The sequence below is a fragment of the Sphingomonas sp. UYEF23 genome (assembly GCF_040546165.1).
Classification (GTDB): domain Bacteria; phylum Pseudomonadota; class Alphaproteobacteria; order Sphingomonadales; family Sphingomonadaceae; genus Sphingomonas; species Sphingomonas glacialis.
In genome coordinates, this window is sequence record NZ_JBEPNG010000002.1 from 562665 (window position 1) to 614749 (window position 52085).

45 protein-coding genes and 1 pseudogene (1 of these 46 only partly in view) are annotated in these 52085 nt (G+C 65.7%); 25 read left to right on the top strand and 21 right to left on the bottom strand.

What is annotated here, in order from left to right; translation table 11 throughout:
• The 5 genes in view from ABIB28_RS05900 to ABIB28_RS05920 are tightly spaced (at most 8 nt apart) and all read left to right on the top strand, a layout consistent with a single transcriptional unit that may run on beyond the window.
• Positions 1-915 carry the final stretch of a beta-mannosidase gene (locus ABIB28_RS05900; RefSeq protein ID WP_354287036.1) on the top strand. It extends 1686 nt beyond the left edge of the window, so 915 of the gene's 2601 nt are visible here — the last part of the coding sequence; its start codon lies beyond the left edge, outside the window; the stop codon is at positions 913-915.
• Complete coding sequence (locus ABIB28_RS05905) at positions 912-3455, top strand: glycoside hydrolase family 3 C-terminal domain-containing protein (protein ID WP_354287038.1); 2544 nt, start codon at positions 912-914, stop codon at positions 3453-3455. The genes ABIB28_RS05900 and ABIB28_RS05905 overlap by 4 nt, the downstream gene beginning before the upstream one ends.
• Positions 3452-4882, top strand: coding sequence for a glycoside hydrolase family 125 protein (locus tag ABIB28_RS05910; protein ID WP_354287040.1), 1431 nt, complete (start codon positions 3452-3454; stop codon positions 4880-4882). Before ABIB28_RS05905 ends, ABIB28_RS05910 begins: the two co-directional genes overlap by 4 nt.
• Positions 4879-7188 (top strand): GH92 family glycosyl hydrolase, encoded by a 2310-nt coding sequence (locus ABIB28_RS05915; protein ID WP_354287042.1) that lies wholly within the window; start codon positions 4879-4881, stop codon positions 7186-7188. The genes ABIB28_RS05910 and ABIB28_RS05915 overlap by 4 nt, the downstream gene beginning before the upstream one ends.
• 8 nt (positions 7189-7196) lie before the next feature.
• A complete protein-coding gene (locus ABIB28_RS05920) occupies positions 7197-9125 on the top strand; it encodes an alpha-L-fucosidase (protein ID WP_502958214.1) in 1929 nt (642 codons plus the stop codon).
• A 48-nt stretch (positions 9126-9173) separates the two neighbouring features.
• On the opposite strand, the gene ABIB28_RS05925 is transcribed toward ABIB28_RS05920, so the two are convergent.
• From ABIB28_RS05925 to ABIB28_RS05950, 6 genes are all read right to left on the bottom strand, one after another.
• The gene (locus ABIB28_RS05925; RefSeq protein WP_354287046.1) at positions 9174-10055 is read right to left on the bottom strand and encodes an SGNH/GDSL hydrolase family protein; all 882 of its coding nucleotides are present in this window, start codon (positions 10053-10055) and stop codon (positions 9174-9176) included.
• Positions 10056-10194: 139 nt separating this feature from the next.
• Complete coding sequence (gene msrB / locus ABIB28_RS05930) at positions 10195-10638, bottom strand: peptide-methionine (R)-S-oxide reductase MsrB (protein ID WP_133189300.1); 444 nt, start codon at positions 10636-10638, stop codon at positions 10195-10197.
• A 26-nt stretch (positions 10639-10664) separates the two neighbouring features.
• Positions 10665-11192 carry a DUF1440 domain-containing protein gene (locus ABIB28_RS05935; protein WP_354287048.1) on the bottom strand — a complete coding sequence of 176 codons (528 nt, stop codon included), beginning with the start codon at positions 11190-11192 and terminating at the stop codon, positions 10665-10667.
• 306 nt (positions 11193-11498) lie between these two features.
• Positions 11499-13808 (bottom strand): xanthine dehydrogenase family protein molybdopterin-binding subunit, encoded by a 2310-nt coding sequence (locus tag ABIB28_RS05940; protein ID WP_354287050.1) that lies wholly within the window; start codon positions 13806-13808, stop codon positions 11499-11501.
• Positions 13805-14269 (bottom strand): (2Fe-2S)-binding protein, encoded by a 465-nt coding sequence (locus tag ABIB28_RS05945; RefSeq protein WP_133189294.1) that lies wholly within the window; start codon positions 14267-14269, stop codon positions 13805-13807. The genes ABIB28_RS05940 and ABIB28_RS05945 overlap by 4 nt, the downstream gene beginning before the upstream one ends.
• Positions 14266-15558, bottom strand: coding sequence for a c-type cytochrome (locus tag ABIB28_RS05950; RefSeq protein ID WP_354287053.1), 1293 nt, complete (start codon positions 15556-15558; stop codon positions 14266-14268). The genes ABIB28_RS05945 and ABIB28_RS05950 overlap by 4 nt, the downstream gene beginning before the upstream one ends.
• 185 nt (positions 15559-15743) lie before the next feature.
• On the opposite strand from ABIB28_RS05950, the gene ABIB28_RS05955 reads away from it, so the two are divergent.
• Positions 15744-15995, top strand: coding sequence for a hypothetical protein (locus ABIB28_RS05955; RefSeq protein WP_354287055.1), 252 nt, complete (start codon positions 15744-15746; stop codon positions 15993-15995).
• 22 nt (positions 15996-16017) lie between these two features.
• Here ABIB28_RS05955 and ABIB28_RS05960 read toward each other — a convergent pair whose 3' ends face one another.
• The 3 genes from ABIB28_RS05960 to ABIB28_RS05970 are packed head-to-tail and all read right to left on the bottom strand — an operon-like array spanning position 16018 to position 17499.
• Positions 16018-16704: a DUF1223 domain-containing protein gene (locus ABIB28_RS05960; RefSeq protein WP_354287057.1), complete on the bottom strand. Its 687-nt coding sequence runs from the start codon at positions 16702-16704 to the stop codon at positions 16018-16020.
• Between the two features lies 1 nt (position 16705).
• On the bottom strand, positions 16706-17164 hold the full coding sequence (locus ABIB28_RS05965) for a DoxX family protein (protein ID WP_354287059.1): 459 nt from the start codon (positions 17162-17164) through the stop codon (positions 16706-16708).
• A gap of 59 nt (positions 17165-17223) precedes the next feature.
• Positions 17224-17499, bottom strand: coding sequence for a BufA1 family periplasmic bufferin-type metallophore (locus tag ABIB28_RS05970; RefSeq protein WP_354287061.1), 276 nt, complete (start codon positions 17497-17499; stop codon positions 17224-17226).
• Between the two features lie 234 nt (positions 17500-17733).
• Here ABIB28_RS05970 and ABIB28_RS05975 point away from each other — a divergent pair, with 234 nt between their 5' ends.
• From ABIB28_RS05975 to ABIB28_RS05995, 5 genes are all read left to right on the top strand, one after another.
• Entirely contained in the window at positions 17734-18273 is a 540-nt protein-coding gene (locus ABIB28_RS05975) for a sigma-70 family RNA polymerase sigma factor (protein ID WP_354287063.1), read from the top strand.
• A complete protein-coding gene (locus ABIB28_RS05980) occupies positions 18270-18911 on the top strand; it encodes a DUF1109 domain-containing protein (RefSeq protein WP_133189272.1) in 642 nt (213 codons plus the stop codon). Before ABIB28_RS05975 ends, ABIB28_RS05980 begins: the two co-directional genes overlap by 4 nt.
• Before the next feature lie 82 nt (positions 18912-18993).
• A complete protein-coding gene (gene bufA2, locus ABIB28_RS05985) occupies positions 18994-19251 on the top strand; it encodes a BufA2 family periplasmic bufferin-type metallophore (protein ID WP_354287065.1) in 258 nt (85 codons plus the stop codon).
• A 73-nt stretch (positions 19252-19324) separates the two neighbouring features.
• Complete coding sequence (bufB, locus tag ABIB28_RS05990) at positions 19325-20176, top strand: MNIO family bufferin maturase (RefSeq protein WP_354287067.1); 852 nt, start codon at positions 19325-19327, stop codon at positions 20174-20176.
• Entirely contained in the window at positions 20173-20931 is a 759-nt protein-coding gene (locus ABIB28_RS05995) for an HvfC/BufC family peptide modification chaperone (RefSeq protein WP_354287068.1), read from the top strand. Before bufB ends, ABIB28_RS05995 begins: the two co-directional genes overlap by 4 nt.
• Before the next feature lie 472 nt (positions 20932-21403).
• On the opposite strand, the gene ABIB28_RS06000 is transcribed toward ABIB28_RS05995, so the two are convergent.
• The gene (locus ABIB28_RS06000; RefSeq protein WP_354287070.1) at positions 21404-22510 is read right to left on the bottom strand and encodes a serine hydrolase; all 1107 of its coding nucleotides are present in this window, start codon (positions 22508-22510) and stop codon (positions 21404-21406) included.
• Between the two features lie 611 nt (positions 22511-23121).
• Between ABIB28_RS06000 and ABIB28_RS06005 the strand changes: the two genes are divergently transcribed.
• The 5 genes from ABIB28_RS06005 to ABIB28_RS06025 all read left to right on the top strand — a co-directional run bounded on the left by ABIB28_RS06005 (position 23122) and on the right by ABIB28_RS06025 (position 29326).
• Positions 23122-25419: an FdhF/YdeP family oxidoreductase gene (locus ABIB28_RS06005; RefSeq protein WP_354287072.1), complete on the top strand. Its 2298-nt coding sequence runs from the start codon at positions 23122-23124 to the stop codon at positions 25417-25419.
• A 73-nt stretch (positions 25420-25492) separates the two neighbouring features.
• Complete coding sequence (locus ABIB28_RS06010; RefSeq protein ID WP_354287073.1) at positions 25493-26299, top strand: COX aromatic rich motif-containing protein; 807 nt, start codon at positions 25493-25495, stop codon at positions 26297-26299.
• Positions 26296-28380 (top strand): cbb3-type cytochrome c oxidase subunit I, encoded by a 2085-nt coding sequence (locus ABIB28_RS06015; protein WP_354287075.1) that lies wholly within the window; start codon positions 26296-26298, stop codon positions 28378-28380. The genes ABIB28_RS06010 and ABIB28_RS06015 overlap by 4 nt, the downstream gene beginning before the upstream one ends.
• Positions 28377-29003 (top strand): cytochrome c oxidase subunit 3, encoded by a 627-nt coding sequence (locus ABIB28_RS06020; protein ID WP_354287077.1) that lies wholly within the window; start codon positions 28377-28379, stop codon positions 29001-29003. The genes ABIB28_RS06015 and ABIB28_RS06020 overlap by 4 nt, the downstream gene beginning before the upstream one ends.
• Positions 29000-29326 (top strand): cytochrome o ubiquinol oxidase subunit IV, encoded by a 327-nt coding sequence (locus tag ABIB28_RS06025; protein WP_354287079.1) that lies wholly within the window; start codon positions 29000-29002, stop codon positions 29324-29326. The genes ABIB28_RS06020 and ABIB28_RS06025 overlap by 4 nt, the downstream gene beginning before the upstream one ends.
• Positions 29327-29751: 425 nt before the next feature.
• On the opposite strand, the gene ABIB28_RS06030 is transcribed toward ABIB28_RS06025, so the two are convergent.
• Genes ABIB28_RS06030 through ABIB28_RS06045 form a run of 4 tightly spaced genes read right to left on the bottom strand, consistent with a single transcriptional unit; the run spans position 29752 to position 35628 of the window.
• Positions 29752-31089 carry a chloride channel protein gene (locus ABIB28_RS06030; protein ID WP_354287132.1) on the bottom strand — a complete coding sequence of 446 codons (1338 nt, stop codon included), beginning with the start codon at positions 31087-31089 and terminating at the stop codon, positions 29752-29754.
• Between the two features lie 2 nt (positions 31090-31091).
• Positions 31092-32810 carry an SLC13 family permease gene (locus tag ABIB28_RS06035; protein WP_354287081.1) on the bottom strand — a complete coding sequence of 573 codons (1719 nt, stop codon included), beginning with the start codon at positions 32808-32810 and terminating at the stop codon, positions 31092-31094.
• Entirely contained in the window at positions 32807-34069 is a 1263-nt protein-coding gene (locus ABIB28_RS06040) for a cation:proton antiporter (RefSeq protein ID WP_354287082.1), read from the bottom strand. The genes ABIB28_RS06035 and ABIB28_RS06040 overlap by 4 nt, the downstream gene beginning before the upstream one ends.
• Complete coding sequence (locus ABIB28_RS06045) at positions 34066-35628, bottom strand: DUF389 domain-containing protein (RefSeq protein WP_354287084.1); 1563 nt, start codon at positions 35626-35628, stop codon at positions 34066-34068. Before ABIB28_RS06045 ends, ABIB28_RS06040 begins: the two co-directional genes overlap by 4 nt.
• A gap of 327 nt (positions 35629-35955) precedes the next feature.
• Here ABIB28_RS06045 and ABIB28_RS06050 point away from each other — a divergent pair, with 327 nt between their 5' ends.
• Positions 35956-37368 (top strand): DUF2254 domain-containing protein, encoded by a 1413-nt coding sequence (locus ABIB28_RS06050; RefSeq protein ID WP_354287086.1) that lies wholly within the window; start codon positions 35956-35958, stop codon positions 37366-37368.
• Between the two features lie 121 nt (positions 37369-37489).
• Positions 37490-38701, top strand: coding sequence for an Aq_097 family APC-type transporter (locus tag ABIB28_RS06055; RefSeq protein ID WP_354287088.1), 1212 nt, complete (start codon positions 37490-37492; stop codon positions 38699-38701).
• A gap of 32 nt (positions 38702-38733) precedes the next feature.
• Here ABIB28_RS06055 and ABIB28_RS06060 read toward each other — a convergent pair whose 3' ends face one another.
• Positions 38734-40017 carry a mechanosensitive ion channel family protein gene (locus tag ABIB28_RS06060; protein ID WP_354287090.1) on the bottom strand — a complete coding sequence of 428 codons (1284 nt, stop codon included), beginning with the start codon at positions 40015-40017 and terminating at the stop codon, positions 38734-38736.
• A 223-nt stretch (positions 40018-40240) separates the two neighbouring features.
• On the opposite strand from ABIB28_RS06060, the gene ABIB28_RS06065 reads away from it, so the two are divergent.
• The 4 genes from ABIB28_RS06065 (at position 40241) to ABIB28_RS06080 (ending at position 43775) form a co-directional block, all read left to right on the top strand.
• Positions 40241-42211 (top strand): glycoside hydrolase family 97 protein, encoded by a 1971-nt coding sequence (locus ABIB28_RS06065; protein WP_354287133.1) that lies wholly within the window; start codon positions 40241-40243, stop codon positions 42209-42211.
• 66 nt (positions 42212-42277) lie between these two features.
• A complete protein-coding gene (locus ABIB28_RS06070; protein WP_354287092.1) occupies positions 42278-42691 on the top strand; it encodes a MarR family winged helix-turn-helix transcriptional regulator in 414 nt (137 codons plus the stop codon).
• 117 nt (positions 42692-42808) lie between these two features.
• Positions 42809-43114 (top strand): hypothetical protein, encoded by a 306-nt coding sequence (locus tag ABIB28_RS06075; RefSeq protein ID WP_354287093.1) that lies wholly within the window; start codon positions 42809-42811, stop codon positions 43112-43114.
• A 97-nt stretch (positions 43115-43211) separates the two neighbouring features.
• The gene (locus tag ABIB28_RS06080) at positions 43212-43775 is read left to right on the top strand and encodes a hypothetical protein (RefSeq protein ID WP_354287095.1); all 564 of its coding nucleotides are present in this window, start codon (positions 43212-43214) and stop codon (positions 43773-43775) included.
• Between the two features lie 62 nt (positions 43776-43837).
• Here ABIB28_RS06080 and ABIB28_RS06085 read toward each other — a convergent pair whose 3' ends face one another.
• Both ABIB28_RS06085 and ABIB28_RS06090 read right to left on the bottom strand, forming a co-directional pair.
• Complete coding sequence (locus tag ABIB28_RS06085) at positions 43838-44005, bottom strand: DUF4396 domain-containing protein (RefSeq protein ID WP_354287097.1); 168 nt, start codon at positions 44003-44005, stop codon at positions 43838-43840.
• 538 nt (positions 44006-44543) lie between these two features.
• Positions 44544-45992: a L,D-transpeptidase family protein gene (locus ABIB28_RS06090; protein ID WP_354287099.1), complete on the bottom strand. Its 1449-nt coding sequence runs from the start codon at positions 45990-45992 to the stop codon at positions 44544-44546.
• Positions 45993-46258: 266 nt separating this feature from the next.
• Between ABIB28_RS06090 and ABIB28_RS06095 the strand changes: the two genes are divergently transcribed.
• The 3 genes from ABIB28_RS06095 to ABIB28_RS06105 all read left to right on the top strand — a co-directional run bounded on the left by ABIB28_RS06095 (position 46259) and on the right by ABIB28_RS06105 (position 49622).
• A complete protein-coding gene (locus ABIB28_RS06095; protein WP_354287101.1) occupies positions 46259-47443 on the top strand; it encodes a trypsin-like peptidase domain-containing protein in 1185 nt (394 codons plus the stop codon).
• Positions 47444-47515: 72 nt separating this feature from the next.
• Positions 47516-48193, top strand: coding sequence for a response regulator transcription factor (locus ABIB28_RS06100; RefSeq protein WP_354287103.1), 678 nt, complete (start codon positions 47516-47518; stop codon positions 48191-48193).
• A 37-nt stretch (positions 48194-48230) separates the two neighbouring features.
• Complete coding sequence (locus ABIB28_RS06105) at positions 48231-49622, top strand: sensor histidine kinase (RefSeq protein WP_354287105.1); 1392 nt, start codon at positions 48231-48233, stop codon at positions 49620-49622.
• A gap of 14 nt (positions 49623-49636) precedes the next feature.
• On the opposite strand, the gene ABIB28_RS06110 is transcribed toward ABIB28_RS06105, so the two are convergent.
• The 4 genes and pseudogenes from ABIB28_RS06110 to ABIB28_RS06125 all read right to left on the bottom strand — a co-directional run.
• Positions 49637-50524 carry a hypothetical protein gene (locus ABIB28_RS06110; protein WP_354287107.1) on the bottom strand — a complete coding sequence of 296 codons (888 nt, stop codon included), beginning with the start codon at positions 50522-50524 and terminating at the stop codon, positions 49637-49639.
• 150 nt (positions 50525-50674) lie between these two features.
• Complete coding sequence (locus tag ABIB28_RS06115; RefSeq protein ID WP_354287109.1) at positions 50675-51373, bottom strand: sigma-70 family RNA polymerase sigma factor; 699 nt, start codon at positions 51371-51373, stop codon at positions 50675-50677.
• A 251-nt stretch (positions 51374-51624) separates the two neighbouring features.
• Positions 51625-51915, bottom strand: a complete 291-nt coding sequence (locus ABIB28_RS06120) for a hypothetical protein (protein WP_354287111.1) — start codon at positions 51913-51915, stop codon at positions 51625-51627.
• Between the two features lie 75 nt (positions 51916-51990).
• A pseudogene (locus tag ABIB28_RS06125) lies at positions 51991-52085 on the bottom strand (IS5/IS1182 family transposase); the annotation flags it as partial.

Below are 52085 nucleotides of genomic sequence, written 5' to 3' on the forward strand. Positions count from 1 at the left end.
TCGGAATATGGCTTCCAGGCGATGCCCGACATGGCGACGATCCGCGACTTCGCCGGGCCGGGCGCGCTGACCCCGGACAGTCCGGTGCTGAAGGCGCACCAGAAGTTCCTGGCGGGCGAGGGCAATGCGCGGCTGCGGCTCTACATTCACGACCGGCTCGGCGAGCCCAGGGACCTCGGCGATTTCGTCTATCTGAGCCAAGTGAATCAGGCCGAGGCGATCGCGCTGGCGGCGTTGCATCACCGCGCGTGCCGCCCGGTGACGATGGGCTCGCTCTACTGGCAGCTCAACGATGTCTGGCCGGCAATTTCCTGGTCGAGCATCGATCATGCCGACCGCTGGAAACTGCTCCATTATGCCGCGCGCCGCTTCTTCGCGCCGCAGGTGATCGTCGCCGAGCATGTCGGCGGGGCGACGCGGCTCGCCTTGGTGTCCGACGCGACCGCGCCGACGCCCGCGCGCTGGCGCATCCGGGCGTTCGACATGGCCGGCCGGCTGCTCGCCGAGCACGGCGCTGCCGTCACGCTGCCGCCGCTCTCCGCCACCGAGGCGGCGCGGATCGAGGATGCCACGCTGTTCGCAGGGGCCGACGCCAAAACGAGCTATGCGGTGGCCGAACTGCTGGTCGGCGACGCCCCGGTCAGCCGCGCGATCGTTGAGCGCGGGGTGCCGAGGGACATGGCCTATCCCGATCCCGGATTGCGCGCGACCTGGCATGGGCGCGAGCTGACCGTCACCGCGACGGCGCTCGCCCGCGCGGTGATGCTCGATTTCGGCGCGGTCGGCGCGCAGCCGTCCGACGACGGGTTCGACCTGCTCCCCGGCGAAAGCCGCACCGTCAGCGTCGCGTCGACGGCCTTGCCGGCGGCGTTGGCGCGGGCACTGACGCTGCGCTCTTTGGGGTCGCGCCGATGATCTGGATGTTGCTCGCGGCACAGGCCGCGCAGTTGGACCCCGCGGCGATGACGCCCGAGGACAAAGCGGCGCAGCTGCAAAGCAGTGCGCCCGCGGATCCGAAGGCCGGGCTGCCGGCCTATGACTGGTGGAGCGAAGGACTGCACGGCCTAGCGCGCGATGGCTATGCGACCGTCTTCCCGCAGGCGATCGGCATGGCGGCGACCTGGGACGCGCCGCTCGTCAAGCGCATCGGCGACGTCGTCGCGACCGAGGCGCGCGCCAAGTTCAACGCACGGCCGGTCGATGCCGAGCGGCGGATCTACGAGGGGCTGACGATCTGGTCGCCCAACACCAACATCTTCCGCGATCCGCGCTGGGGGCGGGGGCAGGAGACTTACGGAGAGGACCCGTATCTGACCGGGCGGCTCGGTGTCGCCTTCGTCACCGGCCTGCAAGGGCCCGACCCCGCGCATCCCAAGGTGATCGCCACGCCGAAGCATTTCGCGGTCCATAGCGGCCCCGAGGCAGGCCGCGACGGCTTCGACGTCGATCCCTCGCCGCAGGATCTCGAGGCGACCTATTTCCCCGCGTTCCGCGCGGCGATCACCGAGGGCAAGGCGGGGTCGCTGATGTGTGCGTACAATGCGATCCACGGCGTTCCGGCCTGCGCCAGCGCGCCGCTGCTGGTCGATCGGTTGCGGCAAGACTGGGGGTTCACTGGCTTCACCGTGTCGGACTGCGATGCCGTCGGTAACGTCCAGCTGTTCCACCATTACCGGCTCGATGCGGCGGGCGCCGCGGCGGCGTCGCTCAGGGGCGGGACCGACCTCAATTGCGGCACGACCTATGCCGCGCTGCCGGCGGCGCTGCGGCGCGGGCTGGTGAGCGAAAGCGAGATCGACACCGCGCTGGCGCGTACCCAGGCGGCACGGCGCGCGCTCGGTATCGCTTATGGCGCGACCAGCCCGTGGTCGCGGATCGCGCCCGATCAGGTCGCGACCCCCGCGCATCAGGCGACTGCGCTCGAGGCGGCGCGCAAGTCGATCGTGCTGCTGCAAAATCGTGGCGACCGCCTCCCGCTCAAACCGGGGGTGCGGATCGCGGTGATCGGCGCCGATGCCGATGATCTCGGCGTGTTGCAGGGCAATTACCACGGTACCGCGGTGGCGCCGGTTACCCCGCTCGACGGCATCCGCCGCGCGTTCGGTGCGGGGAATGTGCGCTACGCCCAGGGGTCGGTGCTCGCCGATGGCGCGCCGGTGCTGGTGCCCGAGACGGCGCTTCGGGCGGACGGGGCCGCAGGCTTGCGTGCAGAGTATTTCGCGACGCACGATCTCGCCGGCGCGCCGCTGGTGACGCGGCACGAACGGCGGATCGATCTCGACTTCAATCGCGCCGCGCCCGTCGCGGGGCTCGGCGCGACATGGAGCGCGCGCTGGTCGGGCGAGCTCGTCCCGCCGGGGCCGGGGGCTTACCGTCTCGTCGTCGACGTTCCCGCCTGCTGGAAATATTGCAAGGCGCACGATGCCGTGCGGCTGTGGATCGACGGACGTCCGCTCGCGACGGGCGCGGTGGCGAAGGGGCGGATCGAAATCCCGCTGACCAGCGACGGCCGCGCGCTGTCGTTCAAGCTCGAGCTCGATCACAGCAGCGAGGATGAAGGGATCCGCTTGCTGTGGGAGCCACCGGCCGACGCGTTGCGCGGCGAGGCGGTGGCCGCGGCGAAGGACGCCGACGTCGTGGTGGCGGTGGTCGGCCTGTCGCCCGATCTCGAAGGCGAAGCACTGTCGGTCAGCGTGCCGGGCTTCGTCGGCGGCGACCGCACCGACATCGCGCTGCCGTTCGCGCAGCGCCGCTTGCTCGACGCGCTCAAGGCGACGGGCAAGCCGCTCGTGATCGTCCTCACCAGCGGCAGCGCGGTCGCGCTCGACCCGCAGGCCGCCGATGCAATCCTCGCCGCCTGGTATCCCGGCGAGGCGGGCGGCACCGCGATTGCCGAGACGCTCGCCGGGCGCAACAACCCTTCGGGGCGGCTGCCGGTGACTTTCTACGCCAGCACCAACGACCTGCCGGCGTTCGTCGATTACGGGATGAAGGAGCGCACCTATCGCTATTTCACCGGAACGCCGCTGTGGCGCTTCGGCCGTGGTTTAAGCTACACGCGTTTCGCCTATGCCGCGCCGGTCGCCCGCGTCAGCGTCGTCGCCGGGCAAAACGCGTCGATCCGCGTCCGCGTCCGCAACGTCGGGGCGCGGGCGGGCGAGGACGTGGTGCAGGCCTATCTCGTCCCGCCGGCCGGGGCAGGGGGCGGACTGACCACGCCGGTGCTGCAGCGCCAACTCGTCGGCTTCAGCCGCCTCGCGCTCGCACCCGGCAAGCACGGCGAGGCCAGCTTCACGCTCGATCCGCGTCGCCTCAGCCTGGTCGCACGCGACGGGACGCGCGCGGTCGAGCCGGGCGCGTATCGGCTGTTCCTCGGTGGCGGCCAGCCGGGCGACGCTGCCGGTGTGTGGGTCGATCTCGCGATCACCGGCACGCGCCAGGTCTTGCCGAAGTGACGCTCACTCGCCGCGATGCGCTGGGCGTAGGATTGGGCGGCGTCGCGCTGGCGGCCGCGCCCGCCCGCGCCGCGCCGGCTTTCGCGAGCTTGCGTCCGGCCGCTGCCGCGCGCTCGTTCGTCAGCCCGGCGGTCGAGCGCGAGATCGTGCGCGTCGGCGCGCTGATCGCCGACCCCAAGCTGCGCTGGATGTTCGCCAATTGCTATCCCAACACGCTCGACACGACGGTGCGGATGGGCGTGGTCGATGGCGCACTCGACGCGTTCGTCATCACCGGTGACATACCGTGTCTGTGGCTGCGCGATTCCTCGGCGCAGCTGACGCCCTATCTGCATCTCGTGCGCGGCGATCCCGCGCTCGCCACGCTGTTCCGCGGGCTGATCGCGCGGCAGGCGCGGTCGATCCTGATCGACCCCTATGCCAACGCCTTCCTCGAAGATCCGACCGCGAAGACCGATCTCGACTGGGCGCTGCACGACCGCACCGAGATGAAGCCGGGCGTCGCCGAGCGCAAATGGGAGATCGACTCGCTCTGCTACCCGATGCGGCTCGCGCACGGCTATTGGCAGGCGACGCACGATCCGGCGCCGTTCGACGCGCAGTGGGCCGCCGCTGCCCGGTTGAGCGTCGCCACCTTCCGCGCGCAGCAGCGCAAGGACGGGCCGGGACCCTACCGCTTCCTGCGCGCCTCGGATCGCAATATCGAGACGGTGCCGCTCGAGGGGTGGGGCAATCCGTCGCGTGCGGTAGGGCTGATCCACAGCGCGTTCCGCCCCTCGGACGATGCCTGTGTCTATCCGTTTCTGATCCCGTCCAACCTGTTCGCCGTCACCGCCTTGCGCGAGCTGGCGACGGTGGCAACCGGCGCGCGTCAGGACGCAGAACTCGCCGCCGATGCGCGGGCGCTGGCGGACGAAGTCGAGCATGCGCTGCGGGCTTATGGCCGGATGCGGCTGCGCGACGGGCGCGAGGTCTGGGCGTATGAAGTCGATGGCTTCGGCAACGCGCTGTTCATGGACGATGCCAATGTCCCGTCGCTGTCAGGGCTCGCCTATCTCGGCTGCGCTGCGCCGCGCGATCCGCTGTGGCGGCGCACGCGCGATGCGGCGTGGAGCGACGCCAACCCCTATTTCTTCCGCGGCGCGGCCGGGGAGGGGATCGGCGGCCCGCATGTCGGCCTGCGCCAGATCTGGCCGACGTCGCTGATCGTCCGCGCGCTGTCTAGTGACGATCCGGCGGTAATCCGGCGCTGCCTCAAGACGCTGCGCGACAGCGACGCCGGCACCGGCTTCATCCACGAAAGCTTCGACCAGGATGACCCCACGCGCTTCACGCGGCGCTGGTTCGCCTGGGCCAACGGGCTGTTCGGCGAGCTGATCGTGCGGCTCGCCACGTCCCGACCCGCGCTGCTGGGGCAGCCGCTATGACGATCGACCGACGGACCCTGCTCGGCAGCTCCGCGCTGGCGCTGCTCGCGAGCACGCTGCCCGGGCGCGGCGCAGCGCGCACGCTAAGCGATGCGCCCAATCTGCTGATCGGTACTGGCGGCGACGGGCATACCTATCCCGGCCCGACCTTGCCGTTCGGCATGGTCCAGCTCGGCCCCGATACCGATGTCGAGCGCTGGGCGACCTGCTCGGGCTATCACCATGGCGACGGCTCGATCATGGGGTTCAGCCATACCCATCTGTCGGGCACCGGGATCGGTGACATGCTCGACGTTATGCTGATGCCGGGGACGGGGCCGGTGCAGCTCGAGCCGGGGCCATTGTCCGACCCCGACGCGGGCTATCGCCAACGCTTTTCGGACGAGCGGGCGGAGCCCGGCTTCTACGGTGTCGCGCTCGAGTCGGGCGTACGGGCCGAGCTGACGGTGACCGAGCGCACCGGCTGGCACCGCTATATGTTTCCCAATGGGGCAGGGCATGTGCTGCTCGACCTGTCGCATCTCATCGGCGATGCGACCGGCGCCGCGCCGCTGATCGACGAGGCCAGCCTCGCGATCGACGGCGACGGGACGATCACCGGCGGGCGCCGCGTGTTCCGTTGGGCGAAGGGGCGGCGCATCCACTTCGCGCTGCAAGCCTCGCGCCGGGCCGACCGGGTCAGTTTCTTCGGCGATGGCGATGTCGCGCAGCCCGATGGCACGCGGCAGGTCGCGGGCAAGCGCCTGAAGATGGTGCTGCACTGGGACGATGCCGGCGCCACACCGATCGTGCTGCGCTGCGCGATTTCGGGCGTGGACGTCGCCGGCGCGCGGGCGAACCTGGCCAGCGAGGCCAGGGACTGGAATTTCGACGCCGTCGCGCGCGCAGCCCGCGCAAAGTGGGCGAAGGCGCTCGACGCGGTGCGCGTCACCGGGGGCAGCGCCGACCAGCGCGCGATCCTCGCGACCGCGCTGTATCATGCGCAGCTCGCGCCGACACTCTTCTCCGATGTCGACGGGCGCTATGCCGGGCTCGACGGGCAGGTGCACACCGTGCCCGCCGGCGGCGCGGCCTATAGCAGCTGGTCGCTGTGGGACACGTATCGCGCGCTGCATCCGCTGCTCACGCTGATCGATCCGGCGCGCACCAAAAGCCTGATCGACGATCTGATCCGCCAGACCACGCAATCGCGCTATGGCCCGCTGGTCTGGCCGTTGCAGGGCAAGGAGACGGGGACGATGATCGGCTGGCACGGCGTCGTCCCGCTCGCCGAGGCGCAGGCCAAGGGCGTTCCCGCCGACTATGCGGCCGCCTGGCCCGCGATCGCCAAGCGCAGCTTCGACTTCACCGCGCCCGATCGCGCCAACAGCCGCGGCCGCGAGCTGTACGACCGGCTCGGCTATGTGCCCGCCGACGGGGTCGACGAAAGCGTCAGCCGTACGCAGGAATATGCCTATGACGACTGGGCGTCGTCGCACATCGCCCGCGGCGCCGGGGCAGGCGAAGACGCCGATCGGCTGCGGCGGCGATCGGGCAACTGGAAGAACGTCATCGACACCGGCACCGGCTTTGCCCGGCCGCGCTTCGCCGATGGCAGCTGGTGGTCGCCCTACGATCCGATCCAGCTCGGCCACACGAGCCAATATCGCGACTATACCGAGGCCAATGGCTGGCAGGCGAGCTTTCTCAACCAGCACGACATCTATGGCCGGATCGCGCAGGGCGGCGGCGATGCGGCGTTCGCGGCGAAGCTCGACGCGCTCTTCTCGGCGCCGTCGACCTTGCCCGCCAACGCTCCGCCCGACATTTCGGGCCTGGTCGGGCAATATGCGCATGGCAACGAACCCGACCAGCACGCCCCCTATCTCTATGCCTATGTCGGCCAGCCGTGGAAGACGCAGCGGCTGGTGCGGCGGCTCTGCACCGAGATGTACCGCAACGATCCCGACGGCATCATCGGCAATGACGATTGCGGGCAGATGAGCGCGTGGTTCGTCTTCTCGGCGCTGGGCTTTTATCCGGTCGACCCGGTCGAGGCGGCCTATGTCTTCGGTTCGCCCTTGTTCGAGCGCGCCGTCGTGCGGCTGGGCGAGAAGCGGTTGGTGATCGAGGCGCCCGGCAACCGCGCCGATACGCCCTACGTCGCCGCAGTCGCGTGGAACGGCGCGCCGTGGAGCAAAAGCTGGATCGACCATCGCACGCTGGCGGGGGGCGGCACGTTGCGCTTCACCATGTCGGCCACGCCCAATCCGCGCTTCGGCGAAGCGCGCGCCGATCGCCCGCCGTCGTTCGGCCGCCCTGCCTGATTTTGGAGATGCCCGTGATCCGTCCTTCGCGCCGCCGCGTGCTTGCCTCCGGCCTTGCCGCCACTGCTGCCGCCACTGCCGTGCCCGCGCTCGCCAAGCGTGCGGTGGCACCGCCGCAGCCGTGGGGCGCGACGCCGTCGAAGCGGCAGCTCGCCTGGCATACGCGCGGGCAATATGCCTTCGTCCATTTCTCGATCAACACCTTCACCGACAAGGAATGGGGGTATGGCGACGAGGATCCGGCGCTGTTCGACCCGACCGATTTCTCGCCCGAGCAGATCGTCGCGGCGGCCAAGGCGGCCGGCATGACGGGCATCATCCTCACCGCCAAGCACCATGAGGGTTTCTGCCTGTGGCCGACGCATCTGACCGAGCGCTGCATCCGCAACACGCCGTACAAGCAGGGCAAGGGCGACGTGGTCGGCGAGATGGCGGCGGCGACGCGCCGCGCCGGGCTCGCCTTCGGCCTGTATCTCTCGCCGTGGGACCGGCATCATCCCGAGTACGGCCGGCCCGCCTATGTCGACTATTTCCGCAAGCAGATCGTCGAGCTCTGCACGCGCTATGGCGAGCTGTTCGAATTCTGGTTCGACGGCGCCAATGGCGGCGACGGCTATTACGGTGGCGCGCGCGAGACCCGCAAGATCGATGCGCCGGCCTATTACGACTGGCCCAAAACGGTCGCGCTGGTCCATCAGTATCAGCCGATGGCGTGTACCTTCGACCCACTCGGCGCCGACCTGCGCTGGGTCGGCAACGAGGACGGCGTCGCGGGCGATCCGTGCTGGCCGACGATGCCGAACCACCTCTACGTCCAGTCCGAGGGCAATAGCGGGGTGCGCGGCGGCGCCTTGTGGTGGCCGGCCGAGACCGACGTGTCGATCCGCCCCGGCTGGTTCTACCATGCCGACGAGGATGCCAAGGTCAAGACGCCCGCGCAGTTGCTGGAGCTGTACGACACCTCGGTCGGGCGCGGCACCAACCTCAACCTCAATCTGCCGCCCGATCGGCGCGGGCGTCTGGCCGATGGCGACGTCGCGGTGCTCCGCGCCTTCGGCGCCGCGCAGGCCGCGACCTATGCGCGCGACCTCGCACAGGGCGCGATCGCGAGCGCGAGCGACACGCGCGGCCCGGCCTTTGCCGCCGCACGCGTGCTCGATGGCCGGCGCGACAGCTATTGGTCGAGCGGCGACGCGGTGACCACGCCAAGCCTGACGCTCGATCTGCCGCCGGGACGGCGCTTCGACGTGATTCGCTTACGCGAATATCTGCCGCTCGGCGCGCGCGTCACGCGCTTCGCGATCGATGCCGAGATCGACGGCGCATGGCGGACGCTTGCCGAGCAGGAGGCGATCGGACCGCAGCGCATCATCCGGTTGCCGCAGCCGATCACGGCGCGGCGGGTCCGTCTCCGCATCCTCGCGGCGCCGGTCTGCCCGGCGATCAGCGAAGTCGCACTGTTCCTCCAAGTCCAACCGGCAGCGGTCGTGCCGGTGCGTGCGCACGACGCGACGACACTGTCGAGCGCGGGCTGGCGGATCGTGACCGCCTCGGGCCCCGGCGCCGAGGCTCTGCTCGACGACGACGCGGCGACGCGCTGGACCGTGCCTGCCCCAACGCCGGACATCCCCGCCAGCGTGACGATCGACATGGGCGCGGTGGCAGCGCTCGCCGGGCTAAGCGTAACGCCGTCGCGGACGATCGCCAAAGGCGTGGCGCCGCCGCGCGATTATCGGTGCGAGACGAGCCTCGACGGCGCGCGCTGGGAGCTCGCGGCGGCGGGCGAACTTCCCAATATCGCCTATGCGCTGGCGACGCAGCGGATCGCGTTCGGCACAACGCGGCCGACGCGGTGGTTGCGCCTCACCTTCACGCAAACCGCCGTCCCCGCCGACAAGCTTGCGCTTGCAGGGATCGGGGCGTTCCTCAAACGGTAGGGCGTCGGTCAGGGTTCGCCGGTTGGTCGCGGCGTCTGCGCTTGCGCCTCACGTCGTCCGCGATTGGATTTGCCAAGCGAGCGCCTCGGCGATCGCGGCCATTCCGCGGGCGTTCGGGTGATATGGCACGAAGCTCGGTCCGCCGGGCAGGGGGAAGCCATTGACCCACGGCTCGGCGCTGCACGCGGTGTGGGCGCTCGACAGGTCGGATGCTTTCAGGACTTCGGATCCGGTCTCGGCGGCGACGCGCGCGGTCAGCGCTGCAAGCCGTCGCGCCGTGGCGCGGCCGGTATCGGCCTCGGCGCGGGACAGCGGCACGCTCGCGCACGTCTCGACCGGCGGCAATACCGCGACATAATCGACGAAGATCAATCGCGCCGTGGGCGCGCGGCGATGCACCTCGGCCGCAATGCTGCGCAGCGCGGTGTCGAGCTTCGCCCAGTCGGCTTCGAGGACCTGCGGGGGCGCGGGGCATCTGCCTCCCGGCGTTCCGGATGGCGGCGCAGCAAAGCTGCGGCACGAGGCCGATCCGAGGCCGCCGATATAGCCGACATCGTTGCCGCCGATCGTGATCGTCACCAGCCCGGTATCGCGGGTCAGCGCGTCGATCTGCGGCGGCAGCGCGTCCCAGGGCCCGAGAATATGCGCCGTGGTCGCGCCGCTGCAGCTCACATCGTCGAGCTGCAAGCCGAGCTTGCGCGCGAGGAGATGCGCATAATTGTCTGTCGAACGGGCGCAACGCGTGGCGGGTTGGTCGGCTGATGACGTGACTCCGGGCCCTGCCGCAAACGAGCTTCCCATTGCGACATAGCGGGCGCCGGGCGCGACCATGCCGGCCTGGGGATGCGGGCTTGTCGTACAGGCCGCGAGCAACGCGGACACGCCGACCACCAGACCTGCCCGCCAGCGTGAACCGTTTGGATCCGTCATACTCTCACCTCCCGGCACCCGTCGATAGCACGGGACCCCTCATGCGCGTTACATGCCGGAAACAGCGCGGTCACGCGATTGCCAAACCGTCTGCGCTAAGCGTCCGTCTGCGGAGGAAGCGGTGGCGCAGAAGCGGCGTTCAGCCCTCGACTTGATCGAGATACGCACCATAGCCCTCGGCTTCCATCGCTGCGCGGGGTACGAAGCGCAAGGATGCCGAGTTGATGCAATAGCGTAGCCCGCCGCGATCCCGCGGACCGTCATTGAAAACGTGTCCGAGGTGGCTGTCACCGTTGGCGGAACGGACTTCTGTGCGGACCATGCCGAGCGTGGCATCGCGCAACTCGGCAACATTGGCGGGCTCGATCGGCTTGGTGAAGCTCGGCCAGCCACAGTGCGATTCGTATTTGTCGGCAGACGCGAACAAAGGCTCCCCCGAAACGATATCGACATAGATGCCGGCGTCCGTGGTATGGAGATATTCGCCCGTACCGGGACGCTCGGTGCCGCTTTTCTGCGTTACGCGATATTGTTCGGGCGAGAGCCGCGCGATTGCGGCGTCGGTCTTGCGATAATCAGCCATGGTCATGCTCCTTGCATTGCTATCGTTCAGTCGCCCTGGCGGGGCAGCAGCGTACCGGCGACGTGCCGGCGGACGATCTCGCTCACGCCGCCGAAGACGATATGCGAGGCGTAGGAATACACATTGCTTGCGATCCCGGCGTTCCACGGCGCGCTGCCGAGCCCGGTCGCGGGAACGGCGGCTTCGTCGAGCACCGTTGCGGTGCCGAGCCCAAACCCTAGCCCATAGCCGGAGGTGACCGATGGGCGAAACTCCGCTGCGATGCCATAGGCCGCGCCGAGCGCAATACCGACGGCATAGTGGACGGCCTGGCCGGCAAGCGGTTTGTCCGCGGCGGCGACGGCTTGCCCCGTAAGGCTCTCCGACACCGCATCGGCGGCTTTTTCCGTCGCGGGCTCGGAATCGCTCCCGCTCGACGGAAGCAACGGCGATACCGCGACCTGGAACCGGTCCATCGCAAAGGATGCCACGGCGCCCGCTATCACGCCCGCTACGGCACCTCGTGCCAGCCTTGCGGCAACGCTCTCATCGGTCTTGGCTGGGGTCGAGGCCATCGCATATCTCCTGGGGTCTGCCGCGCGACAACGACGGAGCGGCAGACGGGTTGCGACGGGAACGCTTGCGATGGCGTTTTGCCTCGGCCGCTTCGGTTGGCACGCTCGACTATCGGCTGCACGGTGCGGACGTGCAAGCGAGCGGCCCTAAGGAGACCGCTCGACGGGTCGAGGCATTCGGCCAGCTTCCAGCTTTCGTCCGGCATCGCGACGCGATGGAGCCCGGGGCAAAAGGTCAGAGTGCCGACGATCGCGGGCGATATAGGGCTCCCGTGAGCGGCGTTGTCAGCCGCCGCGAGCGTACATCTACGGCGCTTTCAATGCGGCCAGGACCGCGGCCGGGGTGATGGGAATGTGGCGCAATCTCACGCCAGTCGCGGCGTAGATCGCATTGCCGATCGCGGGGCCGACGACCGTCGTGGCGGGCTCGCCCAGCCCGACGGGCACGTTTTCGCTCTCGACGAAACTGATGTCGAGTTGTGGCACGTCGGCGATGCGCAGCGGGGTGTAGGTGTTGAGATTGGTGTCCTTCACCTGGCCCGCGGCGAATTCGGTGCCCTCGTGCAGCGCCATGCTCAGGCCCCATAGCGCGCCGCCCTGCACCTGCGCCAGCGCGCCGTCGGGATCGACGATCGTGCCGGCGTCGACCACGAGCGTCAGCTTCTCCACGCGGACGATGCCGGTCGCGCGATCGACATGGACTTGCGCCGCACAGGCCACCCAGGTCGGCATGTCGCGCTCCTGCCCGAAGCTGGTGGCGACGCCGAGCCCGGTATCGGCCGGAAGTTTTGCGCCCCAGCCGGCCTTCTCCGCAACGCGGCGCACCACTTCGGCCTGGCGGAGCGCGCCGCCGACCGCGTTGGGCGCGGAGCCGGCGTTGCGGCCCTTGCCGGTCAGCAGCTTCAGCCGGAACGCCACCGGATCGGTCTTGCTGTGGTGCGCCGCTTCGTCGATGAAGCTCTCGAGCGCCCAGTTGGTCCAGCCTGGTCCCACCGAGCGCAGCCAGCCCGGGCGGAAGGTGGCGTTGGCGAGATCGTTGGCGACCGCGCGGACCTGCTGGTGGCCGACATCGTACCAATGGTCAGCACCCGAGATCGCGAAGGGATCGTATTGGCCGCCCTTCTTGGTCTTGGCGAGCAAGGTCGGCCCGGCGATCACCTGCGTCGGCCAGCCGGCGCAAGCGTGATGCTCCATCGCCTGGATCTGGCCGCTGCCGTCGAAATGCATGCGCAAGCGCTGCACCGAAGGGGAGCGCACCGAATCGAAGCGCGCGTCGTCCTCGCGCGTCATGATCATCTTGACCGGGCGGGCAAGCGCCTTGGTCGCGAGCGCAGCGGGGATGATGTAATCGCCGTTCAGCCGCCGGCCGAAGCCGCCGCCGAGCAGATAGCTGCGCAGCACCACCTTGGTCTCGGCCACGCCGAGCGCCTTGGCGAGCGTCGGCAGGATCAGGCTCTGCCACTGGTTGCCGGTGTGGATCTCGAACACGCCGTCCTTTTCGAACGCGAGCGCGTTGAGCGGCTCGAGCTGGAAATGGAGCACGGTGGCGGTGGTGTAGATCTGCTCGATCGTGCTCGCCGCGGCGGCGGTGAAGTTCGGCGTGCTGTCGTCGTCGGCGATGTCGAGCAGAATGCCGCCATCGGCCTTGGCGACGAGCGCGCGGCCATGGTCCTGCAGCGTCTGCTCGCTCATGTCCGCGCCGGGGCCGGGCGTCCATGTGACGTCGAGCAGGTCGGTCGCCTTGAGCGCGGCATAATAGGAGGTCGCGATCACCATCACCCAGCCGGGCACGGTGTCCGACGGATCGTCGAGCACCAGATAGCGCAGATAGCCTTTGACCTTCTTGGCCGCGGCGTCGTCGACCGACACGACCTTCGATCCGTTGCGCGTTGGCGGCAGCTTGGGGCGGGCATAGACCATCCCCGGCAGCTTGGCGTCGATGCCGTAGACCGCGGTGCCGTTGGTCTTGGCGTCGATGTCGAGGCCATGCGTCTCGCGCCCGATCAGGCGGCGCTCCTTGACCGGCTTGATCGGCAGCGCCTTGAGCTCGTCGGGGGTAAATTGCCGCGCGACGGTGCCGCTCTTGGCGATGTCGCCATAGGACATCGAACGCCCGCCGGCATGGACCGCGCCGCCTTTAGCCGTGCAGTTCGCAGGGTTTGCGCCCATCAGCTTGGCGCCGGCTTCGATCAGCGCGATCCGGCCCGCGGCGCCCGCCTGGCTGAACACCGGGAAGGTCTGCCACACCGACCAGCTGCCGCCGGTGACCATCAGGCCCCATTTCGGGTCGCTGTCGACATGGACGATGCGGACCTTGTCCCAATCCGCTTCGAGCTCGTCGGCGAGGATGCGGGCGAGTGCGGTGCCGACGTGCTGGCCCATCTCGGCGCGGATGATGTTGACGGTGACGATACCGGCCGCGTCGATGCCGAACCAGATCGTCGGTTCGAACTGCGGCCCGGTGGCAGCCGCTGGTACGCTGCCCGGCACCGCCGGATCGATCGCCGCCAGCACGCGCGAGAAGCCGAACGCGACCCCCGCCGCGCCGCTCGCCACGAGGAAGCCACGGCGGCTGAACGGCGCCGTCGCTTCGGCGCGTGTGATGAGGCGGCTCATGCCTTGGTTCCCATCTCGGCGGCTGCCTGTTTGATCGCCGCGCGGATGCGGACATAGGTCATGCAGCGGCACAGACTCCCGGTCATCACCGCGTCGATCTCGTCGTCGCTGGGGGCGGGGAAATCCTGCAGCATCGCTGCCGCCTGCATGATCTGGCCCGACTGGCAGTAGCCGCATTGCGGCACCTGCAGCGCGCGCCACGCCTGTTGCAGCGGGTGGTTGGCGGCGGGGTCGAGCCCTTCGATCGTCGTGATGGCGGCGCCCTCGACCGAAGCGAGCGGGGTGATGCAGGAGCGCGTCGCGCGGCCGCCGACATGGACGGTGCAGGCGCCGCACATCCCGATCCCGCATCCGAATTTCGTTCCGGTCAGCCCGATATGATCGCGGATCACCCACAAGAGCGGGGTGTCGTCCTCGACATCGGTGGTCACCGCGCGGCCGTTGATGGTGAAGCTGGTCATTGGCCCTGGCCCTGCGCGCGAATGGAGGCGACTTTTGTCTCGAGATCGGCCCAGGCCGGCTTGGTCGTCCGGGTCGCCCGCAGATAGGCGGAGATCCGTGCGACGTCGGCGTTGGTGAAGCCGTGTGCGAAGCCCGGCATTACCACGCCCGGCGCGCCGTCCTGCGCGCTCACCCCATAGAGGATGACGCGGATCAGATTGGTCGGATCGTCGAGGTTGACGGCGCTGTTGAGCGCGAGATCGGGGCGCAGCGGGTTGAGCTGGCGCCCGTTATAGTGGCACACGGCGCAGGCCCCGGCATACAGCCGCGCGGCGGGATCGTAGGTCAGCCCGGTACCGATCTTGTCGGCGGCCAAGGCCTTCGCGATCGCGGCATCGCCCTGCGCGCCTTGGCTCGCCGATCCGTTGCGGCCGGCGAAATACGTGGCGATCGCGGCGACGTCTGCAGCGGGGAGGTGCGAGAGACCGCGCGGAACCGCGCCCATCGGCCCGGCGGCGGTGCCGTGATAGAGGCTGATGCCGGTACCGAGATAGGCGACCAGCTCGGCGTGCGTCCACGGCACGGGCGAGGGGTTGGTCTTGTCGAGCGGCGCCGCGATCCAGCCGTCGATCGGTGCGCCTGCATAGGCGCGATCCCGGATCTCGGCGCCGAGCATGCCGCGCGGCGTGTGGCAGGCGCCGCAATGGCTGATGCCCTCGGCAAGATAGGCGCCCCGATTCCATTCGGCGCTTTGTGCCGGCTGGGGCTGGAAGCGGCCGGGGGTGAAGAACAGCAGCTTCCACCCGGCCTGCAACAGGCGGATGTTGAGCGGGAAGGGTACGGTGTTGTCGCTGGCTTCCTGGCGAACGGGCGCGCGGGTCATGAAATACGCATACAGCGCGGCCACGTCGCCGTCGGTCAGCTTGGTGAAATGGTCGTAGGGAAACGCCGGCAACAAATGCGCGCCGTTGCGCGACACCCCCTCATGCATCGCCCGCCGGAACGCGGGTTCGGACCATTTACCGATCCCCGTCGCGGGATCGGGCGTGATGTTGGTCGAATAGATCGTCCCGAACTGCGTCGCCATCGGATAGCCGCCGGCGAACGGCTTGCCGTGCTTGGCGGTATGGCACGCCGAGCAATAGCCGGCGCTGGCCAGAACTTTGCCCTGTGCGATCAGCGCGGGCGCGAAGCTGCCGGGCGCGGGCGGGGCGATCTCGGCGATCGCTGGGCGCCACGCGAAGACGCAGAACGCGACGAGTCCGACGACGATGACGCCGATGAGACCGAGAAGCAGGCGCTTCAGCACGGGGAACAGGATCTCATGCGCAGCCCTTCGATCGGATGATCCGAGGCCTGGTCTCATCGGCCTCTTAAGCTGTCGCGTCTAGTGGCCGTTTGAGCGGTGTATTCCTGTATTGCGCAGAGTGATTTTGAGGTCAGCCGCACGCAGGACCGCAATTAAGCCTATCGCTCAATATGCTGGAGCTCTCAGTGCACCGCTTGCTTGCCGGGGTGCGATCGGGGCGCGCGTTCATCGATGTCGAGGGAACGCGCAACCGGTTGCCCGATCTGTCGGCACGGGCGGGCGATCGGCAGGCGGTGATGGGCGGGACGCTGCCCGTTCCAGAGGGCGAGACCGTCCGCTTCTTTGCCGAGCGCAACGGCGTCCCGAGCAGGATCATCCAGGTTATCGTCGCGCGCGCGCATTTCAGCGGATTGGATCTGACCGGTCGCGCTGCGTAGAATCCGATGTCGGTTCGACGTGTCAAATGCGGGATGCGGCCACGATCCTCCCGCCACGTCCTGCTTGCACAAGCACGGCTGATTTGAGGTTGGGATCGGAATTCGTCGGGATCGCCACCGTTTTCGACGTCCCGTTCCACGTTCCGATGATGCTGAGCGACCGCACGACGTTGCGATGCACAAGCGTTCGGCCGCCATTCTCGCCCGCACGAATGGGAACGCTGAGCGCCCTTGCATCGTAGCGCACGAGCCAGATCGTCGCGGGCTGCGCGGTCGCGGCTTTCCCAATCGTCACCGTGCCGGGCGCAGCCTCGATGGCCGGGCCAGCCGGACCACGATCCTGCGCGCGGATTGCCGCCACCAGTTGCGCACGATTGCCGCCATTGACGGAGGCTCGGCCATTGATGACTGTTTGCGGCGTGGCGAACTGGCTGATGCCGGTGCGGGCATAATCGCGTTCGCGCTCGGTGAATTCGGGCTTGGCGAAGCTGTCCTTCCACCCGAGCTGATCCCAATACGTGACCGCGAAGGTCAGCGCGAGGATCTCCGGGCGATCGGCGATGCCGTTGATATTTGCGATCGCGGGCGGGCAGGACGAACAACCCTGGCTTTGGAACAGCTCGACGACGGTCGGATGCGTGGGGTCATTGGCCAAGGCCGGCGCGCCGCTCGCGATCACTGCAAGCGCGGGAAGGAGTCCGAACTTCATTTTACTGTTCCTTTTCGGTCGGAAGCGTCGGCAGCACGCGGTCGAGCGACCACGCTCCGCCGCCGCGGGCAATCAGCGGCAACAGGATCGCCGCCCAACTGAGATGCGTCGGCCAGGCATCGCGATAGACGAAGATCTCGATCGTCAGCGTCATCAGCAACAAGGCGGCTGCCGAGAAACGTGTCGCGAGGCCGAGGACGAGCAGGATCGAGAAGAGATGCTCCGAATAGGTCGCGGCGACCGCCGCAATCGCGGGCGGAACCAGCGGCAGCGCATAGTCGGTGCGAAACAGTTCGTAGGTGCTGTCCGTGATCTGCAGCAGCCCGTCGACCTTGGTCCGGCCCGACAGGAAGAACACCGCTGCAATACCCAACCGGGCGATCAGCAGCAGCGCGGCATCGGGGAGCAAGGCAGCCGCGCGTCGAACGGTGCGATCGTACAAGGCGACGAGCGACATCATGGGCGTCTCCGAAAAAATGGCCGAGGCGCGCGGGCGACACCCCGGCTCTGGGCTGGCGATTACGCCTTGGGCGTCAGCGAACCAGTGCCCTTGGGCGTCTTGATCGAGACGCAGGTGCCCGCCTTGACGAGCTTCCAGGCATTGCCCTGATAATCGGCCTTGGACGTGCCCGCGCAGCTGGTGCCGGCACCGGCCTTGCAGTCATTCTTGCCGGCAAGCGCGACCCCGTAACATTTCTCCATCGCGGGCGCGGCGTGGGCAACACCGGAAAGCGTGGCACCGCCCGCCACGGCGAGGGCGAGGCTGGCGGCGAGTGCGGCATGGGTCGGATGCACGAGATGTTTCCTTCGATGATGGAAGCCTCTGCGGCGCGTGGTTCGGCGATGGGGGACCGCCGAACCACGCGATGACCAGGAAGGAGGCGTCGGGGCAAACCCGGTCACATGGGCCAATTCGGCGGCACGGCTGGTTCGGTTACGCAAAAGCCGGCGCGAAAGAATTTTCCGCCGCTCGCGCGCTCGGGTGTAACCTTCTGGCCATGTCGCACGAACACATCCTCGGGAGGGCTCATGCGAGCAAGTGAGGAACAGTTGCGCGGATTGATGATCGCTGGGCTCGACGGCAACGCCGACGACCACGCGGCGTTGCTGCGCTTGCTGGTCCCCATGCTTCGGGGATTCTACCGGCGTCGTGCAAGCGGCGACGGCGACGATATCGAGGATTTGGTGCAGGATACGCTGATCGCGGTTCATACCCGCCGTTCGACCTACGACCGCGACCGCCCGTTCACCGCGTGGCTGTTCGCGATCGCACGCTACAAGATGATCGATCATTTCCGCCGTAACCGTCGGACTCAGCCGATCGAAGGGATGGAAGACATCTTGATCGCCGAAGGGTTCGAGGACGCCAGTTCCGCGCGCATGGACGTGGACGATTTGCTCGACACGCTTCCGCCCAAACAGGCGCGGATGATCCGCGCGACCAGGATCGAGGGGCTGAGTGTCGCCGAGGCTGCCAATACGCATGGTGTTGGCGAATCCGACGTGAAGATCTCGGTCCATCGCGGGCTCAAGACCTTGATGGCGCGCATCCAGGGAGGACGGGCATGAACACCGACGACCTGATCGCGACGCTCGCCAGCGATGTCCCGCCCGTGAAGCGCAGTGCGGTGGGTCGACGGCTCGTCCTTGGTATCGCGGCGGGTGCGGCCGTGTCGGCAAGCTATGTGTTGCTGATGTGGGGCGCGCGGCCTGATCTGGCGGTGGCGATGCACGGTTTCTACTTCTGGATGAAGTGGGCGTACACGATTTCGCTCGCCTTCGGGGCGTTGGCGCTGACCGCGCAATTGGCGCGTCCCGAAACGCATCGGTTGCGATGGCTGTGGCTGCTGGCGATCCCGGTACTGCTGCTGGCCAGCGTCGGCGTGTTCGAGCTCCTCCACACGCCGCAGACCCAATGGTTGGCGATGTGGTTGGGCCAAAGCTGGAAACAATGTCCTTGGCGCGTACTCTCGCTCGCGATGCCGATCTTCATCGGGCTGCTCTGGTCGTTCAGGCGACTCGCGCCAACGCGATTGCGTCTGGCCGGCGCGGCGGCAGGATTGGCGGCGGGCGCGTTCGCCGCCACCGTCTATTGCCTGCATTGCCCCGAAGCTTCGGCGATTTTCGTGCTGACCTGGTATTCGCTCGGCATCCTGCTCGCCGCATCGTTCGGCGCGCTGGTGGGGCCGCGCCTGTTGCGTTGGTAAGTTTTGGCGAAGCTGTAACCGTCGATCGTGAACCCGCGAATTGGAGGAGCCAATCCGGCAAACCCCTTCCGGGAGATTTTCCATGCTTACTCTTCGTACCGGCATCAGCTTCGCCGCCGCCGCCGTCGTCGCCATCAGTGCTGCGGCCCCGACCGTCGCGGTCGCAAAGGATGGCGACACGGTGCACTGCTACGGCGTCAATACCTGCAAGGGCACGTCGGATTGCAAGACCGCCAAGAACGCGTGCAAGGGCCAGAATGACTGCAAGGGACAGGGCTTCAAGGCGCTGTCGGCGAAGCAGTGCACCAAGGCCGGTGGCAGCCTGACGGCGCCGAACTGATCGCGGGACTCGGCCCGGTCGCCGTCAGGGGACCGGACCGACCTTCTCTTCAGCACGGATCAGGACGGACCCCATGCCAAAGCCCATGGCCTTGCCCATCACGCCCTTTGCCGGTTTCGGACTCGGCTTGCGTAAACCGCATTATGTCGAATTTCTCGAACACCGCGTCGCGGTCGATTTCGTCGAAGTGATTTCCGAGAACTTCATGGTCGATGGCGGCAAGCCACGCCAGATCCTGCGCGATGTTCGCGCGTCCTATCCGGTGGCGCTGCACGGCGTTTCGATGTCGATCGGATCGGCCGACGGACTGGACGGGGCGTATCTCGCCCGGCTGCGCGCGCTGGTCGATGAGATCGAGCCGTTGTTCGTATCCGATCATCTCAGCTGGACTCGGATAGGGGGCTTCAGTTCGCACGATCTGCTTCCCTTGCCCTATACAGACGAAGCCCTCGCCCTGGTCTGCGCCAATATCGGCCGCGCGCAGGACGCGTTAGGCCGCACAATGCTGATCGAGAATCCCTCGACCTATATCGCGTTCGAGGGTGCCGAAATGACCGAATGGCAGTTCCTGGATGCGATGTGCGCGCGCAGCGGCTGCGGCCTGCTGCTCGACGTCAACAATGTGTTCGTCAGCGCGACCAACCACGGCTTCGATCCGATCGCCTATCTCAACGGCGTGCCGCACGAACGCGTGCGGCAGATTCATCTGGCCGGGCACAGCCGCGGACAGGACATGCTGATCGACACGCACGATCAACCTGTGCCGACCTCGGTATGGGACCTGTACGCGCATGTCTTGCCGATGCTCGGGCCGGTCGCGACGATGATCGAGCGTGACGACGACATCCCGCCGTTGGACGAGCTTCTCGCCGAGCTGGACCTTGCCCGGCGGATCGGCGGACAGCCCTTGGCCAAAGCGGCATGAGCTTGCTGGCGCTCCAACGCGATATGCGCGCGTGGCTCGTCGCTGCGGATGCCGACGCGGCAAACCGCTATGGCAGCGCGGCCGCAGCCGGCTTGCTGGTCTATCAGAACACGTATCGCGCCCAACTGGTCGCGTGCCTTGAGGAAAGCTTTGTGCAGACACGCGCCTGGGTTGGCGACGAGGCGTTTCATCATGCCGTCGTCGCCCATATCGAGCGCGTGCCACCGACGAGCTGGACGCTCGACGCCTATCCGCGGGATTTTCCGGCAACGCTCGCGGTGCTGTATCCCGATGATCCCGAAGTCGCCGAGCTCGCGTGGATCGAATACGCGCTCGGTGAGGCGTTTGTCGGTCCCGATAGCGCAGCCCTTGACGTGGGCGCGTTGGCGCATGTCGATTGGGATACGGCGAAGCTGCAGGCCACGCCGACGCTACGCCTGCGCGCGCTGACCACCAACGCGCCTGCAATCTGGTCGGCGTTGGTCGCGGCAGAATCGCCGCCGGCGGTTCAGGTGCTGCGCAAGCCGGGTGCGATTCTGGTCTGGCGGCGCGATCAGGTCTCGCTGTTCCGCGCGATCGACTGCACCGAGCGCGCTGCGCTGCTGCGTGCGACCGCGGGCGTGGCGTTTCCCGATCTGTGTGCGGAATTGGTCGAGGTCCATGGTGAGCACACCGGCATAACGCGTGCCGGGACCATGCTGGGCCAGTGGCTTGCCGACGGGTTGATCGTGGGGATCACCATCGTACAGCGTTGACCACGGACCCCCAATGGACGACTTTAGATTTTCTGGATCACTGCGTTGCGGTCCGAACCTCGAGGATTCGAAGTGGTGCCGGCTGCAGGAATCGAACCCGCGACATCCAGTTTACAAAACCGGGGGTTACCGATCCTAAGCGTTGTCAGCACAACATCGAAAACCGCAGAAATCTGCGGCTATTCGGATTTTTGCTCCCGTTTTCACAGCCAGTCAAATCAAAAAAGGTCACAAAATCGGTCACAAATTGTCTCAATCTTCGTGCGCGGGCACATCAGTCCGCTGAAAGCTTCGCCCAGGTCCAGGGCATAGCCGTGAGAGTGAACAACCTGCCCGACGTCCCGCCCGGTGTCGAAGACGCGGGTATAGGATCGTCATGCACCGAATGGGCGACCCAAGGCTTCGTCACGTGAGGATACGCCCCGCGAGTCCGGCTTGATTGCGCTGACGAAATTCTGCGCAGGCGCAGGCCTTATTCGAGCGTGCGTATAATCGCCCGCGTGACATTTCCCATGAATTGCATTCGCGCTGCAATGGGACGTCTCGTGCTGCCGATCATGACGGCGACCGCATATGTATGACCATCTGGCGCTCTCAAAAGTCCGACGTCGTTATAGCCTGTCGACAAAGTGCCAAGATCCTGTCCCGTTCCCGTCTTGTGCGCGAAGGTCCACCCGGAACGTAGCCCTGACTTCAGCCGAAGCGGACCGGTCTTGCTGGCTGCCATCAACGTCAGGAGGTGCAAAGTCGAGCTGTTGCTGAGTACCTCACCGCGCTGGAGCCGGGCAAGCCCGAGGGTAACGCCGTTGGCGGACGCGCCGTCATAGGGAGCGGCAAGATATCTGTTGAGAGCCCTACTGCGGGCTTCGACACTCATTTTCGAGCGTGCTTGTAGGAAGCCCCAGCCGCCGGCCCATTCGGGCTTCCAGTCGAGACCTGCGGTCTTTGCCTGGAGAAGCCGCTCGCCAAGACCAAAACCGACCCCGGCGATCCCCTTTTGCATCAACATGCGCCGAATTGCGGGCGGGCCCCCGATTTTCCAAAGCAGCACGTCGTTGCAGGTGTTGTCGCTGCGTGTCATCGCGCCCTGGAGCAAGGCGGCAATCGTGGTCCTGTATCCGTCTATTCCTACCAGTGGACGGATGGGTTGGTGGAAGACGGTCAGGTCCGATCGGCGGACGGTGACGATGTCCGATAACTTCAGCGTGCCCCGATCAACCGCGTCCATTACTGCGATCGCCACCCAGAGCTTGCTCACACTCTGCTGGGGCAACAAGCGGTCGGCATTGTAGCCAACGATCCATCCTTCCGTTACGTCGCGAACGGCGATCCCGACCTGCCCCGGAAATCCCGAGCCGAGCGCTTGCACAGCATTGAGGAGGTCGGCTGGCGGTTGGTCGCGGCGCTTGCCCGGCAAGGCGCGGGGCGTTGCAACGGATACTTGCGAGGGCATGGGCACAGAGGGTGCGACCGGGGCAGGCACGCGTTGCGGTGATCCAGCAGGAACGCACCCGGCAATGCAGACGGCTACACCGAGCAGCAACAGCGCTGCTCGATTTTTCAGAAAAGTACGCAACATTTCAACCTCGAACGATCGCCGGGTCTTAAGCTAGCCGTTGCAATGGGCGCCAGTGCGCCACGATCAGCCCGTCCCGTCTGACGCCGCACTGGCCGTATGGTCCATACCGTGCGCTTGGTGATTATATCGAATACAGATTCGGCCAGCGACCAGGGGCATCGCGGCGACTTTCACGTCTCCGTCGGCTTGTGTCTGTTTGGCAACGTTCACGCATATCGTGAACGCCCGCGACGTACTGCGATCGTCGCGCTTGTCGCAGCGGGTAGGCTTCGGTGACGCAGCTGGCAGCCTAGCTTAGCACTCGAAAGGTAGGGCATCCAGTATTCTTGCTGACGGAAACGTGCACCTGCCGCTGAAGGGCCAATTTGAGCGCTGAGCAAGCTTACGGCTCATTTGCCAACGCAGTCTGACATTTTTGTTAAGGTGTCCGAATGTTTTGCCTCTTTTCGGTTTGCGGTTCAGGATCGATCCATCGAGCTGAACGCCGCCGCCAAAATTTCGGCAGGCAATCTGAGGGCCCTGCGAGGCGTTAAGCGGCGTTGGTTCGTTATGACCCAAAACCCGCCCGAACCGACCGGCCTCTACCTACACGCGCACGAAGGACAATATCGATGACCGACCAGAAGGACCTCCCACACGACACCGGTCCCGCAGGCGGTTGGGGGTCGATGAAGGGAATCTCGCAGATTTTCGGCGAGACTTGGCCCGCGGGTGGGGCGGTGCGCAGCCTCGGCCGGTTGAACAAGCCCAAGGGCGTGATGTGCGTGTCGTGCGCATGGCCGAAGCCGGCCAATTATTCCGCGTTCGAATTCTGCGAGAACGGCGCAAAGGCGACGATGTGGGAGCTGACCAAGGACCGGTGCACGCCCGAATTCTGGCAGGACGAGGGGCACTCGGTCACCGCGCTGCGCGATTGGAAGGATCATGATCTCGAAAAGACCGGGCGGCTGACGCATCCGCTGCGGTACGACGCCGTGACCGACCGCTATGTCGCGGTCAGCTGGGACGAGGCGTTTGCGGCGATCGGCAAGACGCTCCAGTCGATCGATCGCGAGAGCGCGGTGTTCTACGCGTCGGGCCATGCCGGGCTCGAGGCCTCGTATCTCTATGCGCTGCTGGCGCGGACCTACGGCAACAACAACCTGCCGCAGAGCTCGAATATGTGTCACGAAACGACCTCGGTCGGGCTGACCAAGGTGATCGGCTCGCCGGTCGGGACGATCGTCTGGGACGATCTCGAGGAAACCGACGCGTTCTTCTTCTTCGGGCAGAATCCCGGCACCAACAGCCCGCGGTTCCTGCATCCGCTCAAGGACCTGAAGGATCGCGGCGGCAAGATCGTCACGTTCAACCCGGTGATCGAGCAGGGCCTGGTGTCGTTCGTCGATCCGCAAAGCCCCGCGGCGATGTTGACCGGCAAGGAGACCAAGATATCGGATCAATATCATCAGCTGAAGGCGGGCGGCGACGTCGCGGCGATCCTCGGGCTGTGCAAGTGCGTGGTCGAAGCCGACGACGCGGCCCGGGCGGCGGGCAAGGCAGAGGTGATCGACCACGCCTTCGTCAAGCAGCACACCACCGGCTTTGACGCCTTCATCCAGTCGTGCCGCGACGTGACCTGGGCCGAGATCGAGCAGGAATCGGGTTTGACCGAGGCGGCATTGCGCGACGCCGCTGACGTCTACATCGCTGCCGAAAAGGTGATCGGCGTGTACGGCATGGGGCTGACCCAGCACACGCACGGCGCGCTCAACATCGCGATGCTGGTCAACCTGCTGCTGCTGCGCGGCAACATCGGCAAGCCGGGTGCGGGCTGCTGCCCGGTGCGCGGGCACAGCAACGTGCAGGGCCAGCGCACCGTCGGCATCGCCGAGAAGGTCAAGCTCGTCCCGCTCGACAAGCTCAAGGAATTGTTCGGCTTCGATCCGCCGACCAAGGACGGCATGAACATCGTCGAGGCGGTCGAGGGTATGTTCGCGGGCAAGGTCCGCGCGTTCGTGTCGCTCGGCGGCAACCTCGTCCGCGCTGTGCCCGACCAGAAGCGCATGGAGCAGGCGTGGGCGGCGCAGGATCTGACCGTGATGATCTCGACCAAGCTCAACCGCAGCCATCTCTTTCCGGCCAAGCAGGCGTACATCCTGCCGTGCCTGGGCCGGTTCGAGGTCGACCAAAAGGCGACCGGCAACCAGTCGATCACCACCGAAGACAGTTTCTCGATGATCAGCGCGTCGGTCGGCCATACCGCACCGGTGTCGGACATGGTGAAAAGCGAGCTCGCGATCGTCACCGGCATCGCCAAGGCCACGGTCGCCACGTCGCCCGGGTTGAAATGGGATGAATGGACAGCCGATTACGGGCTCGTCCGCGACCTTATCGAGCAGACCTATCCCGACGACTTTCGCGATTACAACGCGCGGATGTACGAGGCTGGCGGCTTCTACCGCGGCAATGGCGCGCATGAGCGGATCTGGAAGACGCCCGAAGGCAAGGCGGTGTTCACAACGCCCGGCCAGCTGAATTCGCTAGGGTTCAAGGATGCGCCGGGTCGCTACCGGTTGATCACGTTGCGATCGAACGACCAGTTCAACACGACCATCTATGGCTATTCGGACCGCCTGCGCGGGCTGGAGGGTTCGCGCGACATCGTGTTGATGAGCCCCGAGGATATCGAGGCGCGCGGGTTCCACGATGGTCAGCGCGTGACACTGGTCACCGATGTGGACGCCGACGACGATGATGGCCAGGATCGCCGGCTCGGCGGACTGACGCTGACGGCCTACAAGCTGCCGCGCGGGACGATCGCGTCCTATTATCCCGAGTGCAACGTGCTCGTCCCGATCGGCCACCACGATCAGCTGTCGAAGACGCCGGCCTCGAAATCGGTGCCGGTCCGGGTCGAGGCGGGCTGAGCGCCCGGCCCGCAGGATGATGGATCGCGTGAAGGCGATACCCTGGCGACGCGCAATCGGTTGTCTGGCGCCCGTGCTGCTATCGAGTTGCGACGTGCTCAGGCTCGGCGTGGTCGGCCATGCCGGGCCGGTCGCGGCGAGCCAGTGGCATCTGTATCTCATCGTCGGCGCGGTGCTGGTGTTCGTCGCCGGCCCCGTGCTGCTGCTGACGCCGATCATGGCGTGGCATTACCGGCTGTCGAACAAGAACAGCGCGTTCAAGCCGAAATGGGACTTCTCCTGGTGGATCGAGGCGCTGATCTGGCTCCCGCCGGTGGGGATCGTGATCGGGCTGGCGATCGTCTTGTGGACGTACACGCACGCGCTCGATCCGTATCGCCGGATCCCATCGGCACAGCCTCCGCTCGAGATTCAGGCGGTCGCGCTCGACTGGAAATGGCTGTTCATCTACCCCGACGCGCGGATCGCGACCGTCAACGAACTCGATATTCCGGTCGGCAGACCCGTCCATATCACCCTGACGAGCGGGACCGTGATGCAGTCGCTGATGGTGCCGCAGCTCGCCGGCCAGATCTATGCGATGGCCGGCATGACTACTCAGCTGAATTTCGCGGCAAGCCGTCCGGGCATTTTTCGCGGTGAAAACACGCAGTTCAACGGCGCCGGTTTCCAGAATCAGAAGTTTGCCGTCGTTGCGCGTCCAACCGCCGACTATCGGCAATGGATGGACCGCGTTCGCGCAAACGGTCAGCCGCTCGACGCAGCGCGCTATGCCCGGCTCGCCAAGCGATCCGTGATCGCCCGGCCGCTATTTTACGCGTCCACGCCGCCCGACCTGTTCTCGCATATCGTCGCCCAAATCCCGGAAAAGACACGATGACCGACGGCATCTGGCCAGCTTTGCTCGGCCGCTTCACCTGGAACGCGCTGGCGTTCGTCCGCGCGTGGCAAAACCCGACCGTCAACGAGATCATCGGGGCAGGGGCGGCAATGATGGTCGTGCTCGGTGCGGCAAGCGTGATCACGCTCATCACTGTGACCGGAAAATGGGGCTATTTGTGGCGTGAGTGGCTGACCAGCCTCGACCACAAGAAGATCGGCGTCATGTATGTCGTGCTCGCCTTCGTTATGCTCGCGCGCGCGCTGGCGGAGGCGGTGCTGATGCGGATGCAGCAGGCATCGGCGGTGAACGCGCCCGGCTTTGTCGAACCCGATCATTTCGCGCAGCTGTTCAGCACGCACGGCAGCATCATGATATTCTTCATGGCGATGCCGTTCCTGACCGGCATCATCAACTATGTCACGCCGCTCCAGATCGGCGCGCGCGACGTGGCGTTTCCGCTGCTCAATTCGATCAGCCTGTGGCTCACCGGCGGGGCGGCGGGGCTGATGATGGTATCGTTGGTGATCGGGCGCTTCTCGACCGGCGGCTGGACCGGGTATCCGCCCTATACCGAACTCGCCTTCAGCCCCGATGTCGGTCCGGATTACTGGATCTGGGCAGTGACGCTGGGATCGATCGCTTCGACGCTGTCGGGGCTCAATTTCGCGGTGACGATCTACAAGATGCGCTGCCCCGGCATGACGCTGATGCGGATGCCGTTGTTCTGCTGGACGACGCTGTGCACGTCGATCCTGATGATCTTTGCGATGCCGCCGCTGACCGTGGCGACCGCACTGCTCGCGCTCGATCGCTATCTGGGGTTTCACTTCTTCACGAACGACCTCGGCGGCAACATGATGAACTATGCCAATTTGTTCTGGCTGTTCGGTCATCCCGAGGTCTATATCCTGATCCTGCCCGCCTTCGGCGTCTATTCCGAGGTGGTGTCGACCTTTTCGTCGAAGGAATTGTACGGCTACACCTCGCTGGTGCTGGCGACCATGGCGATCGCGGTGCTGTCGTTCACCGTCTGGGTCCATCACTTCTTCACCATGGGGCAGAGCGCGAATTTGAACGCGGTGTTCGGGATCGCGACGATGACGATCGGCGTGCCGACCGGCGTCAAGATCTACGACTGGATCTGGACGATGTTCCGCGGCGAAGTGCGCTTCACCGTACCGATGCTCTACTCGCTCGCTTTCATGATGACCTTCGTGCTCGGCGGGTTCACCGGTATCTTGCTTGCGTTTCCGCCGCTCGATTACCTCGTCCACAACACGCTGTTCCTCGTCGCGCATTTCCACAACATGCTCATTCCCGGCCTGCTGTACGGCATGCTGGCGGCCACGCATTACTGGTTTCCCAAGGCGTTCGGTTTCCGCCTGAACGAGAAATGGGGACGGATCGCGTTCGGCTGTTGGGTGTTCGGTTTCTATCTCGCCTTCATGCCACTGTACGTGCTCGGCGCGGGTGGCGCGGCGCGGCGAAGCCAAGCGTTCTTCGAACCGGCGTTTCGACCGTGGCTCTACATCGCCGGCGTCGGCGCGCTGATCCTGCTCGCGGCACTGACCTCGTTGTTTGTGCAGCTGTGGGTCAGCATCCGCGAGCGTGACGACAACCGCGTATTCGCTGGCGATCCTTGGGACGGGCGCGGGCTCGAATGGTCAACGTCCGCACCGCCGCCGGAGTATAACTACGCGGTGATCCCGGTGGTTGATAGCCGCGACCCATTCTACGACGGCAAGCGTGACGGCGGCGGCTACGCAGTCCCAGCCGCGTATGAGGATATCGCCGTCCCGCGCAACAGCGTGGTCGGCCCCGCCACCGGTATCCTCGGGGCGGCGCTCGCGTTCGGTCTGGTCTGGCACATCTGGTGGCTGGCGCTGCTATGCCTTGCGGGAATCGTCGCCACCGTGATCGCCCGCAGCTTCATCCGCGACGTCGAACGCATCGTTCCTGCCGCCGACGTCGCGCGGATCGAGGACCGCTGGCACCACGCGATCGCCGCGGCACGACCGATCTCCCGACATCATGAGACGACTCCGGCCAATCAGGGCCTCGCCGAGGTGACGGCATGAGCGCCGGCGACATGCGGCACGCCGGCATCAATCTCGGCGCCACCGACCAGGAAACGCACGACCAGGCGGAACCCGAGGTATTCGGCTTCTGGATATTCCTGATGAGCGACGCGGTCACCTTCGCGCTGCTGTTCGCGGTCTATGGCACGATGCTCGGCGCGACCGTCGGCGGGCCGACCGCTGCCAGCGCGTACAAGATCGGCCCGACCTTCGCCGAGACGGTCATCCTACTGACGAGCAGCTTCACCTTCGGCATGGGCTCGATCGCGATGAAGCACGGCGAGTCGAACCGAGTGCTGCTCGGCTGGCTTGCCGCCACGCTGATCCTCGGCCTCGCTTTCCTGGGCCTGGAACTCCAAGATTTGGCGACGATGATCCGCGATGGCGCGGTGCCGATGCGCAGCGGGTTCCTATCGTCGTTCTTCGCACTCGTCCCGCTGCACGGCGTGCATGTGCTGGCCGGGTGCCTGTGGCTGATCGTGATGATGGTGCAGGTGCTGATCTTCGGGCGCGATGCGCGGGTGAAGATCAACCTCCTGCGGCTCGGGCTGTTCTGGCACTTCCTCGATATCGTCTGGATCGCGATCTTCTCGGTCGTCTATCTGCAGGGGCTGATCCGATGACCTCGCCGCAAGCCCATTCCCGCCGGGAGAAACGTCGCGAAATCCGGACCTATGCGATCGGCTATGCACTGGCGCTCGCGCTGACCGGTGCGGCGTTTGCCGCGGTGCACTGGCCGCGCTTCCCGGCCCGCACGACGCTGGCTCTCGTATTCGGTCTCGCGCTGGTCCAGATGATCGTCCACATCCGGTGTTTCCTGCACGTCAGCCTCAGACGATCCTCCCGCGACGACCTGTTGCTGATCCTGTTTTCGACGCTGATCATCATTCTCATGGTCGCGGGAATTATTGTGATCATCGCCAACTTGCACGGTCGCATGATGTAGAGCGAGACTGTGCCGCCTGCACCGGGGCGTTCGGTGCAGGCGGTGCACGGACGAAAACTTTGGAACGGTTTGATCCGCGGCAACGGCGGCACCGAGTGATGACGGTCGAACAAACCTTCCGGCGCCCGGATCGCCTTGTCCACGACCGTGCGCAACAATCAAAGACCCCGCGCGATGGCCTTGATCGGCTTGCCACCTGTGTACTCATGCCGAACGCAAACCATGGTCTCCACCACTCCCATCCCGATGTCGCCGCCTGGAGAATACCCACGCCGAGGAATGCGCAAACAATTGCCATGCGCGCTGATCACCTTGCGCTCAGCGTAACGCTGGTCGGCGGTGCCGAGCGAAATTTGGTAAAACGCGTCGCAATCGAAAGCAGCTCACACCGTCTTGCGAACGTAAGTGGCGGGCCACGGGAAGTTTTATTCTTCGACAGAGGCGTGGGTTTTTACGGCCGGCAAAAAGGGCTTTGCCAGACCGTGATAAAGACGCTCGCGCGAGACCAGCGCGCTGACCCCGTCAGCGATCAGCGCCGTTGCGAACAGCGGAACGATCATCCCACGGCTGGCGGTGGCTTCGCTGATGATGATGACGGCCGTGAGCGGCGCGCGTACAACTCCGGTGAAGTAGGCGACCATGCCGAGCAACACGACAGCGCCTGATGGGCTACCCGGGAAAATTGGCGTGAGCAGATTGCCGACGCCCGCACCAACCGCAAGCGATGGCGCGAATATACCGCCCGGCGTGCCGCTGAGCGTCGTCGCCAACGTCGCCAGCGCCTTGGCCGGGCCGAACCACAAGGTTGCGCCAGAACCCTCGACCAGCGAGCGGGTGGTTTCGTATCCGGTACCCCAGGTTCCGCCGCCGGTACCTATGCCGAGGATCGCGACGACCAGGCCGCAACTCCCGGCGAACACGACAGGTCGCGAGCGGAGCCGCGCTAGCAGCGGGTGCGTTGGAAAGGCGAACGACAGCACCAGGCGCGTGAACAGCCCCCCGGCGAGACCGCCCAGAACGCCCGCGACCGGACAAATGACCAGCATGGCAGCAACCGCCAGCGTTTGCTTCATAGCGCCGAAATAGACATAATCGCCAGCGATGCCGAGACTGACAAGACCGGCAATCATCACCGCGGCCATCACCAACACTGCGACTTTCTGCTCATAGGCCGATGCCAGCTCCTCGATCGCGAAAGCAACACCGGCAAGCGGGGTGTTGAACGCCGCGGCCACCCCAGCCGCACCACCGGCGATCAGAACGCCGGCAGTGATCGGGACACGAAACACCCGGTGGATCATGACCATCAGCGCGGCGCTGATCTGGACCGTTGGCCCTTCGCGACCGACCGATGCGCCGGCGAACAGCATCGTGATCGTCAGACCAAATTTGGCGACCGCGGTGCGCATCGAAACGAGCGGGCCGCGCGCGGAAGTTTCCGGCGTGCGGGTAGATGCGATCACCTGCGGGATCCCCGAGCCGCGCGCGTCGGGCGCCCAGCGCGAGGTCAGGAACATCACGCCGGCGAACAAGGCGGGCGTCGTTACAAGCGGCGCAAAAGGCCATATAGCGACAAGCCGCGCAAAGGCGTGCTGCGCGAGGTCACCCGCCTTGGCAAACCCGAGCGCGACCAAACCCAGCAACACTGCGCCGACCCCGGTCGCGACGCGGCGGTGCAAGATCACAAGCGAAGGATCAATGTGGCTCGCGCGGCGCCGACGCCAGTAGGCCACCACTCGCTGTGACGAAGCGGAGCGCGCCATGCTCAACGATACCCGATCGAGAGGGTTGCCGCCGCTGTTACGATAACGATCACGACCAGGAACGCGCCCATCCGGGCATAATCGGTAAAGCGATAGCCGCCCGGCCCCATCACCAGCAGATTGTTCTGGTGGCCGATCGGCGTCAGGAAATCGGCGGAGGCACCGATCAGTACCGCGAGCAGGGCTGCATCGGGGCGCACGCCCAGCAGATGCGCCGCATCGTTCGCCAGCGGGCCCATGATGATCGCGGTGGCGACATTGTTGAGAAAGATCGAGAGCAACATCGTCACGCTGCATAGCGCCGCGATCACCCAGAACAACGGCAAACCGGCGAGCGTCGTCCCGAGCCAGTGGGCGGCAATAGCGGCGGCGCCGCTTGTCTCGAAGCTGTGCCCGACCGGGATCATGGCGGCGAGCAGGACGATCACGCTCCAGTCGATCGAACGATAGATTTCGTCGGTCGGGATCAGGCGTGTAGCGGCGAGCAGCACCGCGGCGGCGAGGAATGCGAGTGCGGGCGGCGCGCCGAAGACGACGATCGCGAGAATCGAGGCAAGGAAGATTGCGACGATCGGCAATGCGCGGCGCCGCGTGAGCGGGATCATGTCGAGACGGTCGATCTCGAGCAAGCGGGCGCGGCTGGCAAAAGTCGCAAGGTGCGCGGCCAAGCCGCGGACATAGAGCTGGTCGCCGGCTTCGATCCGTAGCGTCGCGAGCGGCACCTTGCGCCGCGCCGCGCGCGGACCGACCGCAACGACGTGCAACTGCTCTGCGCTGCGGATGCGTACAGCCTCGTGCGAGAGGCCGATCAGAAAAGATCCGTGCGCGACCGCGACGCGCGCCGTTACCGCGTCGGGCGTAGCGGCCGGATCGGTCTCGGCCTTCAGTCCGGTCGCGGCCGCGCTGGTCCATTGCTGGTGCCGCGATACGACCAGCAGGCGATCACCGGGCTCGATAGTACCCGCAGTGGTAACCCGCTCGCCGTGGCGGAAGATCGCGAGCAGGCGCACCGAGGCTGCGCGCAGTCTGGGAAGGATCGCGGCGATCGCAAGCGGGGCTTCCGCGGCAAGCTCGTAGACCCGCCAGGGTGGCCGCGCCGCGTGCCGTGCAGACTGGCGGATCGGCAGCAACCGCCATCCGATGAGCGCCAGATAGAACAGTCCGACGATCGAAACCGCGACCCCGACCGGCGCCATCGTGAAGAAGCCGAACGGCGCGCCGAGTTCCTTCTCGCGCACCGATGACAGTATGAGATTGGCAGGCGTCCCTATCAGCGTGGTCATCCCGCCGAGGATCGTCGCAAAGGCGAGCGGCATCAGCGTGACCGCAGGCGGGCGCTTCGCATCGCGCGCGATCTCGGCGGCGATCGGCATGGTGATGACCAGCGCGGCGATGTTGTTCATGAACGCCGAAAGGAACGCGCCGACGACCAGCAGCATCGTCATTCGCACAGTGAATCCGGGGCGTGGCGGAATTGCCACGCGGGCGATCTCGGCGGCGATCCCCGAGAGTTCGATCGCGCGGCCCACCACCAGGATCGCGGCGACGGCCAGCACGGCTGGATCCGCGAAACCGACAAAAGCATCGGCCGGCTTGGTCAGCCCGACCGCCACGCACGCCAACAAAGCGAGAAGCGCTACGAGATCGTGCCGCACCGTTTCCGACACGAACAGCAGCAGCGCACCGACCAGGATCAGCGCGCTGAGCAGGGCGGGGCTCACGCGGATGTACCCGAGCGCCAGCGGATCACGCGCTCGATCGTGCCGCCCTGTACGATCACCGAGAAGAGCACGACGATATAGGTCGCCGCCAGCGCAAAGGCGCGCGCTTTCCCATCCGGCAACCCCAGCGCCAAGGCGACCGAGATGCCGCCGCGCAACCCGCCCCAGATCAGCGTGATCGGCGCGAGCTTGCCGAGCGACAGCAAAGGCCGCATCAGCAGGAGAGGACCGACCACCGAGATCGCGCGCGCGATCAGCACCAGCGGGATCGCGGCGAGCCCGAGCACGATCAGCCGGACGTCGGCGGGGATCGTCACCACTTCGAGCCCGATCAGCAGGAACAGCACCGCATTGAGAATGTCGTCGATCAAAGCCCAGAATTTGAGCAGATAGTCGCGCGTCGTGTCGCTCATCGCATGAGCCACGCCCTGATTGCCAATGATCAGCCCGGCGACCGCCATCGCGACCGGTCCGCTGACATGCAGCCGGCTTGCGAGAGCATAGCCGCCCATCACCACCGCCAGGCTAATCATCACCTCGACCTTGTAATCGTCGATCGAACGCATCGCCTTGTAGGCGAGCCATCCGGTCGCCAGGCCGAGCAGGATGCCGCCGCCTGCCTCGACCGCGAACAGCTCGGCGGCGGCGGGGACCGACAGCGGCTGGCCGCTCAGCGCGGCGGCGAGAATGATCGCGAACACAACGACGCCGACCCCGTCGTTGAACAGGCTTTCGCCCGCCACGGTCGCCTGCAGCGTCGGCGGAACCGATGCTTCCTTCATGATCCCCATCACCGCGACCGGATCGGTCGGGCTGATCAGCGCGCCGAACACCAGACACCAGGCGATCGGAATGGCGATACCGAGCAGGCTGGCGATGAGCTGGAACCCGAGCCCGATGAGCACGGTCGACAGTATTACTCCGACCGTGCTGAGGATTAGGATCGGCCAGCGCCCACGTCGCATCTCGGTCCAGTCGACGTGCAACGCGCCGGCGAACAGCAGAAACGACAGCATCCCGGCCATCAGCGTAGTGTGGAAGTCGATGCCGGCGATGAACCGCACAATGTCGTGGCTGACCGCGCTGGCCGGCAGCAACCGGTCGAGCCCGACCACCATCAACGAAGCGACCGCGCCCACCACCGTCAGGCCGATCGACGGCGGCAATCCAAGGAAACGCCGGTTGAGATAGCCAAGCGCCGCCGCCAGCACGATCAGGATCGCCGCAGCGTCGAATGGCGTGATGGCCAGGCCGCTCATTGCCCGCCCGCCTTCAGCGTCACGACCTGGCCGCCCCCTGCGCCGGGCACCGCAGTCATATGGTTTGCGCGCAACAGCGTGGCGATGGCGAGCGCGCGGCGCTGGTTGAGCGTCGGTCGGGCCGGCGGAGTGTCGCTGCCGGGAAGCCCCGGCACCGCGAGCGATGCGATGTTCCAGCGCCGCGCTTCCCAGATCGACAGCAGCACCGCGTCGCGCGCCGCCGCGTCGAGCGTATCGACATTGGAGGCGAAACGGATTGCGGGCAATTGCGCGAGCGGCGGAACAATCGTGATCTGCCATCCCGCCGCGGCGAGCGCGGCGCGCTGCTCGAGCACGCGGAAGGTGTCGGGGTTCGCGCCCGGCAGCGGCGCCGCGGTAGCGGTTGCGCGGTGATGATCGCGGTCGAGCGTCACTTGCTCGGCGGGCACGCCGGCCGCGAGCGCCACAAGCCCGACGATGCGGGCGGCCTCGGCATCCTCCGCTGCGGCGGTGTCGGTCGCCTGCCGGAGCTCGGCGCGCTGGGTTTCGAGCGCGCCGGCCGAAGGATCGAGCAGCACCTGGTCGAGCTGGAGCTTGACGGGGCGGGCTAGCCGCTTGGCAAGTTGAGCTTGCAATGCGCTGCTGTCCTTCGCGTTGGTGCGGGGGGCGATCACCACCGATCGTACCGCGATCGGCGTCCTATCGAAATCGATATCGAGCTGGGTCACCCGCGCGTTTGCACCGAACGCGCCGTTGAGGAACGAGCGGACTTGCGTCGCGGTGACGGTTTCGCGCGCGATGCGGCCGAGTGACACCGCGAGCGGGACGCCCATCACAACGAAGACCAGCATCAGGACGATCGTTTGCGCCCAGCTCTGCGTGCCCGACAGATAATGGCCGAAGCCGTAGAAGCGCGCCATCACGGTCGCCGAAAGCGCGATCGTGAGAAAGTTGGTGGCAAACAGCGCGAGCGCTCCGCCGAGCACCGCCATGTTGCCCGTCGCCAGACCGTAACCGACCACTGCCAGCGGCGGCATCAGCGCGGTCGCAATCGCCACGCCGACGATCGTCTCGCCGCGCCCCCGGATGATTGCAAAGGTGCCGGCGAGCGACGCGAAGAGCGCGACCAGCAGATCGAACAGATTGGGGCGCGTCCGCGCCAGGATCTCGGCAGTCGGCGCCTTGAGTGGCGAGCAGAGCACGATCAGCGCGGTGAAGGCGACCGCAATGACCGAGCCTATCGCCAATGCCGTCAGCGAGCGACGCAACTCGGCAAAGTCGAAGAGCGCGAGGCTGAAGCCGAGACCGAGAATCGGGTTCATCAACGGCGAGATCAGCATCGCGCCGATCACGACGGCAGGCGACGAAAGCAACAATCCCAGGACCGCGATCCCGGCCGACATCATCGTCATGAAGGCGTAGCGGCTCGACCAGCCGCTCTCCTCCACGATGCGATCGACCACGCGCTCATGGTCGACAGGTCGGACGACGGCCATCCGCCACCAGCGGTACAGCCGAAATCGCTGGAGCCGAGGGCTTGCGGGGCGTTCGACGTCGATCATCGGCCGAGGATCAGGCATTCCATTCTCCGGAGAGGTAGCGTGGACATGACAGGCGTTCGCCCGGCGCCAGGCGGTAGCCGGCTGGCCGATCTAGCCCGAACGCTGTGAAAGCCCAAATCTCCCACATCGTCGGTCTTTTCATGCGATCGTTCGGCCGCGGGCCTGAAGAACGGATACGTTTGCGGAACGAAGCGACAGGCGGGACATTATCAGAAGAGCTCATTCGCGCGACGCGATGTCGCCCCTTTTTTTGAGAAAGACAGCGTCGATGCACCGCTCGCCCGCGCCGCTCGCAAAATCGATTGACGCCGCCTCGTCCCGCACCACGAGGCAGCCAGCTGCCCTATGAAGAGCTGGTTGCTTCGGATCGGAGATACGCTGAGCGCGAGCTATTGGTTCGTGCCGACGATCATGGCCTTCGCCGCGGTCGTCCTCGCGGTGCTGATGATCGTGATCGACGGCTATGCGGGGTCGGCCTGGATCGAACGGGTCGGCTGGCTGTACGCCGCACACCCCAACGGCGCGCGGCAGATGCTGTCGTCAATCGGCGGATCGATGATCACGGTGGCCGGTACGGTCTTTTCCGTGACGATCGCCGCGGTGGTCTATGCCTCGGGTCAATATGGTCCGCGGCTGCTGACCAATTTCATGCGCGACCGCGGCAATCAGGTCACGCTCGGCACGTTCATCGCCACCTTCCTCTATTGCTTGGTGGTGCTGCGCACGATCCGTTCGGCCGAGGAGAGCGGGGGCTACAGCTTCGTGCCCAACCTCGCGCTGCTGGTCGCCGTCGTGCTGGCGATCTGCTCGATCGCGGTGCTGATCTTCTTCATCCACCATGTGCCGAGCAAGATTCATATTAACAGCGTCATCGAGGATATCGGCGAACGGCTCATCAAGGAGATCGGCAACCGCTTTCCGCGCTTCATCGGTGATGCGCGGCCCGAGGACGCGCGGCAGGCGCTATCCACCGCAGTCCCCGAGCCGTTCCGCCCCGACGCCAGCGCCGCCGAGCCCGAGCGAAGCTTGCGCATCGTGGCCGAGCAAACCGGCTATATCGAGCTGGTCGACGGCACGGCCTTGATCGAGCAGGCGCGCAAGCACGATCTGGTGCTGCGGCTGCAATACCAGGCGGGCGACTTCACGCATGTCGGGCGCACGCTCGTCGAAGCATGGCCGCCCGAATGCTGTGACGAAGACGCGAGGGTCGCGATCCGCAATGCGTTCTCGGTCGGTGCGCGGCGCACTGCGCTTCAGGATTTGCGTTTCCTGATCGACGAGCTGGTCGAGATCGCGGCGCGCGCGCTCTCGCCCGGCGTCAACGACCCGTTCACTGCAGTCACCTGCATGGACTGGATTGGGGCGGCGCTGTGCGATCTGGCGAAGCGGGATCTGCCGTCTCATCTGCGCGTCGACAAGGACGGCGCATTGCGCGTGATCGCGCATCCCGAAACCTTCGAGACCTTCATGGCGCGCTCGTTCGGCGCGCTGGCGCAATACAGCGCGGGCGACATGGTCGCGGCTTTGCGCTTCCTCGATACGCTCGCAGAGATCGCGCTCGAATGTGACGATCCCGATCGGGTGGCGACCGTCGCGCACTATGTGGACGTGCTCGAGGGACTTGCCGAGCCTGCGCTCAGCGGCTTCAATCTGCAGCGCGTCAAGAAGAGCGTGGACACGGTGCGCCGTGCGCTCACCGAGCCTGACTATAAACGCCGCCTGCGCGCCGCGACCGGCTCGGTCGGCGGTACGGCATGACGAGGAGAGCTACGATGCCCCATGCTGGACTGTTCGTCACCGGCGGGCTCGGCCGATGCCGCTGCGCGGACCGCGGTGCAGCGCGACACCAAGTGCAGCGGCGCAGCCGCGAGGGGGTCGCATGATCGTCGCGATCGCGATCCTCGCGGCGGTCTGCGTCACCACACTGCTGACGTTCACCCGTTTTTCGCATTCCACCACGTGGCGCGCAACGGTGACACCGCTCGCTTCGATCATCGGTTCTGGATTCCTGATCTGCGGGCCGCTGCTCGCGCGCGAATTCGGCTCGGCCGCGATACTCGCGATGGCCGCGCTGCTCGCGATTGCCTATGCCGTCGGTGCGGTGATCCGCTTCAACATCATCCATGTCGAGAACATTGCGCCCCAGCTGTCGCTCAACGATCCGATGGCCTGGGCGATGCGCGCCGCTCAGGTCATGCTGGCGATCGCCTATGCCGTCTCGGTCGCCTATTATCTTAAACTGCTCGCCGAATTCACGATGAAGCCGCTCGCTATTGCGCCCGAATGGCACGGTCTGGTCGCCAACATCGTCGTCACGGTCATTATCGTCGCGCTCACCACGCTCACCTTTTCGGGCGACATCCGCAAGATCGAGCATGCCGCCCACGCCAGCGTGTCGGTGAAGCTCGGCATCATCGCCGGATTGCTGGCGGGGCTGGGCCTGTGGTGGGCGACTCGTACCGGTTTGCCGCTCGACTTGCCCGCGACGAAGCTGTCGTGGAGCGGACTCCCGTTGCTGCTCGGGCTGCTCATCACGGTTCAAGGCTTCGAGACGTCACGCTACATGGGCGACAGCTACGACCAGGCGACGCGGGTACGGACGATGCGTCACGCGCAATGGTTGTCCTCCGCAATCTATCTCGCCTTCCTCGCGCTGCTGACTCCGTTCCTGCGCGAGGCGCAGCACGCTGAAGGCGTGGCTGGGATCCTCGACATCATGGAGCTGGTTGCGCCGGCGCTCGGGATCTTCGTGCTGATCGGGGCGGTATCGAGCCAGTTGAGTGCGGCGATCGCCGACTCGATAGGGTCGGGCGGCCTGATGGTCGAGGTGTCGCGGCGCAAACTCGGCGTACGGGGCGCCTTCATCACCGCGAGCGCCTTGTCGATCGCGGTTGTATGGCTGACCGATCCTTTCTCGGTGATCGCTCTGTCATCGCGCGCGTTCGCGCTGTTCTACGCGATGCAGGCCGTGCTGGCACTATGGGTGTCGTTGCGGACGGGGAAGGGCGGCTTGCCCGCGCGGATCGGGTTTGTGCTCGTCGGTGCGGTGTGTCTGGTTGCGGCGCTGGCCGGAGCGCCCGCGGAGGGATAGCGGTCTTAAACGAAAGTGCGCCTGCTGGGGCGCTACCTCTCGGTCGGGGCGGGCGGGGGCATCGAGCGGACATGAATGTCGCGCTGTGGGAAGGGCAGTTCGACCTGATTGTCCGCGAACAGGCGCCACAGCCGGTTGAGGATGTCCGAACGGACGTTGCCGACGCCCAACTCCGGATCGGCGATCCACACCAGAATGTCGTGATCGACCGAGCTGTCGCCGAAGCCCTTCAGCCAGACAGACGGCTTGGGCGTGTCGAGCACGCGCGGCGCTGCCGACGCGGCCTCGATCATCAACTTCTGCGCTAGCGCCAGATCACAGCCATAGGCCACGCCGACCGGGATGTGGATGCGCACGTTCCTGTCGGAATAGGACCAATTTTCCACCGCTTCGGTCATCAATTGTTCGTTGGGAATGAGATGTTCCTTGCCGTCGCGCGTCACGACCGACACCGCGCGCACCCCGATCTTGCCGACCGAGCCGAACGTGTCGCCGACCACGATCACGTCGCCCGGCTTGATCGAACGATCCATCAGCAGAATCAGCCCGGCGATCAGGTTGCCGAAGGTCTTTTGCAGGCCGAAGCCGATCGCGAGGCCGGCCGCGCCGGAGAAGACGGTAAGTGCGGTCAGGTCGATGCCGAGCAGATCGATACCGAGCAGCACCGCCACCACGACGACGCCGAGCCCGGCCAGCTTTTGCACCAGCACCCGTTGCGCGAGATCGAGGCTGCTCGCCCGGCCGATGAGGTGGACGAGCACATGGTTTGCCGCTTTCGCGACGACGTACAGCAGCGCGATGATGACGATCGCATTGATCGCTGCAAGCAGGGTGATGCGGTGCTTGCCGACCGAAACGCCGATGCCGTCTAGCCCATGGATCAGCGGCTGCATCCCGCCGAGCGTCGCGGCGGTGGCCGCGACGAGTGCCAAGAGCGCGATGATCGTCGCCGTACCCTTGCCCAAGCCTGCGGTGCGGCCGATGCGGTGGACGAGACGACCGACTGCGATGCCGAGCGCCACCGCCAGCAGCATCAGGGCGAGCGAGCTGAGCGCGACCGAGTTGCCAACGACCAAAAGCAAGAGCGAGATCACGCCATATTGGATGATCGCGGCGACGACCTTTTCGGGGAACGCCGCCGCGCGACCGCCGAGCCGCTTCAGCCGGTCGGAAAGCGGCGGGGCGGCGCGATGTCCGGCGAACCACCCGATCGCGATCGCTCCCGCGATCAGCACGACGGCAACGATCAGCGATTCCACGTCGGGGGAATTCGGGATGGTGAGGCCGCTATCCGCGAGCCAACTGTGCCAGTCCATCGCTGCTTCCTGTCTTGTGGCGTTCGGCTGGGGGAGCGCTGGGTGAAGAGACGCTCCCTTCTTGCCACACGCTTTACCGTTCGCAAACGCTAGGGGCGGCCGCTCAGCGATCGATCCAGCGCGCGCAGCCTCTCGTCAAGCGGCGCACGATCGCGTAGCGGGGCGCTCGAATTTTAACGAGGAGGCCGTCTTGGCGATCCGTATACCGGCGGGTTGCGCACTTTTGTGCGTCTTCCTGCTGACTGGTTGCGAAAAGCCGATCGTCGCCCGTTCGCAGGTCGCCCGGTCGCCCGATGGGCACATTGCCTTGGCGATCGGACTGGCGCGCGACGGCAGCCCGCTGTTTCGCGTGCGCCGCGATGGCCGCGATATGATCGCGCCTTCGACGCTCGCGCTGGCCATGACCGCGCGCGGCACCGCCGTACGCTTCGACGACCTCACAGTGACGGCGGTCGATCACGGCCAGCGGGATGAACGCTATGCCATGCCGGGTCGCGCCGGCCCGGTGCAGTCGCGTTTCACGACGATGACGGTGCATGTGCAAAGTCGCCATGCGCCGGTGCGGCGCTTCGATCTGGAAGCGCGGGTCAGCGATCAGGGCGCGGCAGTACGGATCGTGGTGCCGCAGCAGCCGGGTGTGGATCAGGTCGCGATCACGGCCGATCGCACGCAGTTCCGCTTCCCGCAGGACCGTGCGTGCCTTGCCGTGCGGCATTACGAAATGAAGAACAGCCATGAGGGCGACTACACGCCGGTCAAGGCGAGCGCGCTGGCACCCAATGGTCTGTACGATATTCCGCTGGTCTGCCGCACCGGCCATGGCAGGGAGACGCTGGCGCTGACCGAAAGCGGGATCGAGAATTTCGCTGCCGCCTATCTTGCCGGAACCGAGGACAGACGCGGCGTGCGGCTGCGGCTGACGCCCAACCCGGCGCACCCCAAGGCGCCGCCGGTGATGATCCCGCACGGTGCGGTCGTGACGCCCTGGCGCGTCGTCATGCTCGCCGACCGGCCCGAGGATCTGATCGCCTCGACGCTGGTCGACGATCTCGCCGGCCCGTCGCGCGTTGCCGATGCGGGCTGGGTCCGGCCGGGCAAGGCGGCGTGGGACTGGTGGTCCGGTTCGCTTGCCCCGAGCGTACCGAACGCGGGCCACAATGACGCGACCTACAAGGTGTTCATCGATTTCGCCGGGCGCTTCGGCCTTCCCTATATGATGATCGACAAGGGCTGGGCGTGGCGCCCGCCGGGCGAAAGCGTAAACAAGCCCAATGCCGACATAACGCGCAATGCCGTCGGCGTGCATATCCCCGAACTCGTCCGCTATTCCCGTGCCAGACACGTGAAGCTGTGGCTCTGGACCAATTGGGTGACGCTCGACAAACAGATGGCGCAGGCGCTGCCGCTGTACGAACGGCTCGGTATCGCCGGGATCAAGGTCGATTTCATCTATCGCCAGGACCAGGAGATCGTCGGCTTCTATCACCGCCTGCTCGCCGAGGCGGCGAAGCATCATCTGATGGTCGATCTGCACGCGGCGATGGTGCCGCGCGGGCTCGCACGCACCTATCCCAATTTCCTCACCCAGGAGGGCGTGATGGGGCTCGAGTACAATCGCTGGTCGACCAAGGTGACCTCGGGGTACAATGTCCGTGCCGCCTACACCCGCGCGATCGTCGGTCCGATGGATTACACGCCGGGCGGCTTCCGAAACTTAGCGCCGGCGCAATTCCAGGAGCGCTCGATCGGGCCGATGGTGATGACGACGCGCGCGCAACAGCTCGCGCTGTTTGTCGTCTATCCGAGCCCGTTCATGATGCTTGCCGATGCGCCGTCGGCGTATGAGGACGCCGCGCACCGCCCGGTTCCCGGCGCCGATTTCCTCAAGCTCGTGCCGGCCGCATGGGACGAGACGCGCGCACTCGGCGGCACCTTCGGCCGCTCGATCATCGTCGCGCGACGCAAGGGTCGCGACTGGTTCGTTGGCGTGCTCAACGATGCGCAAGCGCGCCGGCTAGCGGTCCCGCTCGCCTTTCTGGGCAAGGGGCGGTGGCGCGTCGATAGCTGGAGCGATGGCGCGGGTTATACTGCGATTGATCGACGCGAAGGAGTGGTACGCGCGGGGGCCGGGAACCTGATCCTCGATGCTCATGCGAACGGTGGTGCGGCGCTCCGGTTCCGACCTGCACAATAGGGCGCGAAACGGGAGCATGGTGCCGGCCGGATTGCACCGCTATGCCCGCTTCGGTACCGCGTCGGCATGAGCAGAACCGTCGCCCCCCCGATTTCCCAGGCCGACTATGAGTCGCTGGCCGCGTTTCGATACGAGCTGCGGCGCTTCCTTCAGTTTAGCGAACAGGCGGCGAAGGGGTTGGGCCTCACCCCGCAACAGCATCAGGCGTTGCTGGCGATCCGTGCGGCGCCAGGCCAGACGATGGGCATCGGCGATCTTGGCGAGCAGCTCTTCATCCAGCCGCACAGCGCGAGCGAACTGGTTGACCGGCTCGTCGCGCTCGACCTTCTCTCCAAGCAGAGCGCGCAGGAGGACCGGCGCCGGTCAGTGCTGGCGTTGACGCCCACAGCGACGACCATTCTTACGCAGATGTCGACCGTCCATCGTGCCGAAGCCGTTCGCATCCGCGAAACTTTGACCACGATCCTCAACCGTCTCTGAACAGTCAGCGCCGCCAGGCGACCCTTGAATTATATCGTGTTGCGATATATATTATAGTTAGGACACGAAGCGAGTCGTTCGCTGCACCCACGCTCCGGTCCGAAAGGAGAGTGAGTCATGGATGTCCTCCACTTGGTTTTGACAATGGCCCTTGCCACTGCGGGCGGAGCACTTGGCGCGGGCGGGGTCGCCTGGCTTTTCTGGACGGCATTCAAGCTGGTCCATCGTCCGCAATGGGGACCCGTGCTCGCCTTCGTGCTTGTGCTGGTGCTGAGCTATCCCTGGTTGAGAACCAACGAACTTGCGCAGACGCTGCTTCTGTTCAGCGCGCTGACCGCTGCCGTCGGGCTGGTGTCGCCGTCTGATTCTGCCGGGGGCGAGAAGCGCTCCAACGGCGGCCATCGCTTCGGTGAAGGCGCCTGATCCGCTCGAACGTGATGTCGTGACGCCTGTCGCTTAATCCTCGGTCGAGACCCCCCGGGCCTCATAGACCGCCATCAACAATCGAAGGACATTGTTTATGAATATAATCCCGAAATCAGGCTTTTACGCGGCCCTCGCACTGGCCTTGGCCGTGCCGGCGAGCGCGATGGCGCAGCAAGCCACGACGATCGTGCCGGGGATGCGGGTCGAAGGATCAGCCGGCGGGCTGATCGGGACGGTGACGGCGTTCGACGGCACCTCGGTCACAGTCAAGACCGACCGGCACAGTGTGCAGATCGCCAAGACCTCCTTTGCGCAGGACAAGGGCAGGCTGCTGCTCGGTATGACGCAAGCACAGCTCAACGACTCGATCGACAGGAGTCTTGCCGACGCCGCGACCAAGCTCGTTCCCGGTGCTTCGGTCGTCGGTTCTCAGGGGGCGCCGGTCGGCACTATCTCCGCGATCGACGATCAGTTCGCCACGCTCAAGCTGACGACGGGCAAGCTGGTCAAAATCCCGCGCGCTGGCCTCGCCGCCGGCGCAAACGGGCCGACGATCGGCATGACCGCGAGTGCGTTGGATGCCGCTGCCACCGCCGCCGCGGCAGCGCCCCCTGCCGCCGCAGCGGCGACGACCACCCCTGCGACCGCGACGCCCTAAGCCCGCGCAGGCCTGCGATACGGGGCAGGTGGTACTTGCTAGGGCCGCGGTGCGCCGCGGCCTTACATCTTTTCTTTCCAGCCGATGCGGATCAGGAGCCAGTTGACCGAAGAGGCGGTGGCGAAGCCGGCGAGCATCGCGACGTGCATCGCAAACCAGAATCCCGCGCTGTCGACCGGTGCGAACCCGCCGACAGCGTGCGCGAACCAACCAGACTGCAGCAGCTCCATGACCCCGTACATGCCGACGTGCCACGCCGCGATCGAAGGGATGTCGGCCTTGGAGCGCGTGGCGTCGTCCCGCGCCGAGTGACAGGTGCCGCATCGGCGCGGTGCTGAAAAACTGAAAGATCATGCCTAGCCCTAGCGCGATCAGGAAATCGGAAACCCGTACCGCAAAGGTCCTTCCCGCGAACAGGTTGTGCCACCCGAACCACACCGCGATCGTCGGAAAGACGAAGACGTGCCACTCGGCGATCAGATCGCCGAGCGTACCCCGCGCCGCAATGGCTGGTGGCCTTGTCGACGATAATTGGAAAAGGCGGCTCGCATGTCGGAGTGTCAGCGTCGATCGACGCGCGGCCCCAGGCGCAATAGCCTGCCAGCCACACCACGCTGGCCGAACACCAGCGTCAGTGGCTACACGAAATTTATGATCCAGATCGGCTGCGGACGGCGGATGTCATCGAGTGCTATACTGATAGCGCAGGCGCGCCCAGCGCGATCGACACGGTGGCGAGCGTGTCGAGCAACGTCGGGAACATGGCTGTCATGGCCCGACGTCGATCGGCTCGGCTTTTGCTTTCATATGCGTGCCCTCGCCAAAGCCGAGCGCGGTCGCCACCGCGGGGTTCCAGTCATAAGGATCGGTGCGGAAGGCGAGGCCGCCGTGCTGATCGACAAAAACATTGTGATACAGCAGCCGCACGGGAATCTCGTGCGGCAGGGGCACGAAACGGTGCTGGCCCGATGCCTGCGCCGCGCGCCAGCGCTCGCCAATCCCTTCGTCGTCGGCAAGGCGCTCGGCGAAGGCAGGCGCGTCCTCGACGCGGACGCACCCATGGCTTAGATGGCGCTGGCTGCGCGCGAACAAGGCGCGGTTCGAAGTGTCGTGAAGATAGATCGCCTGGTCGTCCTTCATGTCGAACTTGACCACACCCAGCGCGTTGTGAGGGCCCGGCTGCTGAACGATCCAGCCATTGCGGAGCACCATGTCATTCTGTCGGAGGTACGCTGCGCCGACATGCGCCATCTCACCATTCTGAATCGACTTCGGGATCGTCCAGGTCGGATTGGCCACCAGCCGATAGATCGGCGCGAGGAGCGGCGGCGTTTCCTTGCCCGGTTGCCCCGCGATCACCCTGCGCTCGTCGACGAGTGTTCCATTGCGATAATAAGAGAGCCGGGCCGCCGCCACATTGACATCGATCCGGGTCGGGGGAGGCGTGCGCGACAGCCATCGACGGCGTTCCATCGCTACCGCAAGCGACCTTGCGCGGTCGCCGGGGCGGAGATTGAGGATTGCCAACGTTTTCTCCCCGATGATGCCGTCTTCGACGATGCCGTAGTCACGTTGAAGCGCTTTCACCGCAGCCACGAGCGGCTCGCCGTACAATGTCGGGTCGCTGGGCGATGCGCCATTCGTCGGCGGGTCACCGAGATACTCTCCGGCAGTCAGGTGCTGGACGATCGCGTCCATGCGGTCATCATGATCGCCCGGCCGTAGCGCCCCGGACACGGTGATGGCGGGCGTCGCGCGATACTGCGCGTCCTGCCGAAACGTCAGATAGGCTTCCGAGAGCTGGCGGTATTCCGTGTCCTGTGGTGCTAGTCCGGCGAACCATTCTCGCAGTTGCCCCTGGCGTAGCGCCGCCGCGAGGCCGGCCCGAAGGTTTGGTTGCGGCCTAGGGATATCGTACAAGGCATGCAGACTTTTCGGGTCGACCGCGCCCGATGCCAGTGCGGTGGCGTAGCGCAGCGCGCTACGGGTCAGCGCGGCATCGCGCCCGGCGGCCGCAGCGTCATCGATCGACGGCGGGAGGAACGTGATACGGTCGAGCCCGTGCGCCGCCCGGTCGCCGAGCACGTCGCGGAATGTCGCCAGGTTCGCGTCCGACCACGCCAGCCGTCGCGCGCGGTGCCCGGACGCAGCGCGTCTGCGAGTGTCCGTCGCCGTCGCCTCGAACGAGTCGGGTTGCGTGGCAACGGGATGCGCCAACTTTGGAGTGGGTCGCAAGGCAGCTGGGCTCGATGTGCAGGTCGTCAGAAGCAGCACCGCCAATGAAGTGCGCAGCGCGAAACGGGTTTTGGTCAAAGTCATACCAATCGAACGAGTGACACACGCGTTGGCTCCGCTTCGAGCGCGGATCTTGGCCCGATATCCAGCCGAAAAGCCCACGTTAAAAATTATTAATGTGCGCCACAGGCTGATGTTCGGTGTCGCGCATAGACCCTGACACTGTTCTTCAATTTACGGGGTAGGCGATGCCACTTTCGAACCTCTTCGCGCGGCCGGCATTGGCTGCAATTCTGCTTGCCGGTGGGGCAGGCGTCGGCGCGACGGGCGCGCTGGCCCTGACCGAGGCGGCGACGCCCACCCGCGGCGTGGTAGCGCCGGCGGTCGCTCCCTTGCGTGATGGCCAGCGGCACGGTCTGGCCGACATGGTGGCAGCTGTCGGGCCAAGCGTTGTGCAGATCAAGGTCATGAAACATGCCGAGATGCAGCAGATGGCGTATGGCGGCGAAGGGGACGATCAGGAAGGTCTGGGAGAACAGCTGCGGCGCTTCTTCGGACCGCAATTCGCGCCCGGTGGTCGGGGCGGTGCGCAGCAGGCGCCATTGCAGGGCGCGCTGGGCTCGGGCTTCATCATCGACAAATCGGGAATCGTGCTGACCAACAACCATGTCGTCGACGGTGCGACGCAGGTGAAGGTCCAGCTCAGCGACGGCAAGGAATATGACGGCCGAGTGCTCGGCAAGGATCCCAAGACCGACGTAGCGGTGGTCAAGATCGAGGGCAGGGGAGACTTTCGTCCAATCGAGTGGGGCGACAGCGACCGAATCCGCGTTGGCGACAGCGTGTTCGCGGTTGGCAGCCCGTTCGGTCTTGGAAACACCGTTACCGCGGGCATTGTCTCGGCGCGCAGCCGCGACATCGGCAACGGACCGTATGACGATTACCTCCAGGTCGATGCCGCGATCAACTCGGGCAATTCCGGCGGACCGCTGTTCGACGGCTATGGCCGGGTGGTGGGCATGAACACCGCGATCTTCTCGCCGTCTGGCGGTAACGTCGGGATCGGCTTTGCCATTCCGGAAATGATGGCCCGGAGGGTGGCCGATCAGATCGTCGCGCATGGCAGCGTCGCGCGGGGCCATATTGGTGTCACCTTGCAGAACGTGACCCCCGACATTGCCGATACGATGCAGATGAAGGGCACTGCTGGTGCGCTGGTCGCCGATGTCGGTATCGACAGCCCGGCCGCCCTGTCCGGCGTCAAGCAGGGCGATGTCGTGCGCTCGTTCGATGGCAGGTCGGTCAAGGACACGCGCGCATTCTCGCGCATGGTCGCCGATGCCAGGGTCGGCGCGCGCGTGCCGATCACCGTCGTGCGCGACGGACGTCAGGTCGCGCTCGACTTGCGGATCGGCGGCGAGCACAATAGCTGACCGGTTCGTACTCGAGCGGGTCTAGCGGGGGACGGCCGGCGTCCTCCGCATCTCGTTCCCCGGAGGCTTTGCGTGAAGCTGCTGCTCGTCGAAGACGATCGTCAGACCGCTGACTACGTTCGGCGCGGACTGAGCGAACTCGGGCATAGCTGCGACGTCGCCTCGGATGGCGTCGAAGGGCTGACGGCCGCGCTCACACACGATTATGACGCGATCGTTCTAGACCGCAATTTGCCGCAACTCGACGGTATGGCCGTGCTCCAGGCGCTCCGGTCGCAAGGCAACCGTACCCCGGTGCTGCTCTTGTCGGCGCTCGGCGAGGTGAGTGATCGCGTTGCCGGGCTGCGCGCGGGCGGAGACGATTATCTTCCCAAGCCGTTTTCTTTTCAGGAACTCATCGCGCGGCTCGAGGCCATTGTGCGGCGGCGTGACGATCGGCCGGGCGCCGAGACCCGGCATACGGTCGGGAGCCTGAGCCTAGACCTGCTCGCCCGCACTGCACAACGCGGCGACCGTTCGATCGAGCTGCTGAACAAGGAGTTCCAGCTCCTCGACTATCTCATGCGACATGTAGGCCAGGTCGTTACGCGGACGATGCTGACCGAGGCCATCTGGGACTATGATTTCAATCCAGGGACGAACGTGATCGACGTCCATATGAGCCGCTTGCGCGCGAAGATCGACGGCGCGGGCGAACCTCCGATGCTGCGAACAGTGCGCGGCGCGGGATATCGGCTCGATGCGGCCTGACCCGCCGCCGGCGCGCAGTGCTGCATGGCGCGGTGCTTTGTGGATCACGCTGATCGCGCTGGTTACCACCAGCGTCGCGTTGACGCTGCAATACGTCCAGACGACACAGACTATCGACGCCCGCCGGGCAGCGGTCGTCGATGATGAAGCCAGCGGCTTGGTCGAGCGCTACCGCAGTGATGGCGTTCCCGGCGTCGCGCAAGCGATCCAGCGCCAAGTGTCCGTTCCCCGCATCCACGAATTCTTCTACCTGCTCACCTTGTCCGATGGGACGCCGATTGTCGGCAATCTGCTCGGCTGGCCGGCGGCGATTCAGCAGGGCGGCTTCTATCGGTTCGAAACCGCGGTGACGAACACCCGCGGCATCAGTAGCCGACGTTGGGTGGAAGCGCGCGCGATCGTACTCGATGACGGTGAGCGCCTGCTCGTCGGCGATTTCGCCGACGAGCGAGGTGTGTTGCGCGAACGCTATCTCTCGGGACTGTTGTGGAGTCTGGTCGCCACGGGTGCCCTCGGACTGCTGTTCGGCTGGTGGTACGCAAGGCGCGGCCTTGCGTTCGTCAAGCTCGTGTCGGACGTCGGGCAGCGGTTTCTCGGCGGGTCGATGGGCGAGCGCGTTCCGGTCTCGCAACGCGGTGACGAATATGATCGCCTTGCCGAGACGATCAATCGGACATTCGGCGAGGTCGAACGACTGGTCGATTCCCTGCGCGCGGCAACGGACGGAATGGCGCACGATCTCAAGACACCGCTTACACGAATTCGTGCGCGGCTCGAGCTGGCCGAAATGGAAAGCGGCAAAGACGTTACCCTGCGCAACGCCGTCGCCGAAACGCGCTCGGACCTCGACGCGATGCTGCAACTGATCGAAGATATGCTCAGTCTGGCGCGTGCCGAAGCGGCTGGGAGTGCTTCGTTCGCGCCTGTAGCGCTGAACGCGATCGTTGCCGAAGCGCTCGAACTTTATGCGCCGGTCGCCGAGGAGAAAGGGCTGAACGTCACAGCCGCACTGGCCCCCACGACGGTTTCCGGGTCGCGGCTGCTACTTGGGCGTCTGGTGGCGAATCTGCTCGACAACGCGGTCAAGTTCACGCCCACGGGGGGGCGTATCGAAGTTCGCCTGGACAGCGATGCGGACGGCGTGCGGTTCCAGATCGCCGACAGCGGCAGCGGCATTCCCGCCGAACGGGTTCAGGAGGCGCTGGGACGCTTTCGGCGGCTCGACGAGAGCCGGTCGACGGTCGGCAGCGGGCTCGGCCTCAGCATCGTCGCTGCGGTCGCGCGCGTTCACCGCGCCAACCTTCGGTTTGGCGATAACCTACCTGGCTTAAGGGTTGAACTTCGCTTTCCACTCGAAGGCGTGGACATCGCCACCCGCAATCGAGCGGAAAAGCCGCTTATTCGGAAGCCCCCAAGCCACACCGCATAATGAACGGGTGATCTCTAACGTTTCTGGTCGAGCCATCGGGTCGTCAGCGCTTCGACCAAGCGCCGCTCATCTCGCGCGAATGGCCGAAAGGGGTGGAAAGCGGCCTGTCCGGTTTGGAGCGAGAGTGGGCAATAACGCACTTTCGTTAATCTGTAATCGACGGGTTGTAGCCATTGTTTGCACCGTTTTGCGACCCGGCGAGACCCGGATGGTGCTTCAGCGTCCAGGGTCAGGCCGCCATCACGCAACCGTGTGATCAGCTTCTCCGCCTGACGCAGTGCAATCTTCCTGGCCGCGCGCGTGAGGATGGCGGGCGAATGCAGATATGTTGTCGCCATAAGCTGCGGCGGCAAAGTCACGCGATTAATGCTGCCCGCGAGTAACTCCTGTGCTGCGGTGGCGGCCATCATGTAAACCTCTTCCACGTCGTCGGGTCGCCCCGCCGTGTGGCACGCAACGACATATTCGCGGTGAAATGCCGCGAGGCCGGGATCGTTCGGGGCGTGCCGGCTGCTGTCGACTAGCAGGCGGGCAAGAAGATTCGGGACGCTGCTGCGATCGATCTCGGGACCGGTCATCACACGCGCGAAGCTCTTCAGGCGGTCGTTGATGACCCAGCGGGATTCGAGAAGCTCCGCGAGCACCTCCATGTTTCCGATCTGGGTAAAGCGATGATGCCGCTCCAACAGCGCCGCCACCACCGACCGGTATTCCGGATGGGATATCCCGCCCGGACAATGACCGGCCTGCACGAATGCCTGCGTCCAGGTGCTTGCCGCGCCAGCCTCCTGCGCGATCGCGCGGATGCCGAGATCGTCGGTAAGGAGCGCGCGCTTGGGCTGGAGAGACGCGAGCAGTGTGTCGTGGTAGGCCGGATCTATGCCCTTGACCATGTCGAGCATCTCGTCGGTCAGGGTGGCATCCGCCCTGCATGCTCGTTTCTCCAAGGCCAGGGTTAATTGATGAATACTAAGAGCCGGTGAATCTTGAAGAAGGCAATTGGCCTTCCGATGTTGCAGGCTAGCGCCCGTTTCTCAGTCGGTCCGTCAGTTTTACGGGTGCAAGTCGAGTCCCGCGTCATCAATTGACTGGCGGAGTTTCTGGAGTCCCCGGCGAACCCAGCTCTTCATCGTGCTAACCGGCACGCCTTGCATTGCAGCCATATCTGCGTGCGTCAGACCGCCAAAAAAGGCGCCATAGATAGCATCGCGCTCGCAGATCTTAAGCGTTTCAAGGCACGCCAGCAGTCCCGCACTGGATTCACCTTCTAGCATTGCCTCACTGATGAGCGGGGTGGGATCTGCTATCTCCCACGCGCCCTCGATGGGCACCGATCGGCGGACGTACTCGGTACGGACCCAATCTATGCAGCGGTTTCGCGCAAGTGTCGACATCCACGCAATTGCACTGCCACGGCCAGGATCAAAAGCGCCGGCCCGATTCCAGATCTTCAAGTAGACGTCATGGAGCATGTCCTCAGCGGCGGCCTGACTGCGGCAGACGCGAAAGCAAATGCCGAACAGCTTCGAACACGTGAGTCCGTACAGTTCGCGAAAAGCCTCCCGATCTTCCTGACCGGTGCGGAGAAGCGCCAGCGTTAATACCTGCTGGGCGCCTAGCGGCGGGACGCCATCAGCCACCGAAAACCCGATGGCCTCGCTAAGCGCAACGACGCGATCGAGAGTTTCACTTGCCGCGGTGCCGGAATTTCCGACCTGTCCACTGTCGAAACTATGGAAAGTCGGTTTCATAAAATCGTCAACGTCGCCCAGTTCGCTAAGTTGCGACCTCAAGGGAGATTGTGAAAATACTGCGAGGATCGTGCCTCACCACGAGCGACCGGCTGGCCCCGCCGGTTTCTCGATCATCTGACAAGCAACCAGAGGAAGCACGATCCTCATCGAAGCGCGGCTAGATCACTCGATTATCCAACTCTTGCAGGCTCGCAGCGGTCAAGCGTACTTCCGCATCTTTGCCACGTTGCGTTCGCTGGCCAAGCGCATCAACGCTGTCGATCCGGTTCGACTGAGACGTCAGCTTCTGTCTCGGCGGATTTTTCCAGGACCTTGTTGATCAATGATTCGGTGCCGGCCTCGCTGATTGTACGACCTAGGTCGATCGCCACTTCCGGCGTCATACTTACAATCTTCCCGTCATAACTCTCGACAAGCACGTGACCGTCCTCAACCCAAACCTTTCGCGGCGATCCATAGGGCTCGATACCTGCGATGCGCAGCGCGTGTTCAGCTTTCTCTTCGGCCGTGCGAGGCTGGAATTCGAAAGGACGAGTCATGTTCAACCCCTTGCTAGCAGATCGCAAATTATCGATCGAACGCGGATGGGTCCAGACAGGATCCTTTGCGCTAATCTAGGCCGTAGACTCGTAAGCTCGCAGCCACAGGCGCATTGAGGCGAGCTGGATCATGGCGAGGAAGTTGGCGGCGAGCTTGTCATAGCGGGTGG

Coding starts and splice junctions, on each gene's coding strand:
- ABIB28_RS05905 (WP_354287038.1), top strand. CDS start 912: ATGATCTGGATGTTGCTCGCGGCACAGGCCGCGCAGTTGGACCCCGCG.
- ABIB28_RS05915 (WP_354287042.1), top strand. CDS start 4,879: ATGACGATCGACCGACGGACCCTGCTCGGCAGCTCCGCGCTGGCGCTG.
- ABIB28_RS05920 (WP_502958214.1), top strand. CDS start 7,197: ATGCCCGTGATCCGTCCTTCGCGCCGCCGCGTGCTTGCCTCCGGCCTT.
- ABIB28_RS05925 (WP_354287046.1), bottom strand. CDS start 10,055: ATGACGGATCCAAACGGTTCACGCTGGCGGGCAGGTCTGGTGGTCGGC.
- msrB (WP_133189300.1), bottom strand. CDS start 10,638: ATGGCTGATTATCGCAAGACCGACGCCGCAATCGCGCGGCTCTCGCCC.
- ABIB28_RS05935 (WP_354287048.1), bottom strand. CDS start 11,192: ATGGCCTCGACCCCAGCCAAGACCGATGAGAGCGTTGCCGCAAGGCTG.
- ABIB28_RS05940 (WP_354287050.1), bottom strand. CDS start 13,808: ATGAGCCGCCTCATCACACGCGCCGAAGCGACGGCGCCGTTCAGCCGC.
- ABIB28_RS05945 (WP_133189294.1), bottom strand. CDS start 14,269: ATGACCAGCTTCACCATCAACGGCCGCGCGGTGACCACCGATGTCGAG.
- ABIB28_RS05960 (WP_354287057.1), bottom strand. CDS start 16,704: ATGAAGTTCGGACTCCTTCCCGCGCTTGCAGTGATCGCGAGCGGCGCG.
- ABIB28_RS05965 (WP_354287059.1), bottom strand. CDS start 17,164: ATGATGTCGCTCGTCGCCTTGTACGATCGCACCGTTCGACGCGCGGCT.
- ABIB28_RS05975 (WP_354287063.1), top strand. CDS start 17,734: ATGCGAGCAAGTGAGGAACAGTTGCGCGGATTGATGATCGCTGGGCTC.
- ABIB28_RS05980 (WP_133189272.1), top strand. CDS start 18,270: ATGAACACCGACGACCTGATCGCGACGCTCGCCAGCGATGTCCCGCCC.
- bufA2 (WP_354287065.1), top strand. CDS start 18,994: ATGCTTACTCTTCGTACCGGCATCAGCTTCGCCGCCGCCGCCGTCGTC.
- bufB (WP_354287067.1), top strand. CDS start 19,325: ATGCCAAAGCCCATGGCCTTGCCCATCACGCCCTTTGCCGGTTTCGGA.
- ABIB28_RS05995 (WP_354287068.1), top strand. CDS start 20,173: ATGAGCTTGCTGGCGCTCCAACGCGATATGCGCGCGTGGCTCGTCGCT.
- ABIB28_RS06000 (WP_354287070.1), bottom strand. CDS start 22,510: ATGTTGCGTACTTTTCTGAAAAATCGAGCAGCGCTGTTGCTGCTCGGT.
- ABIB28_RS06005 (WP_354287072.1), top strand. CDS start 23,122: ATGACCGACCAGAAGGACCTCCCACACGACACCGGTCCCGCAGGCGGT.
- ABIB28_RS06015 (WP_354287075.1), top strand. CDS start 26,296: ATGACCGACGGCATCTGGCCAGCTTTGCTCGGCCGCTTCACCTGGAAC.
- ABIB28_RS06020 (WP_354287077.1), top strand. CDS start 28,377: ATGAGCGCCGGCGACATGCGGCACGCCGGCATCAATCTCGGCGCCACC.
- ABIB28_RS06025 (WP_354287079.1), top strand. CDS start 29,000: ATGACCTCGCCGCAAGCCCATTCCCGCCGGGAGAAACGTCGCGAAATC.
- ABIB28_RS06030 (WP_354287132.1), bottom strand. CDS start 31,089: ATGGCGCGCTCCGCTTCGTCACAGCGAGTGGTGGCCTACTGGCGTCGG.
- ABIB28_RS06040 (WP_354287082.1), bottom strand. CDS start 34,069: ATGAGCGGCCTGGCCATCACGCCATTCGACGCTGCGGCGATCCTGATC.
- ABIB28_RS06045 (WP_354287084.1), bottom strand. CDS start 35,628: ATGCCTGATCCTCGGCCGATGATCGACGTCGAACGCCCCGCAAGCCCT.
- ABIB28_RS06050 (WP_354287086.1), top strand. CDS start 35,956: ATGAAGAGCTGGTTGCTTCGGATCGGAGATACGCTGAGCGCGAGCTAT.
- ABIB28_RS06055 (WP_354287088.1), top strand. CDS start 37,490: ATGATCGTCGCGATCGCGATCCTCGCGGCGGTCTGCGTCACCACACTG.
- ABIB28_RS06060 (WP_354287090.1), bottom strand. CDS start 40,017: ATGGACTGGCACAGTTGGCTCGCGGATAGCGGCCTCACCATCCCGAAT.
- ABIB28_RS06070 (WP_354287092.1), top strand. CDS start 42,278: ATGAGCAGAACCGTCGCCCCCCCGATTTCCCAGGCCGACTATGAGTCG.
- ABIB28_RS06075 (WP_354287093.1), top strand. CDS start 42,809: ATGGATGTCCTCCACTTGGTTTTGACAATGGCCCTTGCCACTGCGGGC.
- ABIB28_RS06080 (WP_354287095.1), top strand. CDS start 43,212: ATGAATATAATCCCGAAATCAGGCTTTTACGCGGCCCTCGCACTGGCC.
- ABIB28_RS06085 (WP_354287097.1), bottom strand. CDS start 44,005: ATGGAGCTGCTGCAGTCTGGTTGGTTCGCGCACGCTGTCGGCGGGTTC.
- ABIB28_RS06095 (WP_354287101.1), top strand. CDS start 46,259: ATGCCACTTTCGAACCTCTTCGCGCGGCCGGCATTGGCTGCAATTCTG.
- ABIB28_RS06110 (WP_354287107.1), bottom strand. CDS start 50,524: ATGCTCGACATGGTCAAGGGCATAGATCCGGCCTACCACGACACACTG.
- ABIB28_RS06115 (WP_354287109.1), bottom strand. CDS start 51,373: ATGAAACCGACTTTCCATAGTTTCGACAGTGGACAGGTCGGAAATTCC.
- ABIB28_RS06120 (WP_354287111.1), bottom strand. CDS start 51,915: ATGACTCGTCCTTTCGAATTCCAGCCTCGCACGGCCGAAGAGAAAGCT.